Origin of the sequence: Comamonas halotolerans (genome assembly GCF_030162935.1) — a bacterium.
GTDB lineage: Bacteria > Pseudomonadota > Gammaproteobacteria > Burkholderiales > Burkholderiaceae_C > Comamonas > Comamonas halotolerans.
In genome coordinates, this window is record NZ_JASAUZ010000014.1 from 1 (window position 1) to 45,531 (window position 45,531).

Sequence of the window (45,531 nt, forward strand, 5' to 3'; positions counted from 1 at the left end):
TGGCTCTAAAGAAGGTGAAAGAGGCTGAATAGCGAGTTGCTTTGCAAATTGAGCTGAATCATTTTTAATTTGCGCCAACGCAAACTTCTGCCTTTTGCCCACCATGCATTGAGGCTTGTTTATTGGCGGCGATCATGGTTTGCCCAATAATTCGCGTCCATGTTGGAAAGCATCCGTCGCCGCAAACGAATGCACACCGTGGTTCTTACGGTGTTTGCCTTGCTGTGGCTGGTGGCAATGCTGACCGGAGCGCCAGCGCGAGCATTGTCCATGCCTGCCCATGCAGGTGGCGACACGGCATTGGCGGCCGCCATGCAGCACAGCTTTTGTGTTGCGGACTGGGGGACTCAGCCTGACGGCGATGCCAGCGCCATGGAATATGCCGCATGGATGGATGATGCATGGCATACGCCTTCAGAATCTGATGCGGCAGACCACCGGGAGCATGTCGGACCGCACTGCTTGTTGTGTATTGGTTTGATGGCCCCGTCAGCCTTTGTGCTGCAGGTGTTGCCTTATCCGCAACCACGGTATCAAAACGGCTGGATCGAGCCTCCGCATTTTCCATCAGCGCTGCAAATCCGTGCACCCTTGCCGCCACGCGGCCCGCCCTTCATCTCCCGCGCTTGAAGTTTGCGTGCCTGTTGCGCACGTTTTTCTTTTCTCATTGACCTGATTCACCGCAAGACAGCCGGTGGTGGGCGTCCGTTGGCGCACATCAGGTGCTTGCTCCTGCTTGAACAGGCGCGGAATTTTCCATATGAAAACTATCATGCTGGCACATCTGTGCCCAAGCGCGCCTCGCACCTTGGTGTTGGCGATCCTTTCCTTGATGACGGCCTCTGTGGAAGCTGCGCAGCAAGCTGACACTCCACAGCTCAGTGAAGTGGTGGTGACTGCTGTACATGATCACTCTCCTGTGCAGGTGGTGACAGATCCGAAACAGCCCCGGCAGCCCATTCCAGCCAGTGATGCGGCTGACTATCTGAAAAGCATTCCGGGCTTTTCAGCATTACGCAGCGGAGGCAGCAATAGCGATCCGGTGTTTCGTGGTCAGTTTGGCTCTCGTCTTCCGTTGCTGACCAACGGAAGTATGCTGGCTGGTGCGTGTCCATCGCGCATGGACGCACCAAGCTCCTATATTTCCCCTGAAACCTTTGATGTACTGACGGTGGTGAAGGGCCCGCAAACCGTGATTTGGGGGCCTGGCGCCTCTGCAGGTGTTGTGCGTTTTGATCGAGCGACACCCGAATTCACCGAACCTACAGCCAAAGGTTCTGCGAGTGTTCTGGCAGGAAGTCATGGCCGCAACGATCAGCGTGCCGAAATAGAGTTGGGTAACGCCGATGTCTATGTGCGCCTCAACGCCAATCGCTCAGACAGCGATGACTACAAGGATGGGGCAGGGAAGACGGTTCCCTCGGCCTATGAAAAATGGAATGCAGATGTGGCGCTTGGCTGGACGCCTGATGCAGACACACTGGCTGAAATCAGTGTGGGCGCAGGCGATGGAGAAGCGCGCTATGGCGCCCGAGGAATGGATGGCACCAAGTTTCGTCGCGATAGTCTGGGTTTGCGTTTGGAAAAACGTCATCTCACGACCTGGCTGCACAAGCTCGAAGCACAGCTGTACCGTCACAGCGCGGATCATGTGATGGATAACTTCAAGCTGCGCACACCACCCGCCATGGGGATGATGGCCGGAGGTATGGCCAGCAATGTGCGGCGCATCACCACGGGCGGACGTGTGGCAGCCACCTTGCAGCCTTGGGAAAACGTGGAGTTGACCACAGGCTTTGATGGCTATCGCAGCCCGCATGACAAGCGTATGGGCACACCGCATCAACCTTATCAAGCGCAGTCACGTGTGCGCGATGCCAAGTTGAGTAACTGGGGGTGGTTTGCAGAGCTGGCCTGGCAGGCAGCCCCCAGCACCCGTTGGGTTGCGGGTGTACGTCTGGATCAAGCCCAGGCCCGGCGCTATGGTGCCAATCTCGATGAGCGACGCAGTGAGCACAGCTTGCCCAGTGGTTTTTTGCGCTGGGAGCAAACCTTGGCCGCAGGAACGACGGTGTATGCGGGCCTGGGCCATGTACAGCGCTTTCCGGATTACTGGGAGCTGATTTCACCCGGCAACAGCGGCATCCAGCAGGGCAATGCCTTTCAAGCGCTGAAACCTGAAAAAACCACGCAGCTTGATGTGGGGGCGCAATGGAAGGGGGAGCGTGCGCAAGCCTGGGTTTCAGGCTTTGTCGGTCAGGTGCAGGATTACATTCTGTTCAACTATGGAGGCATGCGCTCTGCAGTTCGCAACGTGGATGCGCACGTAGCAGGGCTGGAGCTTGGGGGCAGCTACCGCCTGACGCCATCCTGGACGGCGCAGGCTACGGTGGCAGGTGTCTGGCAGGAGAACACCACGGACGACCGAGCTTTGCCACAAACACCACCGCCAGAGCTGAAGCTGGGCATCGACTATGCACAGGGCCCATGGACGGCAGGCGCTTTATGGCGTCTGGTTGCCAGCCAGCACCGCTACAGCCCCAACGAAGGCAATGTGGTGGGGCGCGATTTGAAGGCAAGTTCGGGTTTCTCTACATTGGCACTGAACACCAGCTATCGTTTTTCACCACAGTTCAAAGTGCTCGCGGGTGTCGACAATGTGTTTGACAAGCACTACAGCGAACATTTGAATCTGTTGGGCAACGCCGGTTTTGGTTACCCCGGTGACCAGCGGCTTGCAGAGCCTGGGCGCACATTCTGGGTGCGCGCGGACTTCCAGTTCTGATAACTGCGCAGCCAGTTTGATCTAAAGGCAGCTATGGCTGCCTTTTTTATGCGATTGTCTTCGCTTATTCAAATTTGTTGGAGGGAGCACGTATGCACAGCAGAAAGGTGCAAGCTAGGGGGAAGCAATTCATGACCAGAATTCAGGCCATGACTGCGAGTTCGCAACGGAAGGCTTAAGGGCAAGAATGGTAAGAATATGGACAAGCGCTACACACCCCTTAGTGTGCCAGAGCAACTGATGCTGCGTAAACAGGCAATTGACGAGGTGCTGCTACATCCGCAGTGGTCTTTGCAGCAGTCTGTGCGGCATCTCAGGCAGACCATGCGACTGACCAGTGCAGAGCTGGCCCAGATGGCGGGGATCAATGCCAAGACTTTGCACGAGATTGAGCAAGGACGCAGCTTGGGCACGGTGCAAACCTTGAACAAGGTACTCGCTGTGATGGGGCTCAAACTCGGGGTTGTCGCACTCAAGTAGAAGTGTAGCCATCGCGAAGGTCTTCTGGCTCCTGTGGTCCATGCCGTCATGTGAAGTGCGGTGTAGTGCAGTCATAAACCAAGTGCAGCTCAGCAACGCAGAGGTAAAAAGGACAGGGCAAAAAAAAGCAGCCTGCAGGCTGCCTTTGAAGAAGTGGGTGAATCAAGCTTTTTTCAAAAACTCTGACTTGAGAATGAATGGGCCTTGCTCTGTTTTGCAATCCACGTCGTGGTCGCCGTTGTCATACACCAGGCGAATGCCTTTGATCTTTGTTCCCTTTTTGATCACCGTGGATGAGCCCTTGACCTTCAGGTCCTTCACCAGCAAAACACTATCGCCATCAGCCAGCGGCGTGCCATTGGCATCCTTGATGATGCGCGGGCCCTGATCGTCTTCGGTAGCGTCGACTGCGTGCGCCGACCACTCGTGCGCGCAATCAGGGCAAATGAACAGTTCGCCATCAGGGTAAGTGTTGTCCAGACCGCATTGGGGGCAAGAAGGAATCGTTGTTGTGCTCAAGAAGGCCTCCACAATAAAAGGTCAAGCGTACCGGGTCTTCAGAGCTTGAAGTTCGTAGTGGGGCAATTAGCAACACGAGCAGCGCGTCATGCGCACCTCAAGGAATAGGGCATGCGGTCCATTCCATTGTGGTGGCTGCTTACAAGATGCAACATCTCGGTCGCTCTCTAAACCATCCAGACCTTTACCAGCAACGCACAATGCGCGGCTATCAATAATAGGTAACGCAGTGTCAATTCCCTCGCGCAGATTGGTGCCCGGCTGGGGAGGCTGCAGCGCAGGGAGTGGTATGGCAGTATTGATTTGGCCTTTCAAAATCTTGGCGTTATTGGGTGCATGCCTGACGCTGTTTTTCAATGTAGTACTTTTATTGCGCATTCCATTGCCTGCAGACTGGGGTGTGCCCATGGACATGCTGCTGGGTTGGCTCTCAGGTGGAATTTTTGTGGTCTGGATTCCTACGGTGTTGCTGGTGGCCCGTATGCAAAATGCCCAGGGCACGATGCGCATGTCGTGGCGGGAATTGTTGGCCGGGTGTCCTGAGTGGATGCGCTATACCGTCTATGGCTTGTTCGCTTATGCGCTGATCAACTTTCTCTTCATGATTGGCACGGGGGTGAATGACTCCTTGCCCAACCCAGCCTTGCAACCCTGGCGAGTCATGATTGGACATGGCATGCTGTTCTATGGAGCAGCCTTTGCCGTGATGTATTCGGTCACCCAAAAGCCCAGACTCATGAAAACGCGCACCTGCGTGGCGGGGCACGCCGTGGGCATGAATGACAGTTTCTGTCCGCAGTGTGGACAAAAACTATTGCCGGAAGACGACTGAAGCCGAGGGCAGGCATGGCACGCCTTGCGCTTGAACAGGAGGCAAGGTTGGCAGCGCAGATGGCATGCAGATGCTGATTTTTCTAAAAATAGTTATGATCAAAAATTCTAACTAAGCCGTCTTTGCAGGTGGTCTAATGCGTGGCATACCAGTAGTCAGACCTTTGGGTCTGGCCACCCACCAAGAAAAATTGGCTTTGAATGTCAGGCTCCCCATTTCCTCCTTCGCTTGCACAAGCTCGGCTGGCATCACTGCCGCGCTACGGCCTGGGGCAATGGCCTACCGCACTGCAGCCGCTGCAGCGTATTACGTCCCGGTTGCGTGGCCCCAAAATCTGGATCAAACGTGACGACTGCAGTGGTCTGGCAACAGGCGGCAACAAAACCCGCAAGCTTGAATTCTTGCTGGGAGATGCTTTGGCACAAGGGTGTGACACGCTGATCAGTCAGGGCGCATTGCAATCCAATCATGCGCGTCAGGTGGCGGCAGCAGGGGCTGCGGCTGGCGTGAAAGTGCATTTGGTACTGAGTGACGCGGTGCCTGGACGCCATGCAGATTACGCCCGCCTGGGAAATATTCAGCTTTGCCGACTTCTGGGTGCCAAGGTGGAAGTGGTGCCCGAGAGCGTGGATGCCGATGCCTATTGCGCAGATCTGGCGCAGCGCCTGCAACAGCACGGGGCCAAGCCATATGTGATTCCCATGGGCGGCTCCAACGGCCTTGGGGCACTCGGATATGTCACTGCTTTTGAAGAAATCGCAGCACAGATGCAGGCCATGAACGTAACTTGTGATGCGCTGGTGCTGGCAACCGGCAGCGGCGGCACCCAGGCAGGATTGATGCTGGGCGCACATTTGCAGGGTTGGCAAGGCCGCATCCATGGTGTCAGCGTCAGTCCTGACGAGGAGCTGGCAGGCCAGCGTGTGCGCAAATCCTTGCTGGAGGCCAGCGCATTGCTGGGATTGGAAAAACAATTGCTGCAAGCGCTGCCTGTGCATGTGGATGTGGACTTCAAAGGGCCGCACTACGGTATTCCTGCCCCAAGTACCTTGCAGGCGCTGGAGCTTGCCGCACGGCAAGAGGGCGTTGTGCTTGACCCGGTATACAGCGGCAAGGGCTTTGCTGGATTGTTGGCTGCCTGCGCTTCAGGCGGAGCTTTGCATGATGCACGCAATGTGGTCTTCCTGCATACCGGCGGCCTGGCTGCCTTGTCGGTTTATCCCGAAGTGGGGGCAACAGAAAGCTAGTTCATCCAGCCGCGGCATGAGGATTGCCCGGCTTTATGGGCAAGAGCGTGCAAGAGCCCCGTGTTTGCGAGAACAAAAACCATGCGCTGCGCTGCTAGAGTGCAGTGTTCGCATATATCTATAACGTGGCGACATCAACATCGTCCGAACCGAACACCGTCTGAAAGCGGTCCAACGCCAACCGGCATATTTGAGAACCCAAGGAGTCTTGTGAAATGAAGCGACGTTTGTGGATTGCAGCGGTAGCCAGTGCCGCCAGCTTGTTGATGGCCCACGGTGTGGCCCATGCGGATCAGGTGGAAGAGATCAAGAAAAAAGGTGAGCTGGTAGTCGGTGTGCTGGGCACGGATGAGCCCATGAGCTTTATCGACCCCAAGACCCGCGAGCTGGTGGGCTACGACGTGGATCTGGGCCGTGCCGTGGCGCAGAAGCTGGGTGTCAAGCCTGTGTTCAAGCAAATCACGATTGCAGCGCGCATTCCTGAATTGCAACAGGGCCATATTGACCTGCTGGCGGCCTCGCTCACACACAACAAAGAACGCGAAGCGCAAATCGACTTTTCACTGACCACTTTTGTGACCGGCACCAAAGTGCTGGTGCGCAACAACAGCGGCATCAACGACGTGCCCGAGCTGGCTGGCAAGCGTGTGGTGACGGCCAAGGGCAGCTCCATGGAAGTGAATATGCGCAAGGCTGTGCCGAGCGCGCAGATCATCACTTTTGACACATCGCCTCAGGCCTTTGTGGCTTTGCAGCAAGGCAAGGCACTGGGTTATGTGAATGAAGATGCGAGTCTGGCGCGCTCCCTGAACCAGATCGGTGACAAGCGCAAGGATTACAAGATTCTCCCCACCAACCTGGCGGTTGAACCTTTGGCGCTGGGCATCAAAAAAGGCGAAGCCAACCTGAAGAAGGTCGTGGACGACACACTGCGCGAGCTGGAGGCCAGCGGCAAGGCTGAAGCCTTGTATGAGCAATGGTTTGGCCAGCAAAGCGCGCTGAAGATGCCCAAGCGCGAATTCAAGATCGAGACTGACAAGATCGATTGATGGCAATTTTGTGCATGTGCTCTCCCTGGCGGCGGGTGCATGCCTCTCAGCGATGGAGTGGCCTGGCGGTGGCGCTGGGCAGCTTCAATGCCACCATGCGTGTGCATGGTCTTCTGTGACGTTTCACAGACAGGTTTATGACGACTTTTGACCTCCAGATGATGCTCTCCGGGCAGTACCACGACATGATGGTTGCGGGCCTGAAGATGTCATTGCTGTATTTGTTTTACGCACTGTGGATCGCTTTGCCACTGGGGCTGGTGATTGCGCTGTTTCGGCTGTCTCCGTTCAGAATCTTGAACTGGCTGGGAGCCAGCTTTGTCGAAGTGGTGCGCAGCATTCCGCTGCTGGCGCACATGCTGTTCTGGTATTTTGGTGTGCCGGAGCTGCTGCCCGACGGGCTCAAGCAGGCCCTGTACAACGGCCCGGTGGAGTCAATCTGCGCGGTGGTGGCGCTGGGCATCTACACCGCGGCATACATGGCGGAAGACATACGCAGCGGTATTCGTGCCGTGCCGCAAGTCCAGGTGGAGGCCGCGCGTGCTCTGGGCCTGAGCTATATGCGAGCCATGCGGCTGGTCATTCTGCCGCAGGCGCTGCGCCTGACAGTGCCGCCGCTGATTTCGCAAACACTGAATATGTGGAAAGGCACCTCGATTGCCACCGTCATCGGGGCGGCGGAAATGATGTACCAGGCTGGCCAGATCGAGAGCCAGACCTTCCGCAGCTTTGAAGCCTTTGCCTTTGCCAGCGTGGCTTATCTGGCTGTCTCGCTGGTGATTACCGCCGCGGCCAGCTGGTTCCAGCACCGGTATCCGGTGCGCACCATGTAAGAGGGGCCTATGCTGGAACTGATTGAAACCTATTGGTTGTATTTCTTGGTGGGGCAGTACCCCAATGGCCCCTTGGGTGGTCTGGCGCTGACATTGATTCTGGCAGCGCTGGGGCTGATCTTGTCTCTACCTTTGGGGCTGGTGTTCGGCTTGATGCGTGTCTCGCCGTATCGCTGGCTGCGCTTGCCGATCACGGCCTTTGTGTATGTGGTGCGCGGTACACCACTTCTCATGGTGGTTTTCTGGGCCTACTTCTTTTTGCCCACCGTCACGGGCGTGAAAACCGACCAGTTCTGGACGATGCTGATCGCACTGGTGATTTTTGATGCAGCCTATCTGGCCGAAATTGTGCGTGCCGGTATTCTGGGCTTGCCCAAGGGGCAGATGGAATGCGCACGGTCGCTGGGCCTGTCGTACATGAAAGCCATGACCACCGTGGTGCTCCCTCAGGCGCTGCGCAACTCTCTGCCATCGCTGGTCAACCAGTTCATCTCCACCATCAAGGAGACATCGCTGGGTTACATCATTGGCCTGGCGGAGGTGAGTTTTATTGCCACGCAGATCAATGCGCTGGTGTTTACCAAGCCCGCCGAGGTCTTCGGCATTTTGGGGCTGACCTATTTTGTGCTGTGCTTTGGCCTTTCGCGGCTGGCGTATGGAATTGAGCGGCGTCTGGTACGCCAAGGATTGGGTGTGAAGCCCGTGAAGGTGCCCGCATGATTGAGCTGCGCAACGTAAACAAGTGGTATGGCGACTACCACGCGCTGGTGGATGTGAACGAGACCATCCAAACCGGTGAGGTGGTGGTGGTGTGCGGGCCTTCGGGCTCGGGCAAATCCACGCTGATTCGCACCATCAACCGGCTCGAAGAAATCCAGGGCGGCCAAATCCTGCTGGACGGGCAGGACATTCATGCTCCCAAGGTTGACATCAACGCGCTGCGCTCGGGCATCGGCTTTGTGTTCCAGCAGTTCAACCTGTTCCCGCACCTCACCGTACTGGAAAACTGCACACTGGCCGCTGTGCAACTCAAGAAAATGACCGCCTCGCAAGCCAAAGAACGGGCCATGGCCTTGCTCGACCGCGTGGGCCTGGCACACAAGACGCAAGCCATACCCAGTCAGCTCTCCGGTGGTCAGCAGCAGCGCGTAGCCATTGCGCGCGCGCTCACGCTGCAACCCCCCATCATGCTGTTTGACGAACCCACCTCGGCGCTCGATCCTGAAATGGTGGGTGAAGTGCTGCTGGTAATGCGTGACCTGGCCAAAGACGGCATGACCATGATGTGCGTGACGCACGAAATGGGCTTTGCCCGTGAAGTAGCCGACCGCGTGATCTTCATGGACCAAGGCAAAGTCCTTGAGCGCGCCACGCCTGCGGAGTTCTTTGGCAACCCACAGCACGTACGCACGCAGAAATTCCTCTCTGACATACGCTCACCGTTCTAGCACTTCATGCGTGAATCAGGGAACGCAGGATGCTTAGCAGTTCCGGGGCTTCTGGAGGCGGGAGCTGGAGAAGGCATGGCGATACTGCTGCAAGCCCCTGGAGATCGGGGAATGCATAGCAATTGGTGAAATCTTTCCGGTAGCTGGGGGCGAATGCACCAGATTGCTCATGGTCAAAGGCAGTATCAAGCAATGCCGCCCAGTAGACACCCTCCTGCGCGCACATGCTTGTATGCAGCTGCTTGGCAGTTGCTTCAAAACCTGTCGCATTCTGCGCGAAACTAAAAGAGCGATGGTTCATACGGGGGAGTACATCAGCGAGTTGACTGCCGTTTTTCAGTGCCTTGATCAGGCATGGAACACACGTACTTTGCAGAAACATCGGCGGCGTATAACCACCATTGGTTGGCCCTTGCAATGCGCAGCTTGCGTGCGGCGGCAATGTCCATGCCTGCCTGTGCGCTTTGCACGGTGAGGGTTTGCTGGGCGTTGAGTTGCAGCAAATCGGTTTGAGCCTGCACGTTGATGGCATCTTGCGCAGCAAGCCGCTGCGGGTGTACAGGCTGCCCATCAGCACAGACCGTGTACAGCAGCAGGCCCTGACCCAGCAGATCGCGCAAGGGTAAGTCGACCTCCAGGCTCAGGCACAGCAGGCGGGTTTCACCGATTTCGCTGAGTGCTTCGCGGGCAATAGGTTGATGGCTATGGTGATGCTGGCTACCAAGTCGCAGATAAACTCCCAAACATATCATAGCCAACATCGCAGCGCAAATTCCAGTGGGGTATCGCCATGAAGCGCAGCCAGCGCAAAGCATTGAAAACAAATCAACTAATACCAGCCTTGCAAGAGCAGCTCGAGCAGGTGAAGTCCAGGATTCGATCCAAGGTTGAGCACCCATTCAGAGTCATCAAGCGTCAGTTTGACCACGTCAAAGTTCGCTACCGAGGTTTGAGAAAAAACATGCAGAAATTGGGCACTTTGTTTGCCTTGCAGAATTTGTGGATGGTCCGTGGCCGTTTGCTAGAAAACAGCCAATCCAAGCCTGTTGTGGGTGCTTAAAAAGCAAGATGCCCGCGAATCGCGGGCATCTTGAGTGCCAGAGGCAAGCGAATATCACGCTTGCTTAAGCACTATCACTCTTGAAATCGAGTTATGCAGAGGTTCACAAGGGCAACTATTTCTTGCACAAAAATTTCAAGACTACCGTTTTAGCTTTTATTTTGAGATGAGAGTTATGAATGCTCTTGCGGTGGCTTCTTAATACGCATCAGGATGCGCCAATTTTGTACTTGTTTAGTTTGTTTAGCGTTGAACCAAGAAAATGACGAAGTCTTGATTTAGGGGTTTACGTTCCACTTTGCTTTGAAATCAAACTCCAACTGCTCACACTGACCATCAGAAAATTGTGCAGGCGTGCCTTCCTTGGGGCCTTTCTCGCGTTCTTTCCAGCAAAGGCGGATAGTTTCGCGCTCAACCCACTGCTCTTCTTTATTAGGAGAAAAATGAAAGATGATTTGGCTGCCGAGCATCAGTATTGCAAACAATGCAACTGGCGTGCCAATGATCCAGCGAACCAGCTTGGGTCTGGGTGTAGCTTTCTCGGTCATTTAGAAAATCCAAGTGTTAGAAGAATAAAGGCCTGCATAAAGCAGGCCTGGTATGTATCGCGATTATTCAAGGAGCAGAGATTTCGCTCACTAAGGTGTCGTTATCTGCTTGGGCAATATCAACACGGCGGGCGCCATTGAAGCGTTTTGCCCAGTAGCTACTATCCATGCTGTCAACACGCACCGTTTTCCCTTTGCTCGGGGCATGAATAAATTGACCATTGCCCACGTAGATGCCTACATGACTGAAGGCTCGACGCATGGTGTTGAAAAATACCAAATCACCAGGCTTGAGTTCTTTTTTGTCGATCTTGAGTGTGGCTTGAGCTTGCTCTTTGGCCCTGCGAGGCAAGAGGTGACCTGCTGCATCCTGATAGATTGTGCGTACAAAGCCGCTGCAATCAAATCCGGTTTCTGCGCTGGTGCCACCAAAACGGTAGGGGATGCCGATCATGCCCATTGCCGTATTGATCAATGTAGAGGTATTGGTGGCAACTGACTGTCCAACGGTTTGCAAATGGGCACCCAAACCACGTTCTTTCAGGATTTCGGCAAGGCGTTCCTGGCTGAGGGGTTCATTGGCTGTTGGAGCTGCTTGCACACTTCCACAGGCGAGGGTGAGTACTAATAGCCATTTGCAAGTCATGGGGGCAGAGGTTATCACGGCTAGCTGGCATCTAGCACCGTAATTGCCCTACAAAAAGGATCGAATTGGCTGCTTTTACACATTGCTTGCATTGTTTTTGATCTGAAACAGTCTGCATGCCTTAGGAAGAGGATCAAGACAGGGCTGCCTTATCGCTGCGACAATGGACGCCTTCAAGAACACCTTAGGAAGAATTTCATGTTGCTGGATGCCGATGACTCGCAGTTGGTGCTGATCGACTACCAAGAAAAGCTGATGCCTGCCATTTTTGAGGGTCAGCAAGTGCTGGCCAATGCGGTCAAGCTGGCCAAGATTGCTAACATGATGCAAGTGCCAGTCTGGGGCACTGAGCAAAATCCCAGTCGTCTAGGTCTGAATGCCCCAGAGTTGCGTGCATTGTGTGATGAAACTTTTGCAAAGATGAGCTTCAGCGCAGCCGAGGAGGGCCTAATTGATGTATTGCGCCCACCAGTTAAAAAGCAGCAAGGAGGGAACGCGCGCAGCTTGCCGAAGCATCTGCAAAAACCTGCTGCACCTCAAGACCCTGAGCGTCCTTCCATCATCATTGCAGGTTGTGAAGCACATGTATGCCTGCTGCAAACAGCATTGCAATTGCTGGAAGATGAGATGGAAGTGTGGGTGGTAACTGATGCTTGCAGCTCTCGCACAGAGCGCAACCGTGATGCTGCATTTGATCGCTTGGCAGGCGCTGGCGCTGAGTTGGTGACCACTGAAATGGTGGCTTTTGAATGGCTTCGCAGCTGTGAGCACCCTGCATTCAAGCAAATGCTGGAATTGGTGAAGTAAATAGGCTGTACCTATATGCTCCGAAGCTTTCGGAGCTTTTTAATGAACTTGAATACAGCTTACATGATGTAAAAAACATACCTAAACTAATACTAGGAAACCTCACAATCTTTGCACATCGATAAGCAACAGCCATTCAAGAGCACGCGTTAGTCCACAGATATTGAGCTGCAAGAGCAGTCAACAACAAGCAGAAACTTGCAATGCCATTGCTTATCCAACGCCAACGCTTTATCGAACTGCAGAGCTTCGTCTCAGACAAAGTTCTGGATTTCCTGAATGAATTGGTGCTTCTAGTGGAGACCAATCAACTGTTTTACCGGGCAATTTTCAAGCTGGCTGGTTGATTTGCCCCTATCTGAGCCGGGCTGAGCACCTCATTGATGGTGTGCACATCTTGCATCTGCAAGTTACCTGCCGCTTGTCTCAACTGAAGCTGACCAAGCAGCAGGTTATAGCGTGCTTGAGCCAGATCCTTTTGGGATTGGTAGAGCTGGCTCTGGGCATTGAGCACGTCCATATTGATGCGCACGCCTACTTCATAGCCAAGCAAGTTGGCTTCCAAAGCACTTTGGCTGGAAACGACGGCTGCTTCCAGAGCCTGTACTTGACCATAAGCTGATTGCACCCCAAAGAAAGCCGTGCGTACTGCTTGAGCGACCTGACGTTTTGCATCCTCCAGGTCAGCGCGAGACTTCTCCTCCAGAGACAGCGTTTCCTTGACGCGGTTTTGCACAGCAAATCCAGCGAACAGAGGAATGTTCATCACCACGCCCACGGTTCCAACTGTGGAATTGTTGCGGGTGGGCATGGTCATGGAGCCGTCGGGATTGCGCTGCTTGCCGTAGCTGGCCTGCAAATCCACCGTGGGTTTGTGACCCGCATAGGCTTTGTCTGTTTCGAGCTTGGCCATATCAACCGCTATTTGAGCTTGCCGCACCAATGGGCTTTGCATCTGGGCAGTATCTAGCCAGATTTGCAGGTCATTGGGTGTCAAATCTGGCAAGCGCACGGGTTGTGCCAGTGGCCAGGGCGTAGCTTTGCCTCCAACCAATTGCTCCAATGCAGCTTGTGCAACCCGCAAGTCATTCTCTGCGGCAATTTCCTGTGCGCGTACCAAGTCAAAGCGAGCTTGTGCTTCACGCGAATCGGTCACTGTCGCGGTGCCGATTTCAAAATTGCGTTTAGCGTATTCATATTGCTCGGACACTGCACGCTTTTGTGCCTGCACCAGGTGCAGAGTGTCCAATGCGGCAAGGACCTGAAAATATGCTTTGGCTGTGCGTACCAGCAAATCCTGTGCAGCAGCATCTACTTGTGCATACGCTAGATCAACATTGCGTTCGCCTTGGCGATAGGTAGCAAGGTTGGCTGGGTTGTACAGCGGTTGTGTTGCTTGCAGACTGGCGGAGTCCTGGCGCGCATCAAGCTGCTGTGTCGGAAAACTACCTCGCACACGTGTTTCACTGTATTGGCTGCCTGCTTGTAGACCTACTTGAGGCAGCAAACCGGCTTTGGACTGGGCACCTTGGCTGATTGTGGCATCCAGCTGTGCGCGGGCACTTTGCCATGCAGCGTCATAGCCCTGGGCCTTCTCCGTGAGTTGAACCAAACTTTGCGCTTGAACGGATACCCCGATGCAAGCAAGGAACGTTGCAAAAACAACGCTGCGAAGAATAGGGCGCGAAGGCGCGGACACTTGCTGACCGAATGAAAACACCATGGAACACGTCTCCAAGAATCTCTCATCGGCAGCTCTGGCTGCCTTCTCGTTATTGTTTTTCAAAGAATCAATATTTAGGCACGCTGGGATCGCGCTCATGGGACCAGGCATCAATACCACCGGTGATATTGGCGACAGATTCGAAGCCCTCACGGGCTAGATAAGCTGCCACGCTCATGCTACGGGCACCGTGGTGGCAGAGGCAGGCGATAGGGCGGTCAGGGTCGAGTTCGGTCAAACGGGATGTAATTTCACCCATGGGAATGCATTGCAGTTCAAATTTCTCGCTAGGGCGGATGCTGGCGAGCTGACATTCCCATTTTTCGCGTACGTCCAAAACCACGGGCTTGGCAGCATCACCGGCGAATTGGCCCAACCACTCATCTAGCAGCGAAGGGCGAACTTGATAGAACATGAAACTCTCCGGTGGTACCGACAAACTTTGACTTTAGAACGCAAAGCGAGACGCCTGGGTAAAGCCCTGCAGGCGTGGGGCCACGATATCCCAGGGTGTTTTGGTTGTGACCTGACCATCTTGCTTGGTAGCCAAGGTAAAGCGCATCACGGGTGCATTGCCCACAATGGCTGCCAGTCGGCCGTCTTCTTTCAGGTGTGAAAGCAGTTCTTCAGGCAGTGTTTCCACAGAGCCACTGAGCAAGATGACATCGAAGGGACCTTCGGGCAAGGTGTCCTTGGAGCCATCGGCAACGCGAACGGTCACGTTGGTGCATCCGGCATCAGCCAGGTTTTCACGGGCCATGTCGGCCAGCTCTGCATTGATTTCCAGAGTTACCACTTCCTTGGCAACTTTGGACAGCAGTGCTGCGCTATAGCCAGAGCCTGTGCCGATTTCCAGCACGCGATCGGTAGGCTTTACTTCGATGTCGTTGATCATGCGCGCTTCCACTCGGGGCTGGAACATGAACAGGCCTTGCTCGATGGCATTGGCATTATTGGTCAAGGGAATCAACACATCCATGAATGCCAAGCCGTAATGTGCAGGTGGCGTGAAATCCTCACGGCGCACGGTGTACAGCGCGTCCAGCACGCTTTCATCAGACACGTTCCATGGGCGCACTTGTTGTTGCACCATGTTGTAACGTGCGTTTTCAGTTGCGTCTTCACGGTCTAACAGGCTGTTCAGGGGCAAATTCATTCTGGTCTCCTCCGCGAGGGATGGCGTATCTAAACAAACTACGGATTCTACGAGCGTGGCGCGTCTTGTGCGGCATTGTCGGGCTCGTGACCCCGCCAAAGTCGTTTCAACCACTGTGTTAAGTCATCCAAATAACAATAGACCACAGGCACCACCACCAAAGTAAGCAGCGATGAGGTGATAACGCCTCCAATCACGGCTTGCCCCATAGGGGCACGTTGCTCTGAGCCTTCAGTCACAGCAAATGCCAATGGCACCATGCCAAATACCATGGCCAGCGTAGTCATCAAGATGGGACGCAAGCGCACTTTGGCTGCCAGCAGCAGGGCTTGCTCACGAGGGAGACCCTGCTGAATCTCGCCGCGTTCGTTAGTGTGTTCACCTCGGGCACGAATGGCAAAATCCACCAGCAAAATGGCGTTTTTGGTGACCAAACCCATCAACATCACGATGCCGATAATTGAGAACATGCTCACGGCGGAGTTGAACATCATCAGCGCCAGCACCACGCCGATCAGTGTCAGAGGCAGCGATGTCATCAGTGCCAGCGGCTGAATAAAGCTTTTGAACTGGCTGGCAAGAATCATGTAGATAAAAATGATGGCCAGCGCCAAAGCGGACAGCGCGTAAGCGAACGATTCGTTCATGTTCTTGGTGGAACCGCCGAACTCCCAGCGATACCCTGGCGGCATTTCCAAGTCATTGAGTATTTTCGTGATGTCATTGGAGACCTCTCCCGCAGAGCGCAAAGCCACATTGGCCGTGAATTGCACTTCGCGTGTCATTGCCCGGCGGTTGATCTGGCTGGGGCTGGTGGATTCCATCACATCGGCTACCTGATTGAGCTGCACCACACGCGTGCTGCCATCGCTGTTGGTCAGCGCAAAAGGCAGGCGTTGCAGATCGGCTGCCTGGGTCCGGGCTTCAGGTGCGAGGCGCACATTCACATCATAGGTTTCATCGTCACTGGCGCGCCAGTTACCGATGGCATCGCCAGCGACCAGTGTGCGCAGGCTGCTGGCTATGCTGCCGACCGACAGCCCCAGATCAGCAGCCGCATCACGGCGAATTTCCACATTCACCACAGGCTTGGGTGGCTGCAAGCTGGTGTCGATATCCACCAGACCGGGTATTTTTTCTAACTGTGCTTGGAGTTGCAGATTCAGCCGGTTCAGTTCGCCCAAATCAGGGCCCATGATGGAAAACTCGATTTGCTTTTGCCCGCCGACTGGTTCCAGCAAGCCCACGTGCGTGATCACAATGCCAGGTATGCTGCGCAATGCATCACGCAATGTCAGCGACATCTCATCCAGACTGCGTGTGCGGGCTTTACGGTCAACCAGGCGGATATAGATGCTGGCGGAATGTTTGCCCTCTGCATTGCCTGTGTTAATGCTGGTGAGTGTGTAGCGCACTTCGGGCATGGAACGAATGATGCCTTCCACCTGCAGTGCTTTGGCTTCAGTCCCTTCAATGGATGAACCCTGTGGCGTTTCAAAGTTCACACGTGTTTCGGAAAAGTCGGCGGCAGGTACAAACTCAGACCCCAGAAGCGGCAGCATCAGCAGACTGCCCACAAAAACTCCTATGGCAATGAGCACAGTTGCCAGTCTGTGCAGCAGTGACCATTTCAGCAATCGCTGATAAAGATTGGATAAATCTTCACTGGCCCGGTCAAACCAATGCGTGAGACGGCCCAAAGTACGGTCATACAGTGTGCGTTTGGCGCCAGAGTTGGGCGTTTGCCCATGCGCATGGAGGCTCGGGTCGTGCCAAACACTGGAGAGCATGGGGTCCAGCGTAAAGCTGACGAACATGGAGATCAGCACGGCCGCCACGATGGTGATGCCAAATTCGTGGAAGAACTTTCCAATGATGCCTCCCATGAAACCAATGGGCAAAAACACAGCCACGATGGACAGCGTGGTTGCCAGCACGGCCAGGCCGATTTCCTGTGTGCCGTCCATGGCTGCGTCGAATGGTTTTTTACCCATTTGCACATGGCGCACAATGTTCTCGCGCACGACGATGGCATCGTCAATCAAGAGTCCCACACACAGAGACAGCGCCATCAAGGTGACCATGTTGATGGAAAAACCGAACATATACATGAACCAGAAGGTGCCAATCAACGCAATTGGCAGTGTCAGGCCGGTAATGATGGTGGAGCGCCAGGAGTTCAGAAACAGGAACACGATTACGACAGTAAGCACCGCGCCTTCGATCAGCGTCTGGCGTACGTTGTCTACGGCAACTTGTATGGGGCGTGCGGAATCAGCAATCGGCTCCAGCCTGATGCCCGCAGGCAGCTCTGCGCCGAGGTCATTGATGGCCTGATTGAGGCCGTTGACCACTTCAATGGTGTTTTCATCTTGTGCTTTTTGCACTGACAGCAGCAGCGTTCGTTTGCCGTTGTACAGGGCAAGGCTCTCGACTTCCTGGGCGCCATCTTTGATTTGAGCCAACTGTCCCAGACGAACAGGAGCTGCGTCGCGTTGCGCTACAACTATCTCGGCAAACTGTTCAGGTCGCTGAATACGCGCATTGATCTGCACCACTCGTTCTTGCTGCAACGAGCGGATGCTGCCTACCGGCAGATCCTGGTTTTCACTACGTACCGCTTGCACCACCTGTGCAGGTGTAATGCCAAAAGCTTGTAGCGCTGCGGGGTCCAGGTAGATATTGATTTCTCTGGGCGTGTCGCCCACCAAATTCACGGCACCCACACCGCGCACGTTTTCCAGGCGTTTTTTCAACACCTGATCTGCCCAGGTGGTCAGTTGGATGGAGGTGAGTGGTTCTGAGCCTTCTGGCTGGGTGTTGCTATCCGGCAAAACGGCAACCGACCAGACCGGTGCGCTGGCCGGGTCAAAGCGTAGCACCCAGGGTTCATCCACTTCGTCGCGCAGCAATGGGCGCACGGTGGCTACTTTCTCACGTACGTCATCTGCAGCTTTTCGGCCATCGATATGCAGCTGAAACTCGATGATGATCAGGGTTTTGCCTTCATAGCTGCGCGAGGTGAGGGCGTTGATGCCTGCAATCGAGTTGATGGCTTCTTCCAAAGGCTTGGTGACTTCACTTTCCACAACTTCTGGCGAAGCACCCGGATAAGTTACCGAGACCACCACCACGGGAAAGTCGACATTGGGGAATTGGTCGATGGCAAGCCGTTGGTAGGAAAACAGCCCCAGCACCACAAAAGCCAGCATGACCATGGTAGCCATGACCGGATTGCGCAGACTAACCTTGGTAAACCACATGCTTGAGGGCTTTCTTGGGAGTTACTGTGCAGCTGCGTCGGCCGGAATGGTTGGGGTGCGCCCTATGCTATCGGGCGAAACGGCGGGCGTTTGCTGCAATGTCACGCGGGTTCCGGCAGGCACTGCGCCAACGCTGCCAAGCAACACAATTTGCCCCTCCTGCAGTCCTTGTACAGCTACCCAGGTTTGATCTTCACCCTCGCTGCGCACACCTGGCGTCACATTGCTGTGCTGGACCACATTGTCGCGAACGGTTTGGACATAAGGCACAGGCTGATCAGTACGCACGGCGGTTAATGGAACCGCGATGGCTTGTGTAGTATCGGTACGGATAAAGCCTTCCACATACATGCCTGGGCGCAGGGGCGCGTCGGCGCTGGGTGCCAATCGCAAATACACAGGGATAGCGCGGTTACCTTCGGAAGCGCTGGGGTTGATGCGCACAACCTCCGCTTGCAAAGTCTGCGATGTTTGTCCGTTGCTGGCACGCAGCTGGAGCTGTGCACCTTGACCAACACGAACCTGGGCTGAGTCGTTGGCAGGCAACTGGGCTTGCAGCTCCAGCGTGGAGAGGTTGACGATTTCCACAATCGGTGCTTCCACATTCACTCGCTCACCGTTTTGCACCATGCGGCGTGCCACCTGTCCGGCAATCGGGCTGCGCAACACGGTGTCATCCAGGCTTTTGCGTGCGGCATCCTGCGCGGCGCGCGCAGCGGCGTAATTGGCCTGCGCGGCTTGCAGATTGGCCGCCGATGTTGCCAGAGCTGTCTCGGAGATAAAGCCTTTGCTGACCAGCGCCTGGTTGTTGTCATGCTGGCGCTGCTGGATGACCACCTGCGCGTTGGCCGCATCGGCCTGCAATCTGGCTTGGCGGTGGCGTGCCTCGGATTCTGTGGCATCCACGCGGGCGATCACCTGTCCTTGCGTGACCGTGTCGCCTTCGCGCACTTGCAGATCGCGCAGCTCACCGGGTACCCGGGCTTTGACGACGGCACTGTCAACAGCCGACAGGCTGCCGGTGATCGGAATGCCCAGAGGTAACTCGCGCGTTGACACGCTCATCCATTCCTGCGGGTCAATGGTAAAGCTGGAGGCTCGGCGCTCTGTACTTGCCTGGAGCGCTTGTTGATTTTTGCTGCGCGCATCCAGCGCACGCCACATTCCCAGTACCACAGCCATAACGCTGAGCACTGCCAAAAACCACATCCACTTTGGGATGCGGCGTGAAGAAGGGGGCTGTGTCATATGGGATTAGCGGCCAGGCCGCGCAACAGGTTATCGACGTGAACTTCAAAATATGCTTTGGGCGAGACTCCCATGGAATCAGGCGCGCACATGCCCATGGAATGTCGCCATTGCAGGTAGGAGAACATGGGCGTTAGGATCAGATGAATGCCCGCGTTGACGTCGATCGGGCGGAATTCGCCACGATCAATACCTCTTTGCAAAATGCGACGTACCAAGTCATTGCCTGGTTTTATGACTTCTTCAAAATAAAAAGTCGCCAATTCAGGAAAGTTGCCACACTCACTGGTCATCAGCTTGTAGATACCGCCTGCATTTGAGTCGGCAATCCGTTCCACCCAAACGGCAAAAGCCTGGCGTACCAAGTCAGGTGTTGTGCCTACAAAGCCACTGAGTTCGTTTTGCCACTCCGCAAACCGCCCGGCAATGTTTTCTCGCACGACGGCTTTGAGCAAAGCCTCTTTGCTGGGGTAGTAGAGAAACAAAGTGCCTTTGGAAACATTGGCACGCGCAGCGACCTCCTCTACACGGGTTGCTGCGTAGCCTTTCTCAATGAACAAACGGGTCGCTGCTTCCAGTAGTTCGGCTGGGCGCGCTTCTTTGCGTCTGGTTCGGCGTGCTGCTGTAATGGGCGTAGTGATGCTTGAGTTCACAACAAATGGTGCAGGGGAAAATGACCGGTTAGTCAGTAAGCAAATATAGGGAAATCCTTGTCGTTGCGTCAAGATCCAACTTCCTACAAAGAGCAAGCGCCTGTGTGCCTGCCATGAATGCAAAGTGGATGTCAAAATGAGGCATGCAAGAGATTATTTATTTGGGCGGTGGCTGCTTTTGGTGCACCGAAGCGGTATTTGACCGCGTGGCAGGAGTTCTGGATGTGGAGAGCGGCTATGCCAACGGGCATGTGGCAAAGCCCAGTTACGAGCATGTATGCGAAGGAAGCACAGGCCACGCTGAAGTTCTCAAAGTTGTCTTCGACCCAGAACAAATTGCACTTGAGCGCTTGTTGGAAATTTTTTTTGGCACGCACGATCCCACAACGCTGAACCGCCAAGGCAATGATGTGGGTACGCAGTACCGTAGCGCCATCTACACCACTAATCCAGAGCAACAGTCAGCAGCTAAAGCGTTTGTGGACCAGCTCAATAGCCAGAATATCTTTGGTGTGCCAGTGGTGACAGAGGTTGAACCATTGGACAACTACTGGCCGGCTGAAGACTATCATCAGGATTACTTCGCAAGAAACCCGCACCAAGGCTATTGCGCCTTGGTGGTGGGACCCAAGGTACAGAAGTTTTTGCAGACTTTTGCTGCCTACGCAAAAAGTGCCTGACAGCAGCAAGGCGAACTGCGAATCACTATCACTTTGCAGGCATAATGCAACTGTGTTGCGTTAATGCTTGCTTATGCTGTCTCATTCCAAACTTGCTCCACTGGCTTTGCCTGCAGGCATGCGTGCTACGCGTGCTGTGCGGGCTTTGCTGGCTTTGTTGCCCCATCAACCGCAAGGTGGGTGGACGCAAGCCATGGTGGAAGAGGCTTTGTTGCAGCAGGGCGTACCCGTCAACCGTGTAACGGTGTATCGCGCTCTGGATCGTCTGGCTGAGGCTGGATTGCTGCAGCGTCTGGTGGACGAACATCGCATTACCCGTTATTGGGTACTTGAATCCGGTCATGCTGCACCCACTGCGCACATGGAGTGCAAGGGATGCCATCAGCCCATGCCACTGGATGAGAGCGCCAGTTCCGTGCAAGCTGCCTTGCAGGCTCTGCGTCAGGCGGTGGCTCAAACCACCGGCGTTGCCACTCCTTTGCTGGACGTGACTTTGCAAGGGGAGTGCGCCCATTGCGCCAGTGACGCAGCACATCACCCTCTGTCCACAACTCGAAAGTGATGTTATGAAATCTTTCATCTCTACTGTCGCTGCACTTGTAATCCTTGCAGCCCCTGCATGGGCACACGATGACCATGCGCATACCCAAACACCAAGCCAATCTGTGAATACAACGCAAGCAGCTCCTAAAGTAGATGCGCACACGCAGGAAGATATCGAGCGTCACCGCGGCATGGCTCGTGCGCATGAACAAGCTGCACAGTGTTTGGCTACTGGAACGAAATATGAAGAGTGCCAGAAACAGTTACAAGCCAGTTGCAAAGGCTTGGCCCTGGGTAAAAACTGCGGCATGCGCCATGCGCACTAAGTACTTTCAACGTTTGTTGAAAGCTGACTAAGCATTGGTATGAACGTGTTTTCTCGCATGCAAGCTTTGCGCACGCCCTGGTTGGGGTGGTGGCTGGCCATGGCTTTGGTGCTTGCACCGGCTTTGGGGCGCATGCACGAGGTGCTGCACGCACCTGCACTACAAACACAGCTGAACAGCGCGCATTCGCACACAGGCCTTGCAGCCTGGTTTGATGGGCACGATGCTCAGACATGTTTGGTTTTTGATCAATTGGGGCATGGTGCTGCGAACACGCTGCCATCCACTCCGATCCCCCACGCCTTACCCACGCAGCCACCGGTATGGATGTGCGAAGCCTGCCTGCTGCCCGCTGCGCCACGCCTGTTTCTCGCTCGCGCTCCGCCGCAAGACTTCACGGCCTGAAGGCCGCTCTCTTTCCTGACATGGACGCTGGCGCACAAACGCTTGGTGCGCGCAGCCACTTTTACTGAATTTTTCAAGATGCGCTGCCGTGCTTGTTGTGCGATGCAGCCGGTTTTTGCTGCCTGTTGCACAGCGTGCATGGGCTGGCAGTGTTGGCGCGCATCTTGCCTTGAGAGAAACAACCGTATGAAGTCTTTGCAAACTGGAGCGAAGAAGTTGCATCTGTTGCACCCTGTCGCCATGGCGGCTGCGCTGTGCGTGTCCTCGGTGCACATGGCGCAGGCACAGGAGCAGGTGCCTGCCGCCACATTGCCCGATGTCACGGTATCAGCCAGTGGCCTTGGCTTGAGCACTGAGGAAATGGCTGCGCCGGTCAGCGTGCTGGATGGTCAGTTGTGGCAGATGCAGCGCAGGGCCACCCTGGGCGACAGCCTCAGTGGTGAGCCGGGCATTCATGCCACGCACTTCGGCGCTGGCGCCAGCCGCCCGATCATTCGGGGGATGGATGGCCCGCGCGTGGGCGTGCTGGCCAATGGCGTGGAGTTGCACGACGCATCCACCATCAGCCCGGATCATGCGGTGACGTCAGAGCCGCTGCTGGCCAAGCAAGTGGAAATTTTGCGTGGGCCCAGCGCTTTAGTGCATGGCGGTGCCGTAGGCGGTGTGGTCAATGTGGTCGATGAAAAAGTCCCCACACAGCGTCCACAAAAAACTGTGGAGGGCAGCGCCCAGGTGCAGTGGGGGAGTGCGGCCAACGAAAAAAGTGGTGCCTTGGGGCTGACGACGGCGGCAGGTCCTCTGGTGCTGCGCGTGGAGGTGGCGGGGCGCAATGCAAGCGATTACCGTGTGGGCGGTGATTGGCGCAGCGAGGAAGGAGGGCGCAAAGTCCCTGGCAGCTTCAGCGATGGCAATACCGGTAGCGTGGGCCTGTCATGGGTGGGCCGCGATGCGTATCTGGGTGCTGCCTACACGCGCCAGCGCGCCCAGTATGGCATTCCTGGTCACGAACATGCAGACTGCCATTTGCATGGCATCAGTCATATTCACTGCGGAACGCATGGTCACAATGATCACGATCACGATCACGATCACGATCACGATCACGATCACGATCACGATCACGATCACGATCACGATCACGATCACGATCATGGAGTGCCCGAAGTGGATATGACCAGCCATCGCTGGGATTTGCGTGGTGAATGGCGCAATCCTTGGGCAGGCGTAGAAGCGCTGCGCCTGAAAGGCAGCCACACTCGTTACAGTCATGACGAGCTGGAAGAAGGGGAGGTGGCGACTGCTTTTCGCAATCGTGCGCACGACCTGCGCTTTGAGCTGCAGCATGCTCCCATCGCTGGATGGCGCGGCGTGCTTGGGGTGAGCAATGGTCAACGGAATTTCAGTGCGCAGGGCGAAGAGCAGTACGTGCCAGCCACACGTACGCAAAAGCAAGGGCTTTTTTTACTGGAAGAATACCAATGGGCTGACTGGCGCCTGCAAGCCGCATTACGCCACGACCGGCAAAGTGTGCGGATACAAGCGGATGGCGTCGAGCGCAAGCACAACGGCACTTCGGCATCGCTGGGCGCAGTGTGGAAGTTTCAGCCTGGATGGCAAGCCACCGCCTCATTCAGTCATGCCGTACGCATGCCGACTGCGGAAGAGCTGTTTGCTGATGGCATGCACATGGCCACCAGCACGTGGGAGATTGGCAACAGCAATCTGCAAAAAGAAACCAGCAATGCCTGGGACTTGGGTGTGCATAAGCTGACGGGCAACACCACCTGGAGTGCGAACTTCTATCACTATCGCGTCAACAGCTACATCTATGGACGGACAGTGCATCGTGACGAAGGCGTGCAGCTGCAGCACTACACCCAGGCCGATGCCAAGTTCACCGGCGTGGAGGGGCAGGTGCGCCAGCGCATCAACCGCCACATGGGAGTGAGTGTGTTTGGCGATCTGGTGCGCGCCAAGCTGGTCAGCGGTGGTAATTTGCCACGTATTCCTGCGGCGCGGCTGGGCTTGCGGGTGGATGGCAGCTGGCAAGGCTGGGAGGGGATGGCCGAGTGGGTGCAAGTGGCCCACCAAAGCAAAACCGCTGCCTATGAAGACAGCACGGGAGGCTACGGTATGCTGAATCTCAGCGCTTCCTATCGTTTCCCCGGTACTCCGTTGCAGTTCATGCTCAAAGCAGAGAATCTGACTGACCGACAGGCCTATGCCCACACTTCTGCCATCAAACGCGCCGCGCCACTCAAGGGGCGCAACATCACTGTTGGTTTACAAATGGATTTCTAAAAGCCGACACGCTTTTCAAAGGCGCGAACTGTAACGCATGTGCGCTGTTTAAGAAAAAGCAGCGCATATGATGCGGTCAGCACCAGCACGGTGGCATGCCGTGCTGGTTTCGGACCAAGAGAGATGGGTACATACACGTGGATTCGCCAGCACTTTCGGCTTTGTTGCCAGTAGTTATCCTGATTGTGATGGGCCTGCTCGCAGCAAAAGTGAACTGGATACGCCCAGGTGCTGTCAAGGATCTGTCCAACCTAGTTTTCTATGTGCTGACACCAGCGCTGCTATTTCGAACCATGTCCAGCGTCAAGTTTGGTGACCTGGATTTCCGCCCCATTGTTGTTTACTTTGTGGCGGTAGGCATCGTGTTTGCGGGCACCATGCTGTACTACGGCTTTACGACCCTGGCTGCGGCACGCGTTTTGGCGCATACCTTCAGCAACTGCATCATGATTGGCATTCCCCTGGTGAGCCTGGCTTTCGGCCAAGAAGGCCTGGTCACCTTGCTGACGCTCATTTCCGTGCATGCATTGGTACTGCTAGGTTCAGGCACTCTGGTGTTTGAGCTGGCGCAAGCGCGCCAATCCAGTGCCAAAGGCAGACCGCAGGCATTGGGAAGAACATTGGCACAAGCAATCAGGAACAGCGTCATTCACCCTGTGCCACTGCCCATCATTGCCGGCTTGCTTTATGCGCAAACCGGATGGGACATCCCTGCGGTGGTGGATAAGCCCATGCAATTGTTGGGTCAGGCATTGGGGCCAATTGCTTTGTTGCTGGTAGGTGTAACCCTGGCTTACAGCAAGCTGGGCAGCTTGATTCGGCCAGCAATACGGATTGCTTTGGTCAAAACTCTGGTCCACCCGATTCTGTTCATGACAGTGGCCTGGTTGTGCGGTCTTCGCGGGCTGCCAATGGTCGTCATGGCTGTGGCGGCCTCGCTGCCCGTTGGAGCCAATGTTTATATGTTTACCCAGCGCTACGGTGTGGCACAAGAGGAGGTGACTGCCAGCATTGCCATTTCCACAGGTATTTGCTTGTTCACCTTGCCTATTGTTCTGCTGGTCCTGCAGAAGCTCTACACATAAAGCTGCATTGCTCTGAAAAACGCAGCATGCATTGAGGGTTTAGGGGGCCAAGCGCTCTCGAATCCAGGCGCCGTTGTGCTGCTCGTAACGCAGACGGTCATGCAAACGGCTTTTGCGCCCTTGCCAGAACTCCCACCGATCAGGTATCAAACGGAAACCGCCCCAATGCTCTGGGCGGGGTGGATTTAGCAAAAACTGTGCGCCATATTTGGCAGCATTGGCAAGCAGCACACTGCGCCCACTGATCACCTGACTTTGTGGACTGGCCCAGGCTCCAATCCGTGAATCTAGTGGGCGGCTGTGGAAGTAGGTATCGCTTTCCTCTGCACTGACGCGCTCAACACACCCTTCTATGCGCACCACGCGCTCTAACTCCACCCAGTGGAACTGAAGCGCTGCAAACGGATTACCTGCCAGCTCCTTGCCTTTGCGACTTTCGTAATTCGTGAACCAGACGATGCCACGTTCGTCGTACCCCTTGATAAGCACCACACGCGTGCTGGGCCGCAAATTGCTACCCACGGTGGCAACCGTCATGGCGTTGGGCTCATTGACCTCGGCATTCATGGCTTCTTGCAACCATTGATCGAATTGCTCCAATGGGTTGCGTTCAGACGCATCCTCATTCAACTCGGCACGCTCATAGCTTTTGCGCAAATTCGCAATATGTTCAGAAATGTGGCTCATTGCTGGATTGTGCACCCGCGCGGGCACTGCACCAATGGTGTTTCAGGCAGATTTTTTGATCTGGTGCAGTACAGAAAATTTCAAATTCATCAAAGATCTTACGAACTCTAGGCAAGGTATTCGACAGAGCTTTTTTCAGTAATTCAGAGTGCTGAAACGAATAAGTGAAGATAGGACAAAAGGGAGTAAGCCATGTCAAGGCAAAGTGATACACAGACTCCAATGCTTGGGCTCGCATTTGCCTCTGCCATGATGGCTCTTTTTGTCTCTTATTCTGTCGATGCGGAGCCGCTGGACAAACAATCCGTTGAATCTGCTGTCGACGTTGCGATGGAAGATATTCAGCCCCCCTTTGAGATGCCCACTCTGGCACCTTCTGCGATTGTCATCAACGAGAGACCTACGCACCGTATTGAAGAGGGGGCTATACAATTCTTTTTTGTCGACACCGATACTGCACTTGCACGGGATGCCGATGATGCTTTATTGAAAATGGTCAATGCTGCGCAGGCTGGACAACGCTTAAAGATAGTGGGCTTCCATCGAAAAAGTGATAGCTCACAGAAGTACGCCAGCCTTTCTCGAAATCGTGCAGCAGCTGTGCACCAGCGTCTATTGGCTTTGGGCGCCCCAGCAAGCTCGATCCAACTTGAAGCACCGATTCCGACATCCGCCATCGGAAGCTCCATACAGGCTCGTCGTGTAGAAGTCAGCTTGCTTTATTGAATAGACATCTAAAATAGAACCTGAGCTTTTATACTCAGGTTTTTTATTTCAGCAAGGGGGGGTAAAGCATTGCTCAGCTATTTAATTGCTGCTCTCCTGCATGAGTATTTTTGATTTATTCCGCTTTGATACCACCTTTCCTGGCGACCTCAGACCATTTTGAAGTTTCATTCTCGATGAACTCAGCGAATTCTTTTTGAGAGCTCATTATGATCCGAGCGCCTTGCGCATCCATTTGTTTTACGATGGAAGGATCGGATGCAACCTTTTTAAGGTCATTGTGAATCTTCTGAACAATTTCATTAGGTATGCCTTTAGGACCAAACATTCCATACCAGCTGTGTGATTCGACTCCATGTATGCCAACTTCTGCTGGGGTGACTGCATCAGGGAAGATAGGAAGACGTTGATCTGCCATAACGGCCACCACCCTGAGATTTCCTGCTGTCACATGAGGCAATGCTGTGAGCACGCTGGTCACGCCTAAGGGTAAATGTCCTCCGATAACATCCACCATAATAGGCGCTCCGCCCTTGTAAGGAACCCCTGTCATTTTCAGGTTCGCAGACTGTCTGAGCAGCTCTCCGCTCAAACGCGTTTGTCCTTCCGAGTATCCATAGCTCAGTTCATTTTTCTTGGCGGCGGTCACTACGTCATCAAGGTGCTGATACGCTCCTTTTGCACTGCTAACGACGACTGTCGGAGAACTTGCAAGCAAGGTGATGGGCGTGAATGCAGTTTTGGTGTCGTAAGGCAGTCTTTTCATCAACACAGGATTGATTGCATGTGATCCGACTACCAACATGAGGGTATATCCATCAGCTTGTGATTTGGCGACGTGGCTGGAACCGATGACACCATTTGCTCCAGTTCGGTTTTCTACCACTACCGACTGGCCCCAAAGCTCACTGAGTTTTTGTGCAAACATGCGCCCCACAATATCTGTGCCACCACCTGCAGAATAAGGAACTACCAGGGTGACAGGTTTTGTAGGGAAAATGACAGTTTGTGCTTGTGCCGCGCAGGATAGTATTGCCAGCATCGCAGCGAATCTAATGAGTTTTCTACGTGTAAAGCTACTTGAATGCATGAGTAGGGTCTCCTTGTATTTGCTTTATTTGAAACTTTTTACCATCGATCAACCAATAAATAATCTTTGTACAAGAGTAATCGCTTTGGCTTCAGAAAACATTGGAAATATGTCAAATTTAGGATATTCGAGAAATTCATATCCAATCTCCGCCAGTGTTTCCGCCAAAGTAACATATCCGTATAAGCGGAAGAGGCCTTTTGAGGGATGTTTTTAGCTATGCAGGCAAGACGTATTTCATTGCCAGTCAGTACGAATGCCTGCTTTTCTAAAAGCTTCTATGGTTGTGCCGCGATCTTGGCAGCCTCAACAATGCTCTTGTTTTTCTGCAAATCATTGCGGATTTGATGGGCGTAATCCTCCGGAGATCCGGGTGTTGCGGCAATGCCGAGATCAGCTAAACGAGCCTTCGTGTCCGCCGCGGTTAATGATGCGTTCAATGCATGATTGAGCGTGTCAATGATCGGCCGAGGGGTTCCTGCAGGCGCCAATAGTCCGGTCCATGAATCGAAAACAAAATCATCCACACCAGATTCGGTCAATGTAGGAACCTCTGGCAAAGAGGTAACACGTGCTGCACCAGAAACACCGACTGCCTGGACTTGCTTGTTTTTCACAAATCCATAAGCGCCTGCCACGGCTGTGAACAGCATGGGTAAGCTACCGCCGACCACATCGCTCATGGCTTGTCCTCCACCTTTGTAGGGGATGTGTGTCAGAGGAATGCCGGTACGTTGCTTGAGTGATTCACCTGCTAGATGTGGAGTGCTTCCAGTGCCAGCACTTCCATATGACAGACCACCTGGCTGAGTTCGTGCGTAGGCCAAAAGCTCGGTGAAATTTTTCACAGGTATTTTGGGGTTGACCACGATGATGAGAGATGCATCTCCAATCTTGCCAATGGGGGCAAAGCTTTTGACAGGATCAAATGGCACTTTCTGCAGATGCGGATTGATGACGAGCGTTCCATCAAAGCCCAGCAAAATCGTATAGCCGTCGGGTTCAGACTGGGCAACTTGTTGCGCACCAATATTGCCCGAGGCGCCTGGCTTGTTTTCGACCACCACACTTTGCCCCAGGTGTTGGGACATTTTTTCTGCAACGATGCGCGCGCTGGTGTCTGAAACACCACCAGGCGCAAAGGGCACAATCATTCGAATAGGTTTAGAGGGAAATGTCGCTTTCTGTGCATGTGCCAGACTGAACACGCTGGCTTGACCCAGCGCTACTGCTGTAGCAATAGCAAGTATCACTCTACGTTTTTGCATGTCTGTCTCCTTGTTTCTCGTCGGCGCAAAAATGAGCATGCAACGGCACCTATCGTTGGTGCTTGCGTGTTGCATGCCCGTGAAACGCTCAAGTGCATGCCTTGAGCGCAATAGCTGTCATTCGTGTGCTTGGGCTAATTGACCAGCGCCTGTTTTTCATGCTGGCGCCGTAGCCAGGTGCTGGAGCGGCCACCCAGCGGGCGCTCAAGCTGCTCTTGGGCAAAGTCAATCGCCTCAAGCAGGTGTGCAAGCTCAATTCCTGTTGAAAAACCACTTTGTTCAGCCATCAACACCAGATCTTCGGTGGCTAGGTTGCCTGCTGCACCTGGTGCAAACGGGCAGCCTCCAATGCCGCCAACGCTGGCATCGAAACGGCGTATTCCAACCTCAAGTGCTGCCCAGGCATTGGCAACACCCATGCCTCTGGTGTCGTGAAAGTGCACCGCAAGTTGACCCACGGGGATCAGTGGGAGCAGTGCTTTCAGACGCTCCTTGACTTGGCCTGGCGCGGCAGAGCCTATGGTGTCTGCAATAACGATTTCTTGCGCACCAGCGCACAGCATGCGCTCACATGCTGCTTGGACTGCTGCCAAAGGTGTGGCTCCTTCAAACGGGCAGTCAAACGCTACCGCTACGTAAGCACGTGTGCGTAGACCCAGCTGGAGTGCTTCTTGCAATGTCTGCTCGCTGACCTGTGTCGCTTGCTCCAGGCCCATATTGATGTTTTTGCGGTTCATGGTTTCTGTAGCCGAAAGCACGACAGCAACCTCTTTGGCTCCGGCAGCGTTGGCGCGCTCCAAGCCTTTGAGGTTGGGAACCAAAACCGAGGTACGCAATTTCGGCAAAGCTTGCTGAACCTGTGAGAGCAGCTCGCTGGCATCTGCCATCTGGGGTACAGCCTTGGGAGAAACAAAGCTGGAGACTTCAACGCTTTGCAGGCCTGCTGCAGACAATAGTTCAATCAGCCTCAACTTGGCTTGGGTTGAAACAGCGATTTGCTGGTTTTGCAAGCCATCGCGCGGGGCTACGTCCGTGATGTAAATCTGTTCCATATCTACACCTGCATCAGGCAATAGCGCCAATTTCTTGAAGAGCGGCAAGTTTTTCCGCTGAATAGCCCAGCAGTGTGGTCATCACGCTTTCGGTATCTGCTCCCAATGGAGGAGGGCTGGTATAGCGCTGCGATCGTGCGCCAGACAATTTCATGGGGTTGCCTGGCATGCGAACCGTTTCACCAGTGTGGAGTTTCACAGGAACCACCATGTCGCGAGCTTGTATCTGAGGATCGTTCAGAGCCTGCTCGAAATTGTTCACGGGGCCACAGGGGATTCGTGCTGCGCGCAGCTGCTCCAGCCAATAGCTTGTCGTTTGCTCACGGAATTTCTTTGCGATCAGCGCGTCGATTTTGTCTTTGTCAGCAAAGCGCACGGGCTGCTTTTTGTATTCAGGGTTGTTGAGTTCCGGTAAGTTAATGAACTCGGCAAATCGTTCAAAGAATGGGTCACCAATGCAGGCAACAATCACATAGCCATCGGCTGTCGGATAGCTGTTATAGGGAACATGAACAAAGTGTCCATTGCCAATTCCTTGTGGAATATGTCCTGAGAGCAAATACATAGTGGCCATGTAATTGAGCAATGAAATCTGTCCATCCAGCATGGACACATCCACGTGCTGTCCCAGGCCCGTACGCTCACGCTCTGCAATGGCCGCCAGCACGCCCATTGCGCCAAAAATACCGCCACCAAGATCTCCAATCGGAATGCCGCTTCGTGTGGGGCCACTCTCCGGTGTTCCTGTGATCGACATCCCGCCCCCCATGGCTTGCACCACTTGGTCAAAAGCCGGACGCTGTGTTTGCGGGCCCGTTTCTCCAAAACCCGTTACTGAGCAGGTGATGATGCGTGGGTTAATTTTGGCGAGGTTGGCGTGGTCAATGCCAAGACGGGCAGGCACTCCGACGCTGAAGTTGTCGAACACAACGTCGGCATGGCGAACCAGGTCCATGAACACTGCTTTGCCAGCTTCGCTCTTGAGGTCTACGCAAACACTTTGCTTGTTGCGATTGAGTGTGAGAAAGTACGCGCCCATTCCATCGCGAGAATAGTCTGGATCGTTTTCCAGAAGCCTGCGGGTACCTTCGCCTGTGACCGGAGGCTCAATCTTGATGGTGCGCGCTCCAAGGTCAGCCAGCAACATGGTGCCGTAAGGGCCAGACAGCATATGGGTGAGATCAAGGACAGTAATGTGTTCCAGTGCCACTTTCTTTTGCTCCAATGAATCAGTGAACACTTCATTGCAAGCGCTGTGCCAGTTTTAATTGACACTTAACCTGTTGATTTAATTGGAATAATTTTTTATTCTATTTATGGATTTGTTTCATGAGACAAAATAGTGGACACTTGAAACGTGTCAAATCATATAAACACTCGTAGATTGATTTCCAGAAAGCCGCGGCTTTGTTTTGTGAGCTATCGCCACATCCGGGAGTTTGCTTTGCCAGTTCTGGCAGAGTTTGCAGATCGCGCTGATATCGAAGTGGTAGATGCTGCATTCGATAACACGCTGCGGGTTGCACGTGACCGCATGGCACAAGGACTTGTGGATGCATTTGTCAGCGCAGGCTCCAACGCAGTGATTTTGCGCACAGTGCTGCAGGCGCCGGTTGCGATGATTGAGTTGACGGGCTTTGATTTGCTGCAAGCCCTGCTTAAAGCACGCTTGATCAACAACCGTGTGGGCATCGTCATGTACGGCAACGTTATCCCGGAGCTTGATTCCGTCAAGTCGCTGCTGAATATTGAAATCAAACAATATGCCTACAGTACGCCACACGATGCGCGTGAGTGTTTCGAACGGCTACGACGTAATGGCTTTGAGGTCATCGTGGGCTCAAGCTTGGTTGTCGAACTGGCGCAAGAGTGTGGTCTGACGGGACTGCTTGCCTATTCTCAATCATCGATTCGCAAGAGCCTGGAAGAGGCCATTGAAATGGCCCGAGTTAGCTGGCTGGAAAACAGCCGCTATGAGCAATTGAATGCAGTGCTTCACAACTTGCAAGAAGCCGTATTGGCCGTCAATCTGGAGCACCGCATCATTGCGGTGAATCAGCCCATGCAAAAGTTGCTGGGTCAACCAATAGACATGCTCATGGGGCAACTGCTGGACGAGATCGAGCCTGAGTTATCCCTGCAAGCAATCTTGCATAACGGTCAGGAGCAAAGATCGGTTGCCAAACATTTCGCACAACGCGACTGGCTTATGCATAGCTCTCCCATCCGAGAGCATGGCCATGTCGTTGGTGCGGCAATGACTTTGTACGACGCGAAAAACATTGAAGCGGCAGAAACCAGTTTACGTATTCAGCAGCGCAAGCGTCAGACGACTGCGCGCCATAGTTTTGACAGCTTGATTGGTTCATCCGCGCTATTTGAAGAAGTCATAACCCGCGCGCAGCGCTTTGCCAAAACAGATCTGACGGTAATGATTTCCGGCGAAACGGGGACAGGCAAAGAGCTGTTTGCCCAGGCCATCCACAACAACAGTGCACGTGCTGAACACCCATTTGTTGCGGTCAACTGCGCTGCTTTTCCTGAATCACTGCTGGAGAGCGAACTTTTTGGCTATGAGGAGGGGGCTTTTACCGGTGCAAAACGTGGCGGCAAACGCGGACTAATTGAGGCTGCGCACGGAGGAACGCTATTTCTGGATGAGATTGGCGACATGCCATTGGTGCTGCAAAGTCGCCTACTGCGCGTTTTGCAAGAACGCGAAGTTATGCGCCTTGGCTCAAGTAGCGCCATCCCCGTCGATATACGTGTCATTGCAGCTACACACCAGCGGCTGCAGGAGTTGCTTGAGCAGCAGCAATTTAGAGAGGACCTGTACTATCGAATCAATACATTGCGATTGACACTGCCGCCTTTGCGTGACCGAGGAGGAGATGTCAGTTTGCTTGCAGAGCGCTTTCTACAGAAAGAGTTGATGGCTCTCAATTGCCAGCTTTCCCCCAGTGAATTGCTGGCTCCCATATTGCCCAGGTTAAACAGCTATGAATGGCCGGGCAATGTGCGTGAATTGCACAATATTTGCCAACGATTGGCAGTTTTTTTCGCTGATAACCACAGCCAGGGCGAAGCTGCATACAAGGAACTTGCGAACGAGTGCCCTGAACTGTTTGACTCGGTGCCGTATTTGGCTTGCAGTGCACAAGAGGAGGCACTGACACTTGACAGAGTGCATGCAGCGATGGAACTTGCTCAAGGCAAGAAAGAGCAGGCGGCAAAGATTTTGGGTGTCAGCCGCTCCACATTGTGGCGTTGGGAGCGAGAACGAAAAGCCAGCAGTGACCTACCCGACTGACTGCTGAGGGGATGAGCATTGCATAACACCTACATCCCAAAGCATTTTCATATGTTACACACAGCATCTTCATGGCGTTGTACGTGACAACGCCATGAAGATGCTAATTACCAGCCTTGCCTAGGGGCAACAAGGTTCAATGGCTGATTCAGCTGGCACGAAGAGGATCGATATTGACCGAATCTTGCCCATCGCCGTGGGTTCGTGTATTCATTTGTATGAGTTCAATCTTGTATCCGTCAGGATCCGTCACGAATGCAATCACGGTGGTCCCACCTTTGACGGGGCCCGCTTCTCGCGTGATGAGGCCACCAGCAGCACGAATTTTTTCGCATGCGGCGTAGGCATCAGGTACACCCAAAGCGATGTGACCGTAGGCAGTGCCCATCTCATAGCTTTCAGTACCCCAGTTATAGGTCAGCTCAATCTCGGCCTGGCCAGGGTTTCCACCTTCATAACCCAGGAATGCAAGCGAATACTTGTACTCTGGGTTCTCAGAGGTGCGGATCAGTTGCATGCCCAACACCTTGGTGTAGAAATCAATCGAGCGCTGGAGATTGCCAACGCGCAGCATAGTGTGGAGGATTCTCATAGTGCGTATTGTGCAATAGAGCTTGTTGGCAAGCTGCTTATTCAAGCCCGGCTACTTGAATTTCAAAGTTGTCATGCAAGTACGAATACTCATTCCAGCGCTATCTTCTCCTTCTTCACAACATCGGCATAGGCTGCAGTTTCCGTAGTTATCCGAGCTGCAAACTGCTTGGGAGATTGCATAACAACAGAACCTTGAGCGCTTAAGGCAGCATGTACTGAAGGTATGGACATGGCGAGCATAGCATCGGCATGCAGTCGATCAACTATTGCCGATGGTGTGCCAGCGGGAGCAAGCAGCCCAAGCCAGAAGGATGGATTGATTTCTGCAAAACCTGCTTCTTCCATCGTAGGTATATCTGGGAGTTGAGCTATACGCTGTGATGTGGTTACTGCAAGAGCCTTAAGTTTGTTTGCACGAATTTGAGGAATGCTTGTCAGGGTGTCAAACATTGCATTGATTTCGCCAGCCATAACAGCCATGCTGGCTTGGGAGCCTGCTTTGTAAGGCACATGGTTGGTTTTGACATGGGTATTGTTGCTCAGCATGACGAAAGAAAGATGCGCTATATTGCCTATCCCTGCCGAGCCATAATTGAGTTCCCCTGGTTTTTTCTTTGCGTAATCCACCAGATCCATGACTGTGTTTATGTCGTTTTCATGCGCCCAGGTCGGATTGACATTAAGAATAAAAGGTGCATCGAGCAGCACTGAAATAGGCGCCAGATCCTTGGCTTGATAGGGTGAGTTTTTGTAGACCAGTGGGTTTACAGTGATGCTGCTGCTATTGGTGACCAAAAGCGTGTAGCCATCGGGAGTTGCGCGAGCTACCTCGGCCACACCGATTGAGCCGTTAGCACCGGCCTTGTTTTCGACAATGACAGATTGCCCTAACGACTTGCTCAGTCCATCAGCCAGCATGCGTGCTGCGTTATCGGTGATGGAGCCTGCAGGGAAGGGCACCACAATGCGAATCAGCTTAGTGGGCCATTTTCTATCTTGGGCGTGAGCAAATCCAGGTGCAGATGTGAGGACCGTGAGGGCGGCCGCGCTGGCACAAGCTTGCAGAAAATCGCGACGGGAGGTGAGAGCGCTGGTCATGTCTTGTCTCCTTTTTATAGGTTGAGAGAGAGGGCTTTAAGCCTTGGCATCGTCGGTGGTGACCTTGGCTGACTTTCTGGTTGCCTCTGTGCCGGTAATTCCGCAGCTGAACAAAGCGGAAATTTGTTCTTGTGACATGCCTAGAATGGATCTGAATACATCTTTACTATGTTGTCCCAGCGTTGGTGGGGGGCAACGTACAGCGGGGGCTTGGCCTTGCAAGCGAAACCAAGGCACGCTGGTGTAATAGCAGCCTAGGTAGCTGCGTTGTACTGGTTGAAAGAAGGCCGTATCCAACAGGTGCTTGTCATGCAAGACAGACCAAATCGGGCGTACAACTCCTGCGCTAATGTGGTTGGACTGCAATAGTTGCATCAACTCTTCAGCGTTGTTACAAGCAGTCCAGCTTTGGATGGCATCATCAATTGCAACGCGGTGTTGGCATCGGGAAGCGGAATCCATTAAAAATGCGTCACGAGTAAGTGTCCTTGCCGGAAGCAATCTCAGCAGTGACTGCCACTGCTTATCTGTTGCTATGCTGATGACTATCCATTCGTCATTGCCAGCGCAGCGGTAGATATTGTGTGGAGCGTGCACGCTGTGGTGGTTGCCTTGTCTAGGGGATACTTGGCCCGTCAGTGATTGCTCGATGAGAAAGGGCGCTGTCATTGGCAGCATTGCCTCGACCTGTGAAAGATTGATATGCCGGCCTTGGCCCGTGCGGGCTTGCACCAGCAAAGCAAGCAAGGCAGCAGCGCCGCCGTTCCAGCCGCCGACAGGGTCACCATAGGCGTACGAGGTTAGCGATGGCGGGTTTTGTGCAAAACCAGTGTAATGCGGCAGGCCGCTGGCTTGCTCCAGCGTGCCACCGTAGGCACGGATTTGGCTCCAGGCATTACCAGCGCCAAAGGCGGGCATGGAGAGCATGATCAAGCGGCTGTTGACGGCGGCTAGGGTGTCGTAATCCAAGCCCAATTTAGGCAGCACCTCGCTGGAGTAATTTTCGATGACGATATCGGCAGTTTTGATCAGTTCCAGCAAGAGGTTGCGACCTTCGGCCTGGGTCAGGTCTAGCGTGATGCCTAGCTTGTTGCGATTGAGCCAAGCAAAATTCGAGTTCTTCTCATACTGGCGCTCCCGGTAGAACTCTTCGGTGTAGTGGGTACCGCGCCACCAGTCCGGGTACTGTGTACCTTCGACCTTGATGACTTCGGCACCAAAATCTGCCAGCGTACGCGTGGCCAATGGGCCAGCCCAGCCCATGGTGAGATCTATGACGCGGATAGCACGTAACGGGGCTTGATTTTGTGCAGCGACTGGCAGAGCACGGCTAGGCTGCAACGCTACATCTGTACGATAGTAAGCGTTGTCTGCACCTTGGACAGGAGTAATGCCGCCCTTTAGCGGACCAGCATCTCCCAGAGGAAAGGGGGCCGTTACACCTTCAAACTTGATCGATCCCGCTTGGACTTGCACAAATGCATCGCGTTCGCGGTGCACTTGCTGCTTAAGCAACTCTTCCATACTGGGGACCAGTACGGCGGGAAATTTGACTTGACCAAGAAGCGTAAACCACTCTTTTGCTGTTTTTTTCAGCAACGCAGGGCGCAAAAAATGGTCTATTTCATCAGCATACTGGATGCGTGTAGGGCCGCTGGCAAATCGTGGGTCGGCAGCATGCTCAGGCACGCCAATGGCATTGCACAAGGCGACCCATTGTGGCAGGGTGTGTGCAAAAATGCCGATCCAACCAGATTGAGTTTCGTAGATGCCGCCTGGATGGGTGGTGCAAAAACGGTTGATACCCAAGCGTGCCAAAGGATGGCGGCCGTCCTGTACCATGCCTGCTTCCATTTCGACGATGGAGAAGACAATTTCGTGAATACTTAGTGTGTAACGGCGACTGCCATCTCCCTGCCCGATCAGCGCAGCTATGGCCGAAGAGAAAGCCGCTAAGCCGGCCACTATGCCTGTTTGAATGTCATGCGGCAAATGCGGAGGGCCTTCGGCGGCACCGCTGCCGTAAACTGCCCCGGCCAAGGCTCTGCAAACGGCTTCAGAGCCCACAAAGTTGGCATAGGGGCCGCTTTCGCCAAACCATGTCAGGCAGATTTCTATCGGAGCAGTACCCGGTACTGTGCTTGCGCTAACAGATTGTTGGAGCGCTGCAGGCCCTTCGCGCAAGGCGCGTGCATCAAGCACCACATCGCAACTCTGTGCCAGGCGCGAGAGCCATTCGAGTTCTTGTGCGTTCTGGCTGTGCAGACTGACGCTGCGTTTGTTGGTGTTAAGCCAAGCAAACAGGGCGCTTTGGAGCTCAGGGCCATCCGTATTGATCAACGGTGGATATGTGCGAAGAGGATCACCTTCGCTGTCTTCCAATTTAATGACTTCGGCGCCAAAGTCGGCAAACAGTTTGCCAGCATAGGCGAGTGCGGAGCCACTGCCGATTTCTAGTACGCGCACACCTGCTAAAGCTAGTGGCGAGGTTGGATGTGAGGTTGATGGCTGGGGCATGACCGTGTTTCCTGCAATCGTCCATGGGTTTACCAAGCATCCACAAAGGAGCGACGGGGCCGGCTGCCACGCCGGCGAGCGGAGGCGATACCCTGCCGAATCCAAGTGCGTGTTTCAGCAGGGTCAATGACTGCATCAATTTCCGCGGTTGACGCAACATTGATAGCGTGACCACGTTCGTAGGCTCGGGCTACCAACTGGTCATACAGGGCCTGTCTTTCTGGCCCTTCAGGGACACTAGCAAGCTCTTTCTTGAAACCGAGTTGGATGGAGCCTTCCAGACCCATGGGTCCAAACTCTCCCGTTGGCCAAGAAACAGTACAACTTGCAGAACGGAAGCTTCCACCGGCCATGGCCATTGCGCCCAGGCCGTAGCCTTTGCGCAGAGCTATGGCAAGGATGGCCACGCGCAGCTTGGCTGCCGTAAGAAACATGCGCGAGACATGGCGTACTTGAGCCTTGGCTTCTTCCTCGGGGCCGACCATGAATCCAGGCGTGTCGATCAGCGAGATGATAGGCAAGCCGTGGATATCACACAGCTTCATGAATCGGGCAGCCTTGTCTGCAGCAGTTGCGTCGATGGCTCCACCCAGATGCAGAGGGTTGTTGGCGATGATGCCAACGGGTTGGCCTTCAACCCGGGCCAGCGCAGTATGGATGCCGTTGCCAAAGCCTGCACGGAGCATGAGCACACTACCCGTATCAGCAATACCTTCGATCACCTGGCGGCTGTCGTAAACACGAAGGCGGTTTTCAGGCACGATATGACGAAGCGCCAGAGGGTTAGGGGCCACCCATTCGCGCACAGTGCCTTGAAACATCGATAGATAGTGTTTGGCAGTCAGTACGGCTTCGGCTTCATTCTCAACCAATATGTCAATCACACCATTGCTGTATTGCACTGATGCAGGCCCGACTTCTTCAGGCTGGTAAATTCCAAGGCCACCTCCTTCGATCATTGCCGGACCAGCCATGCCGATATTGGCACTCTTGTCGGCAATGATTACGTCGCAAACACCCAGAAAAGCCGCGTTCCCAGCAAAGCAGCGCCCCGAGACAATGCCTAGCAGTGGCACTTCGCCACTGAGTTCCGCCAAAGCTGCAAACGAAGGTTGATAGAGGCCGGAGATAAAAGGGAAATCCACATCGCCAGGCCGACCGCCACCACCCTCCGCAAACATGATGAAGGGTAGTTCATCGTTTTTGGCGCGCTCGACTAGCCGGTCAGTTTTGATGTGATTGCGTTTGCCCTGTGTGCCGGCGAGAACCGTGGCGTCATACGCCATGACAGCGCTGAGCGATCGCTCGTAACCAAACTCTGTGCCATTGATGTTGCCCAGACCGGTGATGATGCCGTCGGCAGGAGTATTGGCGATTAGGTCTTCTTTGCTGCGCCGGCTTGCTTGCGCTGCAATGACAAGCGCACCAAATTCGACAAAAGAGTTCTCGTCACACAGGTCTGCAAGGTTCTCTCTGGCGGTGCGCTGGCCTCGTGAGCGGCGCTTGGCTACAGCTTCGGGCCTGGCGTCGTCATACAGAAATGCATGTCGGTCAAGTACAGCCTGTAGATCAGGACGTACAAAATCGAGGTCAATGGCCACCGCCTGTGACTGAGTAGCTGCCAGGCCGTCTCCAGGCTCAATCACCACTAAAATGTCGCCCTCTGTGACGTACGCGCCTTCAACAGCGCGAACTTCTACCACTTGGCCGTGGCAGTCAGCTGCGATGGAGTGCTCCATTTTCATAGCATCGATCACAGCGATGGACTGGCCTTTTTGCACGGTATCTCCCACAGTCACAGCAACCTCGACTACACGGCCGCTTAGCGGGACATAGCTACCGACCCGATTCTCCTCAAGGCATGCGCGAGGCTGCCGAGGCTGAACCTGCGCTACGGCTTGGATCGGCGTAGCGCCTTCGATGATGGCTGCCTTCTGTGCTTGTTGCTGTGCGAGCACCTGCGCCTGCTCTATCAGCTCTGCCAGAATCGATTCAAGGTAACGGGTATGGTTCTTTTGTTGGGCAAAGTCTTCGCGTTGAACCAAGGCCTGGAGTAAGTGCAGATTGCTTGCTACTCCCACAATACGGAATTCCGCCAGGCTGCGCCGTAAACGCTGTACAACCGTGGAAAACTTGGAGTCATTGCTGGAAACGATCAACTTGGCTAGCAGCGTGTCGAAGGCTGGTGCTGGTGCATATCCACTGTAAGCATGAGTATCAATGCGAACGTCAGGCCCAGAGGGTGGGACAAAGCGCTCCAACGTACCATGCGCCGGGCGTGCCAAGCCGCTGGCGTCAGTGGATTCGGCCATAATGCGCACTTGAATGGCGCAACCCTTGACTCTCGGTGGATTTTGCGGATCAATACCAGCTTGCTGCAAACTGTGTCCGCTAGCAAGCCGAATCTGTAACGTGACCAAATCCACGCCAGTGACTTGCTCTGTGATGGTGTGCTCTACCTGGAGGCGAGGGTTGGCTTCGATAAAGACAAAATTTTGTAGAAGGCCATCTTCGTTTTCCTCCACAAGAAACTCAAAGGTGCCCAAACCTTGGTAGGCTACTTTTTCGGCCATGCGTTGGGCTGCACGCAAAATACTTTCGCGCATGTGCGCTGGCAGAATCGGGCTAGGGGCAATTTCAACAACCTTTTGAAAACGTCTTTGTAAGGTGCAATCGCGCTCACCCAAAGCAACCACATGATGGCCATCACCAGCAATCTGCACCTCGATATGACGAGCTCGGCTGACCAAACGCTCGGCATAAACGCTGTCGAGCCCAAAGGCGGATTTGGCCTCGGATCGGCAACGTGCATAGAGCTCAGGAATCTCCGCTTGGCTTTTGACAACGCGCATTCCCCTACCACCGCCACCCCCAACCGCCTTGATGACGATACCGGCATCGCCTTGGGCAGCAAAGAAGCCAGCAACTTCTTCTTGCGTAGCGCCGCCTCTGGTTGCTGGCATGACTGGAACGCCGCATTCGCGTGCCAATATCAAGGCTGAGCCTTTGTCACCGAACAAAGCCAACTGTTCTACGGTAGGGCCGACAAAGCGAATCCCGGCGTCCTGGCAGGCCTTGGCAAAGTCGGCGCGTTCGCTGAGAAAGCCGTACCCTGGGTGGATGGCATCGCATTGCAGGCTTTGGGCGGCAGCAATGATGACGGCGGTATCAAGGTACGCAGCAGGACCTGTGCCGTTGAGCGAAACTGCCTCATCGGCCAGAACACGGTGCAGGGATTGAGCATCGTCACTTGAGTAGATCGCAACGCAGCCAATGCCTAGGTCTCGAGCGGCTCGGATAATGCGAACGGCAATTTCGCCGCGATTGGCAACCAATATTTTTTGGAATAATTTCATGTCTTGTTCCAGGATAAGCTGCGGTGCAGGCAACCGCTAAGGTGCTGGCGGGACCAAACGAAAAACTGCCCTGGCTACGGCAAGCACCTGGCCTGATGCGTCTTTTGCCTCTGCTTCACAAAAGGCAATGCGTTTGCCACGTCGGGAGCAGCGGGCAATTAGGTTTACCGTTGCTTTAGCTGGCTCATAAAAGTGCGTGCTCATATCGATGGTTGCGGCGCCGCAACCAAGCGGGTCATGGGAACGTGCGGCAACACTGAGCGAAAAGTCAAAAGCGCTCATTAGTGCACCACCATGGATATCCCCTCGACTGTTGAGCAGTGCAGGGTAGGGAAGCAAGCGTGTATGGCAGCTGTCTTCTGACAGGCTAATACACTCCAGACCAAGATGGGTCATGAAGGGCACATCAATGCCGAAATGCTGTGATAGCACGCCGTGTTGGTAAATCAAAATCAAGTCTCCCAGGTTTGGTGTTATTGCGCAGTGATATTTGCACTGGTAATCACCTTTTTCCATTTATCCAGCTCGCTGTGGATAAATTCCGTTACCTGAGCTGATTTAAGTGTGGCAGGAATGGCGTTATTGTCGACAAACCATTTTGCGGTTGCAGGCTCTGCATTGCTCTCGAGCACAATATTGTTGAGCTTGTCTACGATGGCTGCCGGCATACCCGCCGGACCAAATACACCCACCCAAGCCTGAGACTCGTAGTCAGGATAGCCCGATTCAGCAATAGTGGGCACTGATGGTAATGTCGGCAGACGCGCTTTTGATGTGACTGCGATGGCTTTCAGTTCGCCACTGCGGATAAAGGCTGCTGTCGAGCTTGCATCAAGAAATGCTGAGGGGATTTGGGATCCAATCAGATCAGCCACAGCTGGCGAAGCGCTTTTATATGGCACATGGCGCAGGTTGACACTGCTGATCAGTTTGAATAGCTCACCAGATAGGTGAGCGGATCCGCCTACACCGCTTGATCCAAATGCAAGACCACCTTTTTCCTTGTTGGCATAAGCAGAGAACTCCTGGAGGTTCGATACAGGAGATTTAGTTGGCACGAGAAGCACATTTGGTGCATATGCCAATATGGCGATATTACTGAAATCTTTTTTCGGATTGTATGGTAAGTCGGGTTGAAGTGCAGGATATATTACTTGCTGCGTGGCAGTGACCAATAGGGTATAGCCATCAGGTTTTTCGCGGGCAACGAAAGCCGTGCCAATCTGCCCGCTAGCCCCCACTTTGTTTTGCACGATTACAGAAGAATTTAATGCCGTTCCTAAATTGTTAGCAAATCGCCGTGCAGCAAGGTCAGTAAAGCCTCCAGCTGCAAACGGTACGACGATGGTTATGGTTTTCCCATTCGGCCACTCGTGTGCAGCTGCAGGGGATACCAGAAACAAGGTAGTAACCCCAAGAAAGAAAGAGACCAAGGAGGTAACCTTATGGAGGAAAATATTTTTTTGCTGCATGAGTTTGTCTCCTGTCAAGTTCTTTCGTCGTTCTGCCTCTGAGAGGGTTTACGCTATGACACAGCGTCCATAAATGTCATGGAAACCACTTAGATCATCTCTATGACTGAGTTAGAACGTATCGGATAAGGTGTTATGACTTCATGGTAGATGTGGACTCATTGCGTGACAAATCACATCTTTTTAGTGAAGCTATAGCGGTAAGGCATAGCTCACAGAAATGGGGAATGAGACCTTGGATATTCGTCAATTGCGAACCATATTGGCCATTGCGGAAACAGGAAGCCTGACACGAGCTGCTGAACTACTGCATGTGGTTCAACCTGCACTGTCCCGACAGCTCAAACAGCTCGAAGATGAGTTGGGTGCTACACTTTTTGATCGTAATCGATCGGGTATGGTGCTGACAGAGCCTGGACGCCGGTTCGTTGACCAAGTTCGGGTGTCTTTACAAGGTCTTTATCAGGCCAAGGCAGATATTGGCAGCGCAAAAGAAAAGCTTATGGGATCCGCTTCTATCGGGATGCTGCCTGGACTTGCAGCAGCGTTAGCAGGCCCACTGGTTTCCTCGCTGCACCGTCAATATCCAGATTTGAAAATTAGAATTCTGACTGGATTTACCGACGTTTTACAAGATGGTCTGGAGCGGGGGAAAATAGATATTTGCCTTATGGGTGATTATCTTCATTCAGCACTTTTGCATACAGCTCCTGTATATCGAGAGCCGCTTTATGTGGTTGGGCTAGCTGGTACTGGACTAATGCCTTCTAAACCTTGGGTATTGGCAGATGTTGCCAAGCTTCCGTTGATTATTCCAGAGGCTAAAAGTCTTCAAGATGTGATTGTTCGTGCTTGCACCATAATGGGCGTCGATCTGAATGTGATAGCTGAGTCTGACAGCACTTCAGTGGTTATGCAACTAGTAGAAAGTGGTGTAGGTTATACTATCTTGCCTCTGATGCCAATACGTCCAGCTTTGCAATCAGGGAAACTGGTGGCTGCGCCTATTATTTCACCAGTTCTGCAGAGGACTATAAAAATATGCAGTCCTTTTATTTCACACAACCAATATCTTATTAATCCATTGAGAAAAGAAATACTTGGTTTGCTTAAACCGTTTGTAAAGACCTTTCACTTGCAGCGTGTGGAATGGTTGTTTGACGAAGATGAATCGAATTATATTTCGTAGTATCTAATACTCTTAACTTTATAGCACTGACTACCTTAGCCGAGTCCAGAAGTGCACCAAAGGAGAAGGTGTTACAGGACGCGCTATGAGAGTCTATTCGGCCGCTTGGAAGCTTGCTGCTAAGTGATTTGGTCTCAGAAATAATTTAATGTATTAAATATTCAAAAAATAGGATATTAATTTCTCACGTGAGTGCTGAATTTTTTATCATCAGCAAAGTTTGATGGAGAGCAAAATTAACTTCATCAAACGATTTTATAAGCGTGTGATGGCTTGCGCCTTTGAACACCGAGTCGGCGAGCTGCATATCCGATATACATGTTGAATCGATTTACTGAGCTAGGCCCTCTTCAGACGCCTGGCGTAGCATAGCCAGGGTTTGCGTTATCTCGTCAAAAACTCGCCTGATGCAACAACGCCAAATAGAGGCAGTCCAGTTCGTTTGAACAACTCGGTCCTATTGTTAAGCCACATACTTGAATCGAGTAGCACACCACCACGTTCTAACCAAACCTGCTTAACTAAGCACAGTAAGCGCTGGTCATCAATAGCTCGCTGGTTTTGTGGGTTTGCTTTCCTCGCATAGTACCCGACAGATGCGAGTGACTCTGAAAACGACTGGTGCTAACAATAAAGACCTACTTACGTCGCATTGACGAGCGAAGTACGCCGCCGCTCTTTTTAAGGATCTAGCGCTTCTCAGTGACCCGTTTCAGGTCAGCCTTCAAACGCCGCAACTCTTCGCTTTGGGTGGCGCGCTCAACATGCTTCACAGCAGGAATTTGCCTCAACTTAATCCACTTTTACAGGCTATGTGTACTCAGGCCTAAACGGCCTGAGACATCGGCCACACTGTGGCCGTGTACCAGATTTGTTTAGGAGCTTCAATCCTGAATGCTTATGGGTACCGTTGTGCGTTCATATGGCCTCCTATTTGAACGGAAATAGGAGGTTGTGAACTATCTAGAAAACTCAGGTCGATTCAGTAAGCGGATTCCTAAGGGCTGCATGTTGCTATGAGGACCTCACTGAGGCTCGATTCCCAAGCTTTGCATGAGCGCAGTGGTTGACTCCCATTCAATCGCCAGCTCTCGTTCAAATGCTTCCGGTCCTACAAAATGGGGGTATTGACCACCTGCACCAGTAGCAAGAAATTTGGCGAACTCTGGCGTTGCAATGGCTTGTTTAACAACCGCGCCCCAGCTGTTGACAATGTCAGCAGGCAATGCTTTAGGGCCAATAAGACCTGCCCACCAGACAACGTCTTTCAGGAATGGAGCAACGTATCCTTGTTCAGTGAATGTGGGCACCTGAGGCAAGAAATCGGTACGCTTAGGCCCAAGGATGGCCAAGGGGTGCATTTGATTTTTTTCCATGTACTCGGAGATCATGACTGGAGGACCCACCGAAAGCTGCACGACATTCCCCAGAAGGTCCTGTGTGGCCGGACTTAACCCTTTGTAGGGAACGTGCAAGAACCGAGCGCCAGTGATCCGCTCCAGCGTGGCCATGATCAAGTGCGGAGCCGTGCCATA

The 45,531-nt window shown here is 53.7% G+C and carries 41 protein-coding genes and 1 pseudogene; 20 read left to right on the plus strand and 22 right to left on the minus strand.

From position 1 onward, the window contains the following. The first annotated feature begins 159 nt into the window (after positions 1 to 159). The 3 genes from QEP11_RS09705 to QEP11_RS09715 all read left to right on the plus strand — a co-directional run bounded on the left by QEP11_RS09705 (position 160) and on the right by QEP11_RS09715 (position 3,265). The gene (locus tag QEP11_RS09705) at positions 160 to 630 is read left to right on the plus strand and encodes a hypothetical protein (RefSeq protein WP_284336450.1); all 471 of its coding nucleotides are present in this window, start codon (positions 160 to 162) and stop codon (positions 628 to 630) included. A 130-nt stretch (positions 631 to 760) separates the two neighbouring features. Beyond that, positions 761 to 2,785 carry a TonB-dependent copper receptor gene (locus tag QEP11_RS09710; RefSeq protein ID WP_284336451.1) on the plus strand — a complete coding sequence of 675 codons (2,025 nt, stop codon included), beginning with the start codon at positions 761 to 763 and terminating at the stop codon, positions 2,783 to 2,785. A 198-nt stretch (positions 2,786 to 2,983) separates the two neighbouring features. Continuing rightward, the gene (locus QEP11_RS09715) at positions 2,984 to 3,265 is read left to right on the plus strand and encodes a helix-turn-helix domain-containing protein (protein ID WP_284336452.1); all 282 of its coding nucleotides are present in this window, start codon (positions 2,984 to 2,986) and stop codon (positions 3,263 to 3,265) included. Between the two features lie 162 nt (positions 3,266 to 3,427). Here QEP11_RS09715 and QEP11_RS09720 read toward each other — a convergent pair whose 3' ends face one another. Then, on the minus strand, positions 3,428 to 3,784 hold the full coding sequence (locus QEP11_RS09720) for a zinc ribbon domain-containing protein YjdM (RefSeq protein WP_284336453.1): 357 nt from the start codon (positions 3,782 to 3,784) through the stop codon (positions 3,428 to 3,430). Positions 3,785 to 4,073: 289 nt separating this feature from the next. Between QEP11_RS09720 and QEP11_RS09725 the strand changes: the two genes are divergently transcribed. From QEP11_RS09725 to QEP11_RS09750, 6 genes are all read left to right on the plus strand, one after another. Next, positions 4,074 to 4,616, plus strand: coding sequence for a hypothetical protein (locus QEP11_RS09725; protein WP_284336454.1), 543 nt, complete (start codon positions 4,074 to 4,076; stop codon positions 4,614 to 4,616). 200 nt (positions 4,617 to 4,816) lie between these two features. Next, positions 4,817 to 5,863, plus strand: coding sequence for a D-cysteine desulfhydrase family protein (locus QEP11_RS09730; RefSeq protein ID WP_284336455.1), 1,047 nt, complete (start codon positions 4,817 to 4,819; stop codon positions 5,861 to 5,863). Positions 5,864 to 6,078: 215 nt separating this feature from the next. Further along, positions 6,079 to 6,912: an ABC transporter substrate-binding protein gene (locus tag QEP11_RS09735; RefSeq protein WP_284336456.1), complete on the plus strand. Its 834-nt coding sequence runs from the start codon at positions 6,079 to 6,081 to the stop codon at positions 6,910 to 6,912. Between the two features lie 137 nt (positions 6,913 to 7,049). Beyond that, entirely contained in the window at positions 7,050 to 7,745 is a 696-nt protein-coding gene (locus QEP11_RS09740) for an amino acid ABC transporter permease (protein WP_284336457.1), read from the plus strand. A gap of 9 nt (positions 7,746 to 7,754) precedes the next feature. Beyond that, positions 7,755 to 8,465 (plus strand): amino acid ABC transporter permease, encoded by a 711-nt coding sequence (locus tag QEP11_RS09745; RefSeq protein WP_284336458.1) that lies wholly within the window; start codon positions 7,755 to 7,757, stop codon positions 8,463 to 8,465. Next, positions 8,462 to 9,193 carry an amino acid ABC transporter ATP-binding protein gene (locus tag QEP11_RS09750; RefSeq protein ID WP_284336459.1) on the plus strand — a complete coding sequence of 244 codons (732 nt, stop codon included), beginning with the start codon at positions 8,462 to 8,464 and terminating at the stop codon, positions 9,191 to 9,193. Before QEP11_RS09745 ends, QEP11_RS09750 begins: the two co-directional genes overlap by 4 nt. A gap of 314 nt (positions 9,194 to 9,507) precedes the next feature. Here the strand turns inward: QEP11_RS09750 and QEP11_RS09755 are convergent, their stop codons facing one another. Beyond that, positions 9,508 to 9,954, minus strand: a complete 447-nt coding sequence (locus QEP11_RS09755) for a DUF2345 domain-containing protein (protein WP_284336460.1) — start codon at positions 9,952 to 9,954, stop codon at positions 9,508 to 9,510. Between the two features lie 17 nt (positions 9,955 to 9,971). On the opposite strand from QEP11_RS09755, the pseudogene QEP11_RS09760 reads away from it, so the two are divergent. Further along, positions 9,972 to 10,253: pseudogene (locus tag QEP11_RS09760) on the plus strand (transposase); the annotation flags it as partial. Between the two features lie 278 nt (positions 10,254 to 10,531). Here QEP11_RS09760 and QEP11_RS09765 read toward each other — a convergent pair. Together QEP11_RS09765 and QEP11_RS09770 are read right to left on the minus strand one after the other, a co-directional pair. After that, positions 10,532 to 10,801: a hypothetical protein gene (locus QEP11_RS09765; RefSeq protein WP_284336461.1), complete on the minus strand. Its 270-nt coding sequence runs from the start codon at positions 10,799 to 10,801 to the stop codon at positions 10,532 to 10,534. A gap of 67 nt (positions 10,802 to 10,868) precedes the next feature. After that, positions 10,869 to 11,447, minus strand: a complete 579-nt coding sequence (locus tag QEP11_RS09770; RefSeq protein ID WP_284336462.1) for a C40 family peptidase — start codon at positions 11,445 to 11,447, stop codon at positions 10,869 to 10,871. 198 nt (positions 11,448 to 11,645) lie between these two features. Between QEP11_RS09770 and QEP11_RS09775 the strand changes: the two genes are divergently transcribed. Next, positions 11,646 to 12,254, plus strand: coding sequence for an isochorismatase family protein (locus tag QEP11_RS09775; RefSeq protein WP_284336463.1), 609 nt, complete (start codon positions 11,646 to 11,648; stop codon positions 12,252 to 12,254). A gap of 316 nt (positions 12,255 to 12,570) precedes the next feature. Here QEP11_RS09775 and QEP11_RS09780 read toward each other — a convergent pair whose 3' ends face one another. The 6 genes from QEP11_RS09780 to QEP11_RS09805 all read right to left on the minus strand — a co-directional run bounded on the left by QEP11_RS09780 (position 12,571) and on the right by QEP11_RS09805 (position 20,297). Continuing rightward, positions 12,571 to 13,977, minus strand: coding sequence for a TolC family outer membrane protein (locus QEP11_RS09780; protein WP_284336464.1), 1,407 nt, complete (start codon positions 13,975 to 13,977; stop codon positions 12,571 to 12,573). Between the two features lie 67 nt (positions 13,978 to 14,044). Further along, on the minus strand, positions 14,045 to 14,392 hold the full coding sequence (locus QEP11_RS09785) for a rhodanese-like domain-containing protein (RefSeq protein ID WP_284336465.1): 348 nt from the start codon (positions 14,390 to 14,392) through the stop codon (positions 14,045 to 14,047). A gap of 33 nt (positions 14,393 to 14,425) precedes the next feature. Beyond that, a complete protein-coding gene (locus tag QEP11_RS09790) occupies positions 14,426 to 15,133 on the minus strand; it encodes a protein-L-isoaspartate O-methyltransferase family protein (protein ID WP_284336466.1) in 708 nt (235 codons plus the stop codon). Positions 15,134 to 15,180: 47 nt separating this feature from the next. After that, positions 15,181 to 18,396: an efflux RND transporter permease subunit gene (locus QEP11_RS09795; RefSeq protein ID WP_284336467.1), complete on the minus strand. Its 3,216-nt coding sequence runs from the start codon at positions 18,394 to 18,396 to the stop codon at positions 15,181 to 15,183. 21 nt (positions 18,397 to 18,417) lie between these two features. Beyond that, positions 18,418 to 19,644 (minus strand): efflux RND transporter periplasmic adaptor subunit, encoded by a 1,227-nt coding sequence (locus QEP11_RS09800; protein ID WP_284336468.1) that lies wholly within the window; start codon positions 19,642 to 19,644, stop codon positions 18,418 to 18,420. After that, positions 19,641 to 20,297 (minus strand): TetR/AcrR family transcriptional regulator, encoded by a 657-nt coding sequence (locus QEP11_RS09805; RefSeq protein WP_284336469.1) that lies wholly within the window; start codon positions 20,295 to 20,297, stop codon positions 19,641 to 19,643. Before QEP11_RS09805 ends, QEP11_RS09800 begins: the two co-directional genes overlap by 4 nt. Positions 20,298 to 20,440: 143 nt before the next feature. Here QEP11_RS09805 and msrA point away from each other — a divergent pair, with 143 nt between their 5' ends. The 6 genes from msrA (at position 20,441) to QEP11_RS09835 (ending at position 25,637) form a co-directional block, all read left to right on the plus strand. Next, positions 20,441 to 20,977, plus strand: coding sequence for a peptide-methionine (S)-S-oxide reductase MsrA (gene msrA / locus QEP11_RS09810; RefSeq protein WP_284336470.1), 537 nt, complete (start codon positions 20,441 to 20,443; stop codon positions 20,975 to 20,977). Between the two features lie 73 nt (positions 20,978 to 21,050). Continuing rightward, positions 21,051 to 21,539 carry a Fur family transcriptional regulator gene (locus QEP11_RS09815; protein ID WP_284336471.1) on the plus strand — a complete coding sequence of 163 codons (489 nt, stop codon included), beginning with the start codon at positions 21,051 to 21,053 and terminating at the stop codon, positions 21,537 to 21,539. A 4-nt stretch (positions 21,540 to 21,543) separates the two neighbouring features. After that, the gene (locus QEP11_RS09820) at positions 21,544 to 21,846 is read left to right on the plus strand and encodes a hypothetical protein (RefSeq protein WP_284336472.1); all 303 of its coding nucleotides are present in this window, start codon (positions 21,544 to 21,546) and stop codon (positions 21,844 to 21,846) included. A 39-nt stretch (positions 21,847 to 21,885) separates the two neighbouring features. After that, positions 21,886 to 22,251 (plus strand): hypothetical protein, encoded by a 366-nt coding sequence (locus tag QEP11_RS09825; RefSeq protein ID WP_284336473.1) that lies wholly within the window; start codon positions 21,886 to 21,888, stop codon positions 22,249 to 22,251. A 186-nt stretch (positions 22,252 to 22,437) separates the two neighbouring features. After that, positions 22,438 to 24,552: a TonB-dependent receptor gene (locus QEP11_RS09830; protein WP_284336474.1), complete on the plus strand. Its 2,115-nt coding sequence runs from the start codon at positions 22,438 to 22,440 to the stop codon at positions 24,550 to 24,552. Positions 24,553 to 24,689: 137 nt separating this feature from the next. Beyond that, complete coding sequence (locus tag QEP11_RS09835; RefSeq protein ID WP_284336475.1) at positions 24,690 to 25,637, plus strand: AEC family transporter; 948 nt, start codon at positions 24,690 to 24,692, stop codon at positions 25,635 to 25,637. A gap of 39 nt (positions 25,638 to 25,676) precedes the next feature. On the opposite strand, the gene pdxH is transcribed toward QEP11_RS09835, so the two are convergent. After that, positions 25,677 to 26,324, minus strand: coding sequence for a pyridoxamine 5'-phosphate oxidase (pdxH, locus tag QEP11_RS09840; RefSeq protein WP_284336476.1), 648 nt, complete (start codon positions 26,322 to 26,324; stop codon positions 25,677 to 25,679). Between the two features lie 192 nt (positions 26,325 to 26,516). On the opposite strand from pdxH, the gene QEP11_RS09845 reads away from it, so the two are divergent. Continuing rightward, complete coding sequence (locus tag QEP11_RS09845; protein WP_284336477.1) at positions 26,517 to 27,050, plus strand: OmpA family protein; 534 nt, start codon at positions 26,517 to 26,519, stop codon at positions 27,048 to 27,050. Positions 27,051 to 27,165: 115 nt separating this feature from the next. Here QEP11_RS09845 and QEP11_RS09850 read toward each other — a convergent pair whose 3' ends face one another. The 4 genes from QEP11_RS09850 to QEP11_RS09865 form a co-directional block, all read right to left on the minus strand. Beyond that, the gene (locus QEP11_RS09850; protein WP_284336478.1) at positions 27,166 to 28,140 is read right to left on the minus strand and encodes a Bug family tripartite tricarboxylate transporter substrate binding protein; all 975 of its coding nucleotides are present in this window, start codon (positions 28,138 to 28,140) and stop codon (positions 27,166 to 27,168) included. A 278-nt stretch (positions 28,141 to 28,418) separates the two neighbouring features. Continuing rightward, entirely contained in the window at positions 28,419 to 29,408 is a 990-nt protein-coding gene (locus QEP11_RS09855; RefSeq protein ID WP_284336479.1) for a Bug family tripartite tricarboxylate transporter substrate binding protein, read from the minus strand. A 134-nt stretch (positions 29,409 to 29,542) separates the two neighbouring features. Further along, positions 29,543 to 30,460, minus strand: a complete 918-nt coding sequence (locus QEP11_RS09860; RefSeq protein WP_284336480.1) for a hydroxymethylglutaryl-CoA lyase — start codon at positions 30,458 to 30,460, stop codon at positions 29,543 to 29,545. A 13-nt stretch (positions 30,461 to 30,473) separates the two neighbouring features. After that, positions 30,474 to 31,670, minus strand: a complete 1,197-nt coding sequence (locus QEP11_RS09865; protein WP_284336481.1) for a CaiB/BaiF CoA transferase family protein — start codon at positions 31,668 to 31,670, stop codon at positions 30,474 to 30,476. Between the two features lie 174 nt (positions 31,671 to 31,844). Between QEP11_RS09865 and prpR the strand changes: the two genes are divergently transcribed. After that, positions 31,845 to 33,770, plus strand: coding sequence for a propionate catabolism operon regulatory protein PrpR (gene prpR, locus QEP11_RS09870; protein WP_284336482.1), 1,926 nt, complete (start codon positions 31,845 to 31,847; stop codon positions 33,768 to 33,770). 148 nt (positions 33,771 to 33,918) lie between these two features. Here prpR and gloA read toward each other — a convergent pair whose 3' ends face one another. The 6 genes from gloA to QEP11_RS09900 form a co-directional block, all read right to left on the minus strand. Then, positions 33,919 to 34,362, minus strand: coding sequence for a lactoylglutathione lyase (gloA, locus tag QEP11_RS09875; RefSeq protein ID WP_284336483.1), 444 nt, complete (start codon positions 34,360 to 34,362; stop codon positions 33,919 to 33,921). 89 nt (positions 34,363 to 34,451) lie between these two features. Then, on the minus strand, positions 34,452 to 35,462 hold the full coding sequence (locus QEP11_RS09880) for a Bug family tripartite tricarboxylate transporter substrate binding protein (RefSeq protein WP_284336484.1): 1,011 nt from the start codon (positions 35,460 to 35,462) through the stop codon (positions 34,452 to 34,454). A 36-nt stretch (positions 35,463 to 35,498) separates the two neighbouring features. Next, positions 35,499 to 37,979 (minus strand): CaiB/BaiF CoA-transferase family protein, encoded by a 2,481-nt coding sequence (locus tag QEP11_RS09885; RefSeq protein ID WP_284336485.1) that lies wholly within the window; start codon positions 37,977 to 37,979, stop codon positions 35,499 to 35,501. 29 nt (positions 37,980 to 38,008) lie between these two features. Further along, a complete protein-coding gene (locus QEP11_RS09890; RefSeq protein WP_284336486.1) occupies positions 38,009 to 41,335 on the minus strand; it encodes an acetyl-CoA carboxylase family protein in 3,327 nt (1,108 codons plus the stop codon). Positions 41,336 to 41,371: 36 nt separating this feature from the next. Further along, positions 41,372 to 41,851 carry a PaaI family thioesterase gene (locus QEP11_RS09895; protein ID WP_349816768.1) on the minus strand — a complete coding sequence of 160 codons (480 nt, stop codon included), beginning with the start codon at positions 41,849 to 41,851 and terminating at the stop codon, positions 41,372 to 41,374. After that, a complete protein-coding gene (locus tag QEP11_RS09900; protein WP_284336487.1) occupies positions 41,809 to 42,807 on the minus strand; it encodes a Bug family tripartite tricarboxylate transporter substrate binding protein in 999 nt (332 codons plus the stop codon). Before QEP11_RS09900 ends, QEP11_RS09895 begins: the two co-directional genes overlap by 43 nt. A gap of 235 nt (positions 42,808 to 43,042) precedes the next feature. Between QEP11_RS09900 and QEP11_RS09905 the strand changes: the two genes are divergently transcribed. Next, positions 43,043 to 43,996: a LysR family transcriptional regulator gene (locus QEP11_RS09905; RefSeq protein ID WP_284336488.1), complete on the plus strand. Its 954-nt coding sequence runs from the start codon at positions 43,043 to 43,045 to the stop codon at positions 43,994 to 43,996. Positions 43,997 to 45,021: 1,025 nt separating this feature from the next. On the opposite strand, the gene QEP11_RS09910 is transcribed toward QEP11_RS09905, so the two are convergent. Next, positions 45,022 to 45,531 (minus strand): Bug family tripartite tricarboxylate transporter substrate binding protein (locus tag QEP11_RS09910; protein WP_284336489.1); only part of this gene is annotated, 510 nt, incomplete at its 5' end.

What these genes read in the sequence shown, in the direction of transcription:
- QEP11_RS09705 (WP_284336450.1), top strand. Translation starts at nt 160, where the DNA reads ATGTTGGAAAGCATCCGTCGCCGCAAACGAATGCACACCGTGGTTCTT.
- QEP11_RS09710 (WP_284336451.1), top strand. Translation starts at nt 761, where the DNA reads ATGAAAACTATCATGCTGGCACATCTGTGCCCAAGCGCGCCTCGCACC.
- QEP11_RS09715 (WP_284336452.1), top strand. Translation starts at nt 2,984, where the DNA reads ATGGACAAGCGCTACACACCCCTTAGTGTGCCAGAGCAACTGATGCTG.
- QEP11_RS09725 (WP_284336454.1), top strand. Translation starts at nt 4,074, where the DNA reads ATGGCAGTATTGATTTGGCCTTTCAAAATCTTGGCGTTATTGGGTGCA.
- QEP11_RS09730 (WP_284336455.1), top strand. Translation starts at nt 4,817, where the DNA reads ATGTCAGGCTCCCCATTTCCTCCTTCGCTTGCACAAGCTCGGCTGGCA.
- QEP11_RS09735 (WP_284336456.1), top strand. Translation starts at nt 6,079, where the DNA reads ATGAAGCGACGTTTGTGGATTGCAGCGGTAGCCAGTGCCGCCAGCTTG.
- QEP11_RS09740 (WP_284336457.1), top strand. Translation starts at nt 7,050, where the DNA reads ATGACGACTTTTGACCTCCAGATGATGCTCTCCGGGCAGTACCACGAC.
- QEP11_RS09745 (WP_284336458.1), top strand. Translation starts at nt 7,755, where the DNA reads ATGCTGGAACTGATTGAAACCTATTGGTTGTATTTCTTGGTGGGGCAG.
- QEP11_RS09750 (WP_284336459.1), top strand. Translation starts at nt 8,462, where the DNA reads ATGATTGAGCTGCGCAACGTAAACAAGTGGTATGGCGACTACCACGCG.
- QEP11_RS09755 (WP_284336460.1), bottom strand. Translation starts at nt 9,954, where the DNA reads ATGTTGGCTATGATATGTTTGGGAGTTTATCTGCGACTTGGTAGCCAG.
- QEP11_RS09765 (WP_284336461.1), bottom strand. Translation starts at nt 10,801, where the DNA reads ATGACCGAGAAAGCTACACCCAGACCCAAGCTGGTTCGCTGGATCATT.
- QEP11_RS09770 (WP_284336462.1), bottom strand. Translation starts at nt 11,447, where the DNA reads ATGACTTGCAAATGGCTATTAGTACTCACCCTCGCCTGTGGAAGTGTG.
- QEP11_RS09775 (WP_284336463.1), top strand. Translation starts at nt 11,646, where the DNA reads ATGTTGCTGGATGCCGATGACTCGCAGTTGGTGCTGATCGACTACCAA.
- QEP11_RS09780 (WP_284336464.1), bottom strand. Translation starts at nt 13,977, where the DNA reads ATGGTGTTTTCATTCGGTCAGCAAGTGTCCGCGCCTTCGCGCCCTATT.
- QEP11_RS09785 (WP_284336465.1), bottom strand. Translation starts at nt 14,392, where the DNA reads ATGTTCTATCAAGTTCGCCCTTCGCTGCTAGATGAGTGGTTGGGCCAA.
- QEP11_RS09790 (WP_284336466.1), bottom strand. Translation starts at nt 15,133, where the DNA reads ATGAATTTGCCCCTGAACAGCCTGTTAGACCGTGAAGACGCAACTGAA.
- QEP11_RS09795 (WP_284336467.1), bottom strand. Translation starts at nt 18,396, where the DNA reads ATGTGGTTTACCAAGGTTAGTCTGCGCAATCCGGTCATGGCTACCATG.
- QEP11_RS09800 (WP_284336468.1), bottom strand. Translation starts at nt 19,644, where the DNA reads ATGACACAGCCCCCTTCTTCACGCCGCATCCCAAAGTGGATGTGGTTT.
- msrA (WP_284336470.1), top strand. Translation starts at nt 20,441, where the DNA reads ATGCAAGAGATTATTTATTTGGGCGGTGGCTGCTTTTGGTGCACCGAA.
- QEP11_RS09815 (WP_284336471.1), top strand. Translation starts at nt 21,051, where the DNA reads ATGCTGTCTCATTCCAAACTTGCTCCACTGGCTTTGCCTGCAGGCATG.
- QEP11_RS09820 (WP_284336472.1), top strand. Translation starts at nt 21,544, where the DNA reads ATGAAATCTTTCATCTCTACTGTCGCTGCACTTGTAATCCTTGCAGCC.
- QEP11_RS09825 (WP_284336473.1), top strand. Translation starts at nt 21,886, where the DNA reads ATGAACGTGTTTTCTCGCATGCAAGCTTTGCGCACGCCCTGGTTGGGG.
- QEP11_RS09830 (WP_284336474.1), top strand. Translation starts at nt 22,438, where the DNA reads ATGAAGTCTTTGCAAACTGGAGCGAAGAAGTTGCATCTGTTGCACCCT.
- pdxH (WP_284336476.1), bottom strand. Translation starts at nt 26,324, where the DNA reads ATGAGCCACATTTCTGAACATATTGCGAATTTGCGCAAAAGCTATGAG.
- QEP11_RS09845 (WP_284336477.1), top strand. Translation starts at nt 26,517, where the DNA reads ATGTCAAGGCAAAGTGATACACAGACTCCAATGCTTGGGCTCGCATTT.
- QEP11_RS09850 (WP_284336478.1), bottom strand. Translation starts at nt 28,140, where the DNA reads ATGCATTCAAGTAGCTTTACACGTAGAAAACTCATTAGATTCGCTGCG.
- QEP11_RS09855 (WP_284336479.1), bottom strand. Translation starts at nt 29,408, where the DNA reads ATGCAAAAACGTAGAGTGATACTTGCTATTGCTACAGCAGTAGCGCTG.
- QEP11_RS09860 (WP_284336480.1), bottom strand. Translation starts at nt 30,460, where the DNA reads ATGGAACAGATTTACATCACGGACGTAGCCCCGCGCGATGGCTTGCAA.
- gloA (WP_284336483.1), bottom strand. Translation starts at nt 34,362, where the DNA reads ATGAGAATCCTCCACACTATGCTGCGCGTTGGCAATCTCCAGCGCTCG.
- QEP11_RS09880 (WP_284336484.1), bottom strand. Translation starts at nt 35,462, where the DNA reads ATGACCAGCGCTCTCACCTCCCGTCGCGATTTTCTGCAAGCTTGTGCC.
- QEP11_RS09885 (WP_284336485.1), bottom strand. Translation starts at nt 37,979, where the DNA reads ATGCCCCAGCCATCAACCTCACATCCAACCTCGCCACTAGCTTTAGCA.
- QEP11_RS09890 (WP_284336486.1), bottom strand. Translation starts at nt 41,335, where the DNA reads ATGAAATTATTCCAAAAAATATTGGTTGCCAATCGCGGCGAAATTGCC.
- QEP11_RS09895 (WP_349816768.1), bottom strand. Translation starts at nt 41,851, where the DNA reads ATGGAAAAAGGTGATTACCAGTGCAAATATCACTGCGCAATAACACCA.
- QEP11_RS09900 (WP_284336487.1), bottom strand. Translation starts at nt 42,807, where the DNA reads ATGCAGCAAAAAAATATTTTCCTCCATAAGGTTACCTCCTTGGTCTCT.